Raw genomic sequence first — 55,120 nt, forward strand, 5'->3', positions numbered from 1 at the left:
GGATCGCGCCGGTGCCGGGTCTGCCGTAATGCAGCACGTTGGGCGGCGCATGAAAGACGCGGCCCAGCCCGTGCCCGCAGAAATCCGTGACCACCGACATGCGCTGCGCCTCGACGTAGGATTGGATCGCATGGCCAATGTCGCCAAAGGTGTTGCCGGGTTTCACGACCCCGATGCCGCGCATCAGGCTGTCATGTGTGACCTCGATCAACCGCTCCGCCTTGCGGGGCAGCTTGCCCGCGACATACATGCGCGACGTGTCCCCAAACCAGCCATCGACGATCACGGTCACGTCGATGTTCAGGATATCACCGTCCTTCAGTTTCTTGTCACCGGGAATGCCGTGGCAGACCACATGGTTTACACTGATGCAGGAGGCATGTTGATACCCCTTGTAGCCGATGGTCGCTGATTTCGCGCCGGCCGCATTGACCTTTTCCTCGATGATGCGGTCAATCTCGCCGGTTGTCTGGCCGACGAACACATGTTCGGCAATCTCATCCAGGATGGTTGCCGCAAGCCGCCCGGCCGCGTGCATTCCGGCAAAATCCGACGGGTCGTAGATGCGGATGCCGTCCCTTGTGACGCGGCCACGGTGCTGTTCGTTCACCGGCTTCTCCATGATGATACCATTCTCATTTCCAACGATATTTAACCCGTGGGGCAGCGCAATGCCAGAGGGGCGGCCAAAGTGACGCTTTCCGGGCTGATATGGGTGCCGAGACACAGCGTTTCCACCCCGGCCCGGGTCGCCGCCGCATGGGCCGCAGCATAGGCAGGGTCAATATCCGCGGCCATTGTAACATCTGTGCAATCGGTACGCTGCACCAGATAAAGCAATACGGCACGATGGCCATCGCGTGCCATTTGCGCAAGTTCGTCCAGGTGCCTCGCACCCCTTGCGGTCACGCTGTCGGGGAACTCCGCCAGGCCCGGTGTTCGGCAAAGCGTGACCGATTTGACCTCGACATAGCAATCGGGGCGGTCTGCACCGGACAACAGGAAATCGACACGGGACTTTTCACCATATTTCACCTCGGCACGCAGGGCGCCATAACCTGCCAGCCCGGCAATCTCACCGGCCTCCAGCGCGGCTTTCACGGCCCGGTTTGGCAGGCTGGTATCGACGCCGGTGAAATGACCGTTCTCATGATCGACCAGCCGCCAGCCGAATTTGAGCTTTTTCTTCGGATCGTCGTTGGGCTCCAGCCAGATCTTGCTGCCGGGGTCGGAAAGCCCCATCATCGACCCGGGGTTGGCGCAATGGGCGGTGACCTCGCGCCCGTCCTCCAGCCTGCAATCGGCCAGGAACCTCTTGTAGCGTCGGATCAGCCGGGCGGGGACAAGTTGGGTTTGAAAGCGCATGGGGTGCGGCCTATACCGATCCTGAGATTGCCTCAAGGAGAACCCGATGCCAAACCCTACCGCCGCCATGATCGTCATCGGAGACGAGATTCTGTCGGGCCGAACGCGGGACAGCAACATGTACCATCTGGCGGGCAAGCTGGCGGAGGCGGGGATCGACCTGAAAGAAGTGCGCATGATCAGCGATGACCATGATGCAATTGTCGGCGCTGTGCGGGAGGTGTCAGCCCGATACGATCATGTCTTTACCAGCGGCGGCATTGGCCCCACCCATGATGACATCACGGCCGACAGCATTGCCGCGGCCTTTGGCCGGGGGATCGACGTGCGCGACGATGCCCGCGCCATCCTTGCCGCGCATTATGCCAAATCCGGGACCGAGCTGAATGCCGCGCGCCTGCGCATGGCGCGTATTCCCGACGGGGCGGCACTGATCGAAAACCCGGTTTCTGCCGCGCCCGGTTTCAAACTTGAGAATGTGCATGTCATGGCGGGAGTGCCCAGCGTCTTTCACGCCATGGTCGAATCCGTCCTGCCCGGCCTGACCGGTGGTGCCCCGCTGATCAGCCGCAGCCTGCGCGTTGACCGGGGCGAGGGGGACATAGCCGAACCGCTGGGCGCATTGGCCAGGGCCTATCCGATGTTGTCGATGGGGTCCTACCCGTTCCAGAAAGACGGCAAATACGGCGCGCATGTCGTGATCCGGGGCAGTGATGCCGTGGCCGTCGATGCAGCGCTGGTTGAGCTGAAGGCGGCCTTTCCATGACACCTGAAACGGCACGGTTCTTCGAGGTCTGCGACCGGACATGGCCCGCCGCGCGGCGTTTCGATCACGGGGCCTGGACATTGCGGGAGGGGCAGGGCGGCGGCAAGCGCGTCTCTGCCGCGACAGCGCGCGGTCAGGTTGCTGTCGCCGACATCGAAGATGCCGAAACCGCGATGCGCGCGCTGGAACAGACCCCTTTGTTCATGATTCGCAACGGGGATGAGGCGCTTGACGGGATGCTTGAGGCGCGCGGTTACCGGGTTGTCGATCCGGTTGTCATCTACAGCCTGCCGATCGAGCGGTTGACCGATGTGCCGATCCCGCGGGTGACCGCTTTCAACATCTGGGAGCCGCTGGCCATCATGCGTGAGATCTGGGCGCAGGGCGGGGTCGGTCCTGCGCGTATTCAGGTGATGGAACGCGCCGAGGAGAAGACGGCGGTCCTCTCCCGTTGGAAGGAAATGCCCGCCGGTGTCGCCTTTGCCGCGATCCATGACGGCATCTGCATGGTTCACGCGGTCGAGGTTCTGCCCCATCAGCGGCGGCAGGGGGTCGCCGGGTGGATGATGCGGCGTGCCGCCTTCTGGGCGCAGGCGCGGGGCGCGACGCAGATGGCGGTGCTCTGCGTGGTGCAGAATGCAGGCGCAAACGCGCTTTATCGGGCTATGGGCTTCACCGAGCAAGGACGCTACCATTATCGTCAATCCCCGGAGTAGAGGAGACTTTCGTGGCTGACACATCCCCAACCGCACTGGACCTGCCCATGGTCCAGCCCTTGCCAGAGCAGACGCAGAAGTATTTCGATGTCTGCATGGACAAACTGGGGATGATCCCCAATGTGCTGCGCGCCTATGCCTTCGACATCGACAAGCTGAACGCCTTTACCGCGATGTATAACGACCTGATGCTGGGCGACAGCGCCCTCACCAAGCTTGAGCGCGAGATGATCGCGGTGGCGGTGTCCTCGGTCAACAAATGCTACTATTGCCTCGTTGCCCACGGGGCGGCGGTGCGGCAATTGTCGGGGGACCCTGAACTGGGCGAGGCGCTGGTGATGAACTACAAGGTTGCCAGGATCGACGCGCGGCAGATGGCGATGCTGGACTTTTCCGTCAAGCTGACCCGCGAGAGCGCCGCCGTGGTCGAGGCGGACCGGCAAGTGCTGCGCGACCACGGTTTTTCCGACCGCGATATCTTTGATATTGCCAGTGTCGCGGGGTTCTTCAACATGACCAACCGCGTAGCGAGCGGTACGGACATGCGGCCAAACGCCGAATATCACGCACAGGCGCGATGATCCTCCGGGCGCTGGTTCTGGGCTGTTTTCTGGTCGGTCCGGCGGCGGCCCTGGAACTTTCCCTGCCTGCCGCGGCGCGACTGACGGCCGAACGCAACACCGGGCCTGACAGGTATTCCGCCCCGGCGGGCATTTTCCGCAATGGCCAGGTTGTCACGCTTGAGGTCGAGGGCGACGTGCACCGTGCCGCCTGGCGGTTGAGCCAGCAAGGGCTGACACCGCTGCAACTGGTCCGCCCCCTGCGGCGGCAATTGGTCGACGCCGGATACGAGATATTGCTGGATTGCGCGTCGCAGACCTGCGGCGGCTTCGATTTCCGCTTTGCCACGGAAACGCTGCCGGGGCCGAACATGTACGTCAACATCCGGGCCTATCATTTCATCACCGCTGTGCGCCCCTCTGTCGCGGCTCCGCAGGAGGTGCTGACGATCCTTGCGAGCACTGCGGCAAACTCGGCCTATCTGCAGATCATCCGCGCGGGCGAGGTAAGCGATGACGAGGTGGTGACCGATGCGCCGGTGCCTATTGCCCCGGCAGCGCAGGTCGAGAACGATCTGGGCAACCGGCTGATACAGCAGGGCCATGCCGTGTTGCGGGATCTCGAATTCGCGACCGGGGCCTCTGACCTCAACGACGGCAGCTATGCATCGCTGCAAACTCTGGCTGAGGTGCTGGAGGCGCGGCCAGAGCTGCGCATCGCACTTGTCGGACATACGGATTCGGTTGGCGGGCTGGACGGCAATATCGCGCTCAGCCAGCGCCGCGCACAATCCGTGCGCCGGCGCATGATCGACAGCTACGGGATCGACGGTGCAAGGATGGAGGCTGAAGGGATGGGATACCTCGCGCCCATTGCGAGCAATCTTGATGAAACAGGCCGCGAGGAAAACCGCAGGGTTGAGGTGATCGTGCTGGGAGAGTGAGCCGAAGACAGAAAAAACCCCGACACCTTGAAAGTGCCGGGGGAGTTCACCGAGGGAGGTTGGTGTTCGTAATTCTGTGGCTGCTCACCAGTCGTTGGGGCCCTTGTCGGCAAAGGCATGCACCAGAAAGTCGATGAAGGCGCGCACCTTGGGCTGGGTGAACCGGCCCGGCGGATAGACGGCGTAGATGCCCTGGGTCTCAAGCGGCAAATCGGGGATCGCATCTTCGATCAGCCCTTTTTCCATCGCGTCGGAGTAAAGGAAGCTGGGCAGGTAGGCGATGCCAAGGCCCGAGATCGCCGCATTCAGCAGGGATTGCCCGTCGTTGACCGACAGCCAGCCCGCGGTGCGCACCTGCCGTTTTTCGCCCGACGGGGCGGTCAGTTTCCAGACGTTGCCGCTGGACTGGTTGGAATAATGCAGCAGCTTGTGGTCGTTCAGATCGTCAATCTTTTCCGGCCGCCCATAGGTTTCGAAATACTTCGGGCTTGCGATCATGCGCTTTGTGGTTTCGGTCAGCTTGCGCGCACGCAATGTGCTGTCCTCCAGCTCTCCGATGCGCACGGCCATGTCGAAACCTTCGCTGATCAGTTCGACGTAACGGTTGTTGAGCACCATGTTCACGGTGATATCCGGGAAATCCTTGAGGAAATCCGACAGAGCCGGTGACAGGTGGTTCACGCCGAAATCGGTGGCAACCGAAATGCGCAGCAGGCCGGAGGGCGCGGATTGCATCGAGGTGACAAGGGCATCCGCCTCGCCCGCATCGTTCAGCACGCGACGTGCCCGGTCATAATAGGCAAGGCCGATTTCTGTGGGGGACACGCGGCGTGTGGTCCGGTTCAGCAGGCGCGCGCCCAGCCGCGCTTCAAGGGACGAGACGTGTTTTGACACAGCGGATTTGGAGATCCCCATTTTCTTGGCGGCATCGGTAAAGCCTCCCTGGTCCACCACGGTGGCGAATGCTTCCATTTCTGTCAGGCGGTCCATACAAGGGTTCCTCGTCCTCTTAGTTTCAAGGACCGTGTATGCTGTTCAATTTAGGCAAGATCGCGGCAGGGATGGGACAGTTGCAAGGTCTTTGCAGGAATCGTTGATGGCAGGGAAACGACGGAACAGTCTGTTTCTGCCTGTGATCAGAACCAGCGCACCAGCTTGAGAAGGGCAACCATGATGGCGCCCAGTCCCAGCATAGACAGGCTAAGGATGGCAAAGGCGCTGGGTGATCCCACACCCGGCATACCACCGACGTTGACCCCGAAGAGCCCGGTCAGAAAGCCCAAAGGCAAAAAGATGGCAGCGGCCACGGATAGTACATAGCTGTGCCGCGCCTGCCTCTGGGCGATATTCCCGTCATGTTCTTCCTGAACGGAGATCAGGCGACCCTGCAGCTCGTCAAGTTCTTCCACCGCAATCGCGGCCCGGTTTGCAAGTTCGCGCAAACCCAGGCTGACAGTTTCCGGAATCAAGGGCAGGTCAAGTGTCGCGAGTTTGCTGAGTGCGGCGCGTTGCGGCTCCAGGTAACGACGCAGGCGAATGACGCTCCGACGGTTTTCCGGCAGGTCCCGGGGCATCGGTGTGTTCTTGTCCTCCAGCGCGATTTCATAGTGATCCGTGCGCGCGTCGATCGTGGCCACATGCTGATCCACCCGGTCGGTCAGCCCTTCGATCAGGGTTTCAAGGAACTTAGCCGTGCTGACCGGGGCTTGCTGAGCCTCTGCATTCCGGCGGATTGCGTCGATGGCAAAGACCTTGTTGCGGCGGACGGTGATCAGCACGTCCTCATCAGCGTAGATGCGGACCGACACCATCTCGTCCGCATCCTGTCCTGCGTTCAGGTTAATGCCCCGAAGGTTCAGGATCAGCCCGCCCTCGAAGCGGTCGCATCTTGGCCGTGTCTTGGGTTGGATCAGGGCACCACCCGGAATGCTGTGCAGGTGTTCTCTGGTCCAGGCCTCAAGCAGTGGATCGGACAGGTCGAAATGCCACCACCGGAAAACCCCGCCGCCGGTCAGATTGTTGTCCTGCGGCACTGTGGTCGTACCGTCCTCGGCAATATCGAAAACACAGATCGGCATTGGCGGTCCCTCGTTACCCGGGCTTGAGTCTGCACCCGGCAGCCCTTGCCCGCAAGGTGTAGTCGCACCCGGTTCAGAGTGTCGCCGCCAGTCTTGTCCCCTGATTGATCGCGCGTTTTGCATCCAGTTCCGCCGCAACATCCGCGCCGCCAATGACATGGCAGGTCTTGCCCTTGGCCTCCAGCGCATCGGCCAGCGACCGGTCCGAAAGCTGCCCTGCGCAAAGCACGATTGTATCAGCCGCGATCAGGGTCGGGTTTTCACGTGCCTCGCCAAAGCTGATGTGCAGCCCTTCCGCGTCGATCTTTTCATAGTTTATGCCTGCGATCATCCTGACCTGTTTCATGGTCAGTGAGGCACGGTGAATCCAGCCTGTGGTCTTGCCCAGGCCCTTGCCGACCTTGCTGGTCTTGCGTTGCAGCATGGTGACCTCACGGGCGGGGGCGTCGGGCTGGGGGCCTTCCGGGGCAAGACCCGCGCGATGCTGCGCCGGGTCGGTCACACCCCATTCACGCATCCATTCGGGCAAGTTCAGCGTTGTACTTTCGCCGTCGTGGACAAGGTGTTCGGACACGTCAAAGCCGATGCCTCCCGCGCCGATGACCGCCACCCGCTGCCCTGCCTTTGCGGTGCCGTTCAGCACGTCGATATAGCTGACGACATTGCCGCTGTTCTGGCCCGGGATCTGCGGGTCGCGGGGGATGACACCGGTGGCGATGATCACTTCGTCAAAACCGTCCAGATCGTTGGCAGAGACCTCTGTGCCGAGTTCAACCGTGATCCCATGGAATGCGACCATGGTGCGATACCAGTCGACAAAGCCCCAGAATTCCTCCTTGCCCGCGACCTGCTTGGCCAGGTTCAACTGGCCGCCGATCTCTGACGCGCGGTCAAAGATGGTCACGGCATGACCGCGCTCCGCCGCGGTGATGGCGGCCGACAGGCCCGCCGGCCCGGCCCCCACAACGGCGATGGATTTTGGCGTCGCGGCCTTTTCGAGGGTCAGTTCGGTTTCATAACAGGCGCGCGGATTGACCAGGCAGGTTGAAATCTTGCCGCCAAAGGTATGGTCCAGGCAGGCCTGGTTGCAGGCGATGCAGGGTGCGATCCGGGCGGCATGCCCCTCCATCGCCTTTTTCACGAAATCGGCATCCGCCAGCATGGGGCGGGCCAGGCTGACCATATCGGCGCAGCCGTCCGCCAGCACCTGTTCGGCGACGTCGGGCGTGTTGATCCGGTTGGAGGTGATCAGCGGGATGCCGACCTTGCCCATCAGCTTTTTCGTGACCCAGGCAAAGGCGGCACGCGGCACGGATGTCGCAATGGTCGGGATGCGCGCCTCGTGCCAGCCGATGCCGGTGTTGATGATGGTGGCACCTGCCTTTTCGATCTCCTGCGCCAGTTGCGCAACTTCGTCATAGGTCGATCCGTTCGGGATCAGGTCGATCATCGACAGGCGGTAGATGATGATGAAATCGGGACCAACCGTTTCGCGGACACGTTTGACCACCTCGATCGGCAGGCGCATCCGGTTTTCATAAGAGCCGCCCCATCGGTCGGTGCGTTTGTTGGTGTGGGTGACTAGGAACTGATTCAGGAAATAGCCTTCGGATCCCATCACCTCGACGCCATCATAGCCCGCGTCCCTGGCGCGCCCGGCGCAGGCTGCAATGTCGCTGATCTGCTTTTCGATGCCTTCCTCGTCCAGCTCCCTGGGGGCGAATATGGAAATGGGGGATTTGATCGCCGAAGGGGCGACGCAGTCGGGAGAGAATGCATAGCGGCCCGCGTGCAGAATCTGCATCGCGATCTTGCCGCCTGCCTCGTGCACCCGGCGGGTCACGATGCTGTGGTTCGACACGTCCTGATCGCTGATCATCATCGCCGCACCATGTGCGACGGAGCCTTCGGCGTTCGGGCCGATGCCGCCGGTGACCATCAGACCAACCTCGCCGCGTGCGCGCGTTGCGTAGAATTCCGCGACACGGTTCCAGTCGCCGGTTTCCTCAAGTCCCGTATGCATGGACCCCATCAGCACGCGGTTCTTCAGCGTGGTAAACCCAAGATCGAGAGGGGCGAGCATATGAGGGTAGCTGGACATGGAAAATCCTTTCTGGCTTGCGGGCACTTGTGCGCAAGAACACCCGATCCGGAGGCTTGTGTCACGGCAGACGCGGCGTCATCCTGACCATTGGTAATGATCGCGGCGATGGAGGCAAGGATGCAGGTGCGGGCGCGCAGGGATCAGGGCGCGGAGGACGAAGCGCTTGGCCGGATCATGTATGATGCAATTCATCACGGTCCGAGCCAGTATTCAGCCGCGGAAAGGCAGGCCTGGCTACCGGCCCCGAACGCGGGCGATGGATGGCGCGCGCGCCTGTCGGCGCAACAGGTCTGGGTCGCCCATGACGGCACCGGTCCGGTCGGTTTCATGACGCTTGACGGGGATTACATCGACCTGGCCTTTGTCGCTGCAGGCTGGCAGGGGAAGGGTGTTTTCAAGGCTCTTTTTGCCCGGGTCGAAGCGGCGGCTCAGGGTCATCGGCGGCTTTGGACCCACGCCAGTCTGATGGCGCAACCTGCCTTTCTGGCGGTGGGGTTCCATGTTATCCGTCAGGAAAACGTGACCCGGAACGGTGAGGTTCTGCGCCGCGCCGAAATGGAGAAGATGCTCGCATGACCCCCGAAGAAATTGCCAAACTGCCCTATCGCCCCTGCGTCGGCGTGATGTTGGTCAATGCCGCTGGTGACGCCTTTGTGGGGCAGCGCAAGGACCGCGACCAGGACGCCTGGCAAATGCCGCAGGGCGGCATTGAAAAGGATGAAGCCCCGCGCGAGGCGGCACTGCGCGAGTTGGAAGAGGAAACCGGCGTCTCGCGCGATCTGGTCACGGTGGTCGCTGAAACGCGGGGGTGGGTGCCATATGACCTGCCGCATGATCTGGTGCCGAATATCTGGAAGGGCCGGTTTCGCGGGCAGGAACAGAAATGGTTCCTGATGCGTTTCACGGGTACGGACGATCAGGTGAACATCGAAACCGCGCACCCCGAGTTTTCCCGCTGGCGTTGGTTGCCTGTGGATCAGCTGGTGCCCAGCATCGTTCCCTTCAAGCAGGCGGTTTACCGCGCTGTGGTAGATGAGTTCGAGGAGTATCTGTAATGCGATCTGTTGTCTTCATGCTGGCTCTCTGTGCCCCGTTTCCGGCCCTGGCGCTGTCCTGCATCGCCCCATCCGTCGAGCGGACCTTTCACGAGGTCAATGACGCCAAGGCCGAATACGTCGTGGTGCATGGACGCCTGACGCTGGACCAGAGCAAACTGCCAAGTGAGGGTACGACGCAATCCAATCCGCCCAAGATGACGATGGTGCCTGCGACGCTGAACGGAACCTCGCTGAGCGCATCGGGGTTCCACACGCCCTTTGATCACGACATCATGCTGGAAGTCGCCTGTTTTGGTCCCTGGTGCGGATCCATCGCCGATGGTGCGGATGTCCTGGCCTTTGTCCGCCGTGATGGCGGGCAATATGCATTGGGGATCAACCCCTGCGGGGGGCATGTATTTGCTCCTGCCCAACCGGCTCAGATGGAACAGGTAAGACAATGTTTCACCGGCGGGACCTGCAAGAAGAAATAGCCGTTCCGGAGAGGTTCGCGCGAACTGAACGTCGGTAACCCTGAACCCGGTAAGACCGTTTCAACATATCAAGACATGTCATTTATGACATGTCTTGATGTGTTTCCGGGTGCAGGCGTTGTCGAAAAAGGCAAAGCGGTGCGGACGGGGCCGCCCCCTGATGCGCAAGCTGCTCAACCGGGCCGGAAGATCGGGACATGGCCAGCAGCCTCAGCGGGCAGGATGCCGGACAGACGCGGATCATCTTCGATCTCGATCTGCTGTCTGTAGGGAACAAAGCCGCTGCGGATGTAGAACCCCAGGGCCTGCGGGCTGTCCAGCGTGCAGGTATGCACGTGAAGCCGCGTGATCGGCGCGCGCCATGCCAGCGCAATCGCCTGGTTCATCAGGTAACGCCCGGCACCGGAGCCGATCAGGCTGGGCGCCAGGCCGAAATAGGCAAGCTCGCAGGCACCTTCCTGACGAAAGTCCAGCTCCAGGATCGCCGCATCCTCACCCGCCTTCTGCAGGGTATGGAATGTCACCTTGGGATCATCCAGGATCGCCTGAAGCTCGGCATCCGGCATCATCCGGCGACCGAACCAAAGCCAGTCGCGTCCGACCCGATCAAACAGCGCCCTGTAGCGGGCCAGGTCGGGCCTGATCTGTTCGAATGTCAGCCCGGCAGGCAGATCGACGGGGCGCATGGGCGGTTTTGCCTGCATGTGCAGATGCGTGACCACCATTGCCACCTTGCCCGGCGGAACGTCATGCAACCCGTCCGCGATCATGGCTCAGACCAGACCTTCGGCCCGGAACCGCGCCAGCATGTCCGCTTGCGGGCGCGGTCCGATGTGGCTGATCACCTCGCCGGCGCAAAGATTTCCCATGCGGCCGCAGGTTTCCAGATCGGCCCCCTTGGCGAGGCCAAACAGGAACCCGGCCGCGAACTGGTCACCCGCGCCGGTGGCGTCCACCGGCGTGATCTTCTTGACCGGCACGTCAACCCGTTCACCCTCACGGATCAGGGTCACGCCGTCGCCCGAACGGGTGCAGACCACGATCGGGCAGATCGCTGCAGTCCTGCGGATCGCCTCCTCCAGATCTTCGGTTTCGAACAGGGATTTCAGCTCCGCCTCGTTGCCGATCACATAGTCGAGGTCATGTTCGATCAGGGTCAGAAAATCCGCGCGGTGGCGCTCGACGCAGAAGGGATCGGAAATGGCGATGCCTGCCATGCCGCCTGCCGCCTTGGTCGCGCGCGCGGCCTCGCGAAAGGCGGTCTTGCCCGCGTCCTCGTCAAACAGATAGCCTTCGAGAAACATCATCTTTGCGTTGCCCGCGACGTCACCCGATACATCCTCCGACGCCAGGCCGGTTGAAATGCCAAGATATGTGTTCATCGACCGCTCCCCGTCGGGGGTGACAAAGATCATGCTGCGCGACGTCGGCATGTCGCCCGAAGCGACGGGCGGATTCACAAAGTCGATGCCGTGGTCCGACATGGCGCTGGCATAGAACTTGCCCAGGGCATCGTCCCGCACGCGCCCGATGAACCCCGTCTGCAACCCCAGCGCCCCGGCCCCCGCAATGGTGTTGGCCACGGACCCGCCGGGCGTCTGCACCCGTTCCGCCATCGCGGCATAAAGCGTTTCGCCCCGTTCGCGTTCCACCAGTTGCATGATGCCTTTCTCGATCCCCATGTGATCGAGAAAACTGTCGTCGCACTGGGTAATCACATCCACAACGGCGTTGCCGATGCCAACAAGGTCGTAGGTTTTCATATTGTCTTTTCCTCAAATGGGCAGAGATCACGGATAATGCAGGTCCTGCACAAGGGTTTGCGGGCTTTGCAATGATAGCGGCCGTGCAGGATCAGCCAGTGATGCGCGTGCAACTGGAAATCCGCCGGTATGTGGTCTTCGATGGCGCGTTCCACCACGTCCACGGTCTTGCCCGGCGCAATGCCGGTGCGGTTGCCGACGCGAAAGATATGGGTGTCCACGGCCTGGGCGGGCTGCCGCCACCACATGTTGAGAACCACATTGGCGGTCTTGCGCCCGACACCGGGCAGGCCCTGCAGGGCGGCGCGGGAACTGGGCACCTCACCGCCATATTCCTCGACGAGGATCTGGCTCATTTTCATGACGTTCTTGGCCTTCTGCCGGAACAGGCCAATGGTCTTGATATGCTCAGTCAGGCCTTCCAGCCCCAGTTCGACCATCTTTTCGGGAGTATCGACGATCTTGAAAAGACTGCGCGTCGCCTTGTTCACCCCGGCGTCGGTGGCTTGCGCGCTCAGCGCGACGGCAACCAGCAGGGTGTAGGCGTTGACGTGATCGAGCTCCCCTTCGGGTTCCGGGTCAGCAGCCTGGAAGCGCAGGAAAATCTCGCGGATCGTATGATAGTCGAGCTGTTTTGCCATGTCGGGCATATGACGCAGAAACGGGGGTGGGGGCAAGGCATGGCGGCAAAGGCGCATGTTTCGGGTCGCCTGGGCGCTTCGGACTGCCTAGATTGGCTGCATGACAAACCAAGCTTCCTCCCCCGCCGATGACGGCTACCACTTTGGCGTGATGCGCCGCGCGATCGATTTGATTGATGCCTCGGAAACCCCCCTGACGCTTGAGGCGCTGGCGGCCCGGATGGGCATGTCTCCCGCCCATTTCCAACGGGTGTTCTCCCGCTGGGTCGGCGTGTCGCCCAAAAGGTATCAACAATACCTGATGCTGGGCCAGGCCAAGCAGATGCTGCGCGACCATGCCACAACCCTGCATGCAGCCCATGAGGTCGGCCTGTCGGGGACCGGGCGTCTGCACGACATGTTCCTGCGCTGGGAGGCAATGAGCCCGGGCGATTTTGCCCGCAAGGGGGCGGGGCTCACCATCTATTGGGGCTGGTTCGACAGCCCTTTCGGCCCGGCGCTGGTCATGGGGACCGACAAGGGGATCTGTGGCCTGGCCCTTGCCGCCGAAGTCGGTGAAGAGGCGGCGATGCAGGATCTGACAGGTCGCTGGCCGCTGGCGGATTTCGTGGAGGATCCGATGTTGCTGCGGCCATGGGTGCTGGCGGCTTTCGGCGCGCAGGATGACAGGCTGGAAAAGGCGCCGCTCTACCTGATCGGTGCGCCTTTCCAGATCAAGGTCTGGGAGGCGCTGCTGCGCATCCCCTCGGGGCAGGTCACGACCTATTCCGACATCGCACAGGCGATTGGCAGCCCTCGCGCGGTCAGGGCCGTCGGCACGGCGGTGGGGCGTAACCCGGTCAGCTGGCTGATCCCCTGCCACAGGGCGCTTCGGAAATCCGGCGCGCTGGGGGGCTACCACTGGGGCATGCCCGTCAAACGCGCGATGCTCGCCTTTGAGGCCGCCCGCGCAGAGGCCTGACAGAGCACTGTAGGCGGGATGCTGCCGATCGAAAATTCCCCCTGAACGCGGGCCGTTTGCGCACTATATATGCGCTACATCGAGATGCCGCGCCCGAACGCGGCCCCAGAACCAAAGGCAGTAGATATGATTTCTTCCAAACTTTCCCTCGCCGCGCTGATCGCCGGCGCATTGACCCTCAGCGCCTGTACAGAGCCAGGTCAATTGGGTGCAGGTCCCAACGATCCGAACCAGAAAACCAAGAACGGCGCGCTGATCGGGGCCGCGTCCGGTGCGGTTCTGGGCGCGCTCACGGCAGATGACGGCAACCGGGGTGACCGCGCCCTTGCCGGTGCTCTGCTCGGTGGTGCCGTCGGTGCTGGCGTCGGCTATTCACTGGACAAGCAGGAGGCCGAGTTGCGCCGCCAGATGGACAGCCGGGTCGTGATCACCAACACCGGTGACCGGCTGATCGTGACCCTGCCGCAGGACATCACCTTTGCCACCGACAGCACCGCGGTGCAGCCGAGCATTCAGGACGATCTGCGGGCACTGGCCCAGAACGTGCAGGTCTATGCAAATTCCACGCTGCAGATCATCGGCCACACGGACAGCGACGGCGATGCCGCCTACAACCAGACCCTCTCCGAAGGTCGTGCGAATGCGGTGGCCCAGGTGCTTTACGCCAACGGCGTGCCTGTCAGCCGGGTCCAGACCTATGGTCGCGGCGAAAGCCAGCCGATTGCAAGCAACCTGACCCCACAGGGCAAGCAGCAGAACCGCCGGGTCGAAATCGTGATTCTGCCCAACGCGCGCTGATCCCCGGGCGCCCCGTCACGGGGTGCTTGATTGCTGAATTTTGCACGGAGCCCCTGCATAGCGCGGGGGCTCCTTGTTTTTTGTGCCTGCGCCCGACCTGGCGTTTCGGGATATAGCTGAATCACTTGTTCGCTGCCGCTCCCTTCGGCCTTACGCGAAAAGTGATGTGGGATGTTTCAAACCCATCCCGAAACGCTGTAAAAGGCAGAGCACTTACGGGGAGGGAAGATTGCCATGACAAAGCCAAAACTCCTGGGGATATCGGGGTCCCTCCGGACCAATGCCACCAATACGCTTCTCCTGCGCGAGGCCGCGCGGCTGTTTGGTGCGGCAGAATATACCCAGGCCGATATTCGGTTCCCTTTGTTTGACGCCGACGAGCAGGCAGCGGAGGGCGTGCCGGATGCCGTGGTCAAGGTTGCCCGACAGATCGAGGCGGCGGACGCGGTGATCATCTCTACCCCGGAGTACAACAAGGGACCCTCCGGCGTGATCAAGAACGCGCTGGACTGGATCAGCCGGGTCGACTTCAAGCCATGGAACGACAAACCCGTCGCCGTGATGTCGGCGGCTGCCGGTCGCGCGGGCGGGGAACGCGCGCAGATGGTCCTGCGCGGATTCATGGTGCCTTTCCGCCCCCGGATCCTGCAGGGGCCCGAAATTCACCTTGCGGGCAGCGGTGACCAGTTTGACGAGGCGGGCAGGCTCAAGGGCGAGATTTACGTCAGGGAGCTGACCGGTCTCATGCAGGCCTTGCACCGCATGATCTAGAGGTTGTCCGCGACCCGAAAACCATCGGGGATGGCATCGACCCCCTCCAGCATGAGATCAGCCATCACCTGAGCCACCTTGGGCGCCATGCCGAAACCGATCTTGAAGCCGCCGTTGGCGATGAAATGGCCGGGCCGGTCGGGCCACGGCCCCAGCATCGGTGCGCGGCTGCGGGCACGGGGCCGCACCCCGGCCCAACGGGAGATCACGGGTGCATCCGCCAGCACTGGCACCGCCGCGCGGGCCCGCCCGATCACCTCGTCCAATTGCGCATCGGTCCGGTCCGGGTTGTCATAATCCCGTTCCGAGGTGGAGCCGATGGCGACAGTTCCGTCCTGATGCGGGATGATGTGAACCCCGCCTGCGAACAGCTGCGGCGCGCCCCTGGCGTCATGTTGCAGCAGGGCAGCCTGTCCTTTGACGCCTGCGCCGATCACACGGTGATGAGCGGCATTCATAGTTTCAAGCCCGGCCACCCCCGTTGCCCAGAGCGTCGAACCCTCATCGGCCCCTTCGGTGGTGACCGGGACTCCATGGGCGGCAAGGGCACGCACCAGCGATGCGCAGCCCTTGCGCGGATGAACCAGTGCGCTCAACGTGTCCTGGATCAAAAGTCCGGTCGGGCTTGCCGGTTCCCATGCGGCACCCGTGGCGGGGATGACCTGCCATGTGGCGTGATCCTGCCACAAGGCCTTCGCTGTTCCTGCGCGGGCCTGCGCAAGCTCCAGCAGATGCGGATCGGCGATGGGCTGCAGGCGGCCATGCCGCGCATAACCGCTCTCACCGCCACCCGCTGCGTCCACCTCGCGCCAGAAGGCGGCGGCCATCAGCAGGCTCTCCAGTTGAAACGCCTTCTTGGGATTCCAGTTTTCCGGCACATGTGGCGCCAGCGCTCCGACGATGCCACCGCTGCTGCCTGCGGCGGGGCCATTGGGGTCGATCACCTGCACCTTGGCACCGCGCCGGAGGCAGGCCCATGCTATCGACAGGCCAAAAATGCCCGCGCCACGGATGGTGATATCATGCATTGCCATTCCCCGCCTGTTGTCGCACATCTGGCGCAACTCTCCCCAGCGAGCAACCCCATGCAGCAGCCCTCCGATCCGATCACCTGGCGCGACGGCAATATCCCCGTCTCCACCCGTTTCGACGACCCGTTCTTCAGCCTGGACGACGGGATCGCCGAGACACGCCATGTGTTTCTGACCGGCAATGACCTGCCTGCGCGGTTCCGCGATGCATTTGCCATCGGCGAATTGGGTTTCGGCACCGGTCTGAACCTGTTGGTCGCTTGGGATGCTTTCGCCACCGCGATGCCGGGGGCAACGCTGCATTTCACCAGTTTCGAAGCCTTTCCCCTGTCATCCGATGACATGGCCCGCGCGCATCGTGCTTTCCCTTCATTCGACGGCAAGCGCGATGCGCTGGCAGCGGCCTGGACCGGGACCGGCGGATCGTTCGATCTACCGGGTTTGCGGCTGAACGTGATCCTTGGCGATGCGCGCGTCACGCTGCCCGCATGGGCCGGACGCGCAGATGCATGGTTCCTTGACGGTTTCGCCCCGGCCAAGAACCCCGAACTTTGGTCGCCGGAGCTGATGGCCGAGGTTGCAGCACATACCGCACCACAGGGGACGGCGGCGACCTATACGGCGGCGGGGGATGTGCGGCGCGGTTTGGCGGCGGCAGGATTTGAGGTGCAGCGGGTACAGGGATTTGGCCGCAAGCGGCACATGACACGGGCAAGGATAGCAGGGTGAGTCAGGGCAACAATACACCGCTGGGCATTGGCCTGATGATCGCGACGACATTTGTCTTTGCGGTTCAGGATGGCCTGTCGCGGCATCTGGCATCGGAATACAACGTGCTGATGGTGGTCATGATCCGCTACTGGTTCTTCGCAGCCTTCGTGATCGCGATTGCGGGGCGCAAGGCCGGCGGCGTGCGTGCGGCGGCCCGGACCTCGCAGCCGATCGTGCAGGGTATTCGCGGTTTTCTGCTGGCCACCGAGATTTGCGTCATGGTTTTTGCCTTCACCATTCTGGGGCTGGTTGAAAGCCATGCGGTCTTTACCTGCTATCCTTTGCTGGTGGCGGCGCTGTCGGGGCCGATCCTGGGGGAAAGTGTCGGCTGGCGGCGCTGGGCGGCCATTGCCGTCGGGTTTGTCGGCGTGCTGATCATCCTGCAACCGGGGATGAGCGTCTTTGACCCTGCCGCGCTGATCCCCCTGCTGGCGGCTGCCATGTTTGCGGTCTATGGCCTGCTGACCCGATATGTCGCCAAGAAGGATTCGACGGCCACCAGCTTCTTCTGGACCGGGGTCACGGGGGCCATCACCATGACTCTCGCAGGTGTCTGGTTCTGGGAACCGATGGTCGGTTCCGACTGGCTGATCATGGCCTGTCTCTGCGTGACGGGCATTTCCGGCCACTGGCTGCTGATCCGCGTCTACGAGGTGGCCGAAGCCAGCGCGGTGCAGCCCTTTGCCTATTTCCAGCTCGCCTTTGCCGCCGTCATCGGGTTGAGCTTCTTTGGCGAAACCGTGCGGGCAAACGTGGTTCTGGGGGCCGCCATCATCGTGGCGGCGGGGCTATTCACCTTTTGGCGCGAACGCCTGAAGCGTCGACCCGGTCAGCTCCTCTGAGAAGGGCACCGGCAGCGGATCCTTGCCCAGCCTTGCACGGTAGGTCGGCAGGCTTTCCGTGACACGCATGATGTAGTTCTGGGTTTCGCGGAACGGCACCATTTCGATCCAGTCGACGATGTCGATCTCGCCTTTTCGCGGATCGCCGTAAAGCGCCATCCAGCGCGGCGGTCGCGCCGGCCCCGCATTATAGGCGGCCGACATCATCACCACGTTCCCATCGAACCGCCCTGCCATCTGGCTGAGATAGGTCGCCCCCAGCCGCGCATTGTAATCCGGGTCGGCGATCAGCCTGTCGGTGGTGTGCAGGCTGCTGATGCCAAGGTCGCGCGCGATGTCGCGGCCGGTGGCAGGCATGATCTGCATCAGGCCCCGCGCGCCCACTGCGCTTTGCACCACCGGGTCGAATTCGCTTTCCCGGCGGGCAATAGACAGGGTCATTTCCGGGGCCATGGGCAGATCCATCTCGATCAGCGAATGCAGCGGGTAATAGGGCGCTGCGATGGTCAGACCCCGCTGCGCGGCGCGCTTGCCGATCATCACCGCCAGATGCGGCTGGCCGATGTCAATCGCCGCCTGCCCCAGCAGATGCAGGTCCTCTTCGACAAGCTGATCGGCAAGATGGGTCCAGAAACGTTCCGCCAGGCTCAATTCTCCCGACGCCTGAAGCAGCAGGCCCGCCTCGAACAGGGGGGCTTTGGCCAGCGCCGAGGTGCGCCAATCCTGTTCCGGTTCAGGCCCCGCAAGGCTGGTGTCGAAGGGCAGGCCGCCACGCTCCGCCGCAAGCAGCCCGTAAAAGGCGGTCTGGAACTTTGCACCCATGGCATAGGCCTTGGCGGCCCCTTCGCTGTCGCCCATCGCCTCAAGCGCCCGGCCCTGCCAGTAACCTGCCCGCCCCTGCGAGATCGGTGATTCGACGGCGCTGTCATGGTTGCTGAAGTGCTTCAGGGCGGTTTCCGGATCCTTGAGAAAACGCAGCGCGATATAGCCGGACAGCCATTCCAGATCGGCATAGTCCGACCCCGGCAGCAGGAAATGCCGGGAGGCCATGCGATAGGCGACTTTGGGGTCGCCGGTGCGCATCTCCTGCCGCGCCAGCGCGCGGCGCCGGTTGCCCCATTTGTCGGGTCGGCCCAGGGCTTCGGCGGATGTCGAGCGTTCCAGCATCAGATCCATGGCGTCATCCACAAGGTTCTTGCGGAGGCGCCATTCGAAACGGTCATGCTGCAACCCCGCGTCGGCCTTTTTGGAGGCGGGCAGGGCGTCGATCATCGCGTTCACGTTGCCTTGCAGCTGTTGCAAGGCGATGCGGGTTTCGGCCAGCGCAATGTCCTCCTTGCCCACAAGATCGAACATCTGCCGCGCCTCGGCATGTGCGCGGTCCCAGAGCATCGCCTCCAGCCGGGCAGCATGGTGGGGTTTCAGCAGCTCGGCATGGTCTTTCAGGAACAGTGCCTGTGACGTCGCATTCATCGGCATCCTGCGCCATGCCAGAACCAGGTCAGCCTGAGCATCACCCAGGTTTCCCGCCGCGGTCAGGGCCGCCGCATGGGCCAATACGCCGCGCGGTGTCTGCGGTGCGACATTCTTGAAAAAGGCCAGGATGGCCTCATTGCCCGCGTCGATAACGGCATCTTCGCTCTGCCGGCGCAGATATTCTTCGCCGGGCCAGTCGGACCGGCGCGCCAGGAAATCCCGGACCTCGGCATAGGTGCCGCGGCCCGCGCGCAGGCGGTGCCATTCGATCACATCTGCCGCGACTTCGCCGTCGCGGGCGGCGATCATCGCGGCTGTTTCCCAATTGCCGTTGCGCATGGCGTCCATCGCCCAGCCCAGCGGGCGCGGGCGTTGCTCGGCCTCAGCCGCGAAGGCGACAGTGCAAACCAGCATCAGCGCAGTCAGAAGTCGTGTCATCGCTTGAGTTTCCATGGGTCAGGGGCTAGAGGCTTGCAACATATGGCATGCTGAGGTGAGTTCAAATCACTTGGCTGTGCCTGCCAATGTATTCCAGTCCGGCAACCCGCCGGCCAGCACAAAAGGAGCGTGCAAATGTTCAAAGGCTCACTGCCTGCCCTCGTCACGCCGTTCAGGAACGGCGAGCTGGATTTGGGGACATTGAAGAAACTTGTGGAATGGCACATCGGCGAAGGGTCGAACGGCCTTGTCCCGGTGGGCACCACTGGCGAATCCCCGACCCTGACGCACCGCGAACACGAACAGGTGGTCGAAGAGGTTGTTAAGGCGGCGGCGGGCCGTATCCCGGTGATCGCCGGTGCCGGTTCGAACAACACGCTTGAAAGCATCCGGCTTGCGCGACATGCCGAGGCGGTGGGCGCAGACGCCATTCTGGTGGTCACGCCCTATTACAACAAGCCGACCCAGCGGGGGTTGATTGCACATTTCACGGCGATCCATGATTGCTGCGAACTGCCGATCATCATCTACAATATTCCCCCCCGGTCGGTCATCGACATGACACCGGCGACGATGGGCGAACTGGCCAAGCTGCCGCGCATCGTGGGCGTCAAGGATGCGACCGGCGATCTGGCCCGTGTCAGCGCCCAGCGCATCACCTGCGGCAAGGATTTCATCCAGCTCTCCGGTGAAGATCCCACCGCACATGGTTTCAACGCCCAGGGCGGCGTCGGCTGTATCTCGGTCACGGCCAATGTCGCGCCCCGGCTGCTCAGCCAGATGCAGGCGGCCTGTGCCAAGGGCGATTATGCCACGGCCCTGGAAATTCAGGATCGCCTGATGCCGTTGCACACTGCCGTGTTCACCGAGCCTGGGCTGGTTGGCGTGAAATACGCCATGTCACGGCTTGATCTGTGCAGCGAAGAAGTGCGCCTGCCGCTGACAAGCCTGTCCGACGAGACCAAGAAACTGGTCGATGCCGGTCTGCGCCATGCAGGGCTGTTGAACTAGGCTCCATCGGCGCAGGGTAGCCCGCGCGACACATCCTCCGAAAGCAGGCGCAGGGTTGGGCAAACCCTCGCCTGACCGGAGCTTCTCACATGGACATTCTGCCCACCATCGCCACGCGCGCCGGGGACGCTGTGTTGCACCCAGGGCCATGCGGGCACCGCCGGGCTGCATAATCCGGGCTATGTGCTGGATACATCTGTCCTGCCCCTGGGCGCCTCGATCATGGCGCGGGGGGTGGAGCGGCGGCTTCCCCTGAACGGCTGACCCACCCAGGGGCAGGCTCAGCGTTTGCCGTAGTAGAGACCGACCACATGTTCTGCCTCTGCAAAGAACAGCCAGCGCGAGGCCAGCACGCCTGCCACATGCGCCAGCACGGCGACCACCGCCAGCAGGTGGCTGAAGGGCAGCAGCAACAACAGCACCGGCAGCACGATCATCAGGCCGAATGAAATCACCCGCAGCTTTTGCGCGTGCTTGCGGCCGATCTGAAAGACAAATTCACGCAGCAGATAATTGGTGCCGGTGTGCGGTGGCTCAAAGGCGCGGACCTTGCCGATGCCGCCCAGTTGTGTGGCGCTTGCGATATCGGTCCCCGATTGCTTCAGCGCCTTGTCACCCAGCAGCCATGTGGCGATCTGGACCGCGCCTGCGGCGATCAGCAGGACCACCGCCCAGGTGATCTGACCGGCAAGCAGGGCACCCCCAGCGAGGCTGAGGGACAGGAAATAGAAAGGGGTCAACCGCTGGTGCCAGCGCGGCACCGTCTTGAGCTGGGTATAGATCATGGCCGTGGTGAACACCGTGCCAAGCGACAGCAGCGCCCCCAGAATCCCGAGGGGCTGCCAGGCGGCGTCAAAGAACACCAGCCCCGCGCCATAGATCGCCATCACGATCAGGGCTGCAACGGCGCAGAGGCCTTCACGGCTCAGCCAGCTGGAGCGCCATTGCGTGAAGGCCTTGAGCGCCCGTTCCGGGTGGCCAAGGTGGAAGGTCGAAGAGATCAGACCGCCCACGGCCAGCAGGTATGCGATGGTGAAGAAGGCAAAGGCGGACCAGCCGCTGACCGCGGGCACACCGAAGCCCAGCCAGAACAACAGGCCGAACCCCAGGCCGGAGAAGGTCGAAAATGCGATGACGGAAGGTGCGGGATGCATCAGAGTTTCTCCAGTGCCTTGTCGAGCCAGCCCAGGAAACCGCCGGGCTCCTGCGCCACCGGTTCCAGGAAGGGGGCCAGCACGTCGATTTCCGGCAACCTATCCTTTGGCCGTGGCGGCAGATATTTATTGACGGGTCTGGTGCCCTGTTCTGGCATCAGGTCCACGCCGCCACGTTCTGCGACCAACTGGCTCACATCGCTGTCGGGGTCGCCCAGGTCGCCGAAGTGCCGCGCCCCTGCGGGGCAGGTGCGCACACAGGATGGGATGCGGTCCACCTCCGGCAGGTTTTCGTTGTAGATCCGGTCCACGCAGAGGGTGCATTTCTTCATCACCTTCTCTTCCATGTCCATCTCACGCGCGCCATAGGGGCAGGCCCAGGCACACAGCCCGCAACCGATGCAATCGGACTCATTGACCAGCACGATCCCGTCTTCGACCCGTTTGTAGCTGGCCCCCGTCGGGCAGACGGTGACGCAGGGCGCATCCTCGCAATGCAGGCAGGACTTGGGGAAGTGGATCAGCTGCGCATGGCCCTCCTCGGGTTGCACCTCGTAGCTGTGCACCCGGTTCAGGAAGGTGCCGGAGGGGTTTCCGCCATAGGCATCTTGGTCACTGAGCGGCGCGCCGTAGTTCTCGGTGTTCCAGCCCTTGCAGGAGATAACGCAGGCATGACAGCCGACGCAGGTGTCGAGGTCGATGACAAGGCCCAGCTTCTTTTCGGTGGAGGGTGGGAGAGTGGTCATCTGATGCGCTCCGTTGTCGGTGTGGCACCGGGGCGCTGCCCCGGACCCCGGGAATATTTAAGGCCAAAAAGAGAGGGGATCATTTGCCGACCTTCCACGCCAGATTGTCCGGGGCGTTCGGGACGGGCGATTTGATCACAGGATACTCGGGCCGTGCTTCCCTGGGCGCTTCGGCCTTTTCGATGCGCACTTTCAGGTCGAACCAGGCCGCCTGACCCGTGATCGGATCGGAGTTGGCCCAACGCATCCCGTCCGCCTTGGGTGGCAGCAATTCATGGATCAGATGGTTCAGCAGGAATGCCCTGGTGGCCTCGGGTGCATCCTTGTCCAGCGCCCAGGCTCCCTTGCGCTTGCCGATGGCGTTCCAGGTCCAGACGGTATTCTCGTTCAGCGCAGCCATCTCCATCACCGGCACGGTGATTTCGCCATGTGGCGAGCTGACCCGCGCCCAGTCGCCATCGGACAGGTCATGCTGGCGCATCAGCTTGGTCGGCAGGTACAGCGGGTTGTGGCCGTGCAGCTGACGCAGCCAGGCGTTCTGACTGCCCCAGGAGTGATACATCGCCATCGGCCGCTGGGTGAGGGCATTGATGGTGAAACCCTCGTTGCCCTGCTGGTCGGTCTCGTACCAGATCGGCAGGGGTGACATCGTCGCCTTGATCCGCTCGCGCAGATGTTCAGGCGGCTGGCGGTCGCCATGGCCCTCGGCAGCAAGCTGGAACTTGCGCATCGGTTCCACGTAGAGCGAGAACAGATAGGGTTGCGGGCTGTCGTAGAGGCCCAGTTTGACCGCCCAGTCCTGATAGGCCCGGTTCCAGGGTTTGTAGTAATTTGCACCATCGGGGATGTGTTCGGCAAAAAAGCCGCCGTTCCTGATGTAGCTGTCAAGCTGCCCTTCGTTCGGTCCGCCGCGCCCGTGTTGCAGGCCGTTTGCCCCCATCCGCCAGCCCGCCAGCGGGCCGATGCCGGGGCGGCGTTCGTGGTTGGTGATGTAATCCGCATAATCGGCGTATTTCTGGCTGCCATCTTCGTTCACGAAGCCGGGCAGGCCCAGCTTCGCCCCCAGATCGCAAAGCGCGGACTGGAAGCCCTTCACATTGCGGTCCGGCTCCACCACCGGCCAGCGGATCGCGTCGGCGGCAGCGTCCGCCTCGCAGATCGGGCGATCCAGCAGGGAAATGCAGTCATGCCGTTCCAGATAGGTGGTGTCGGGCAGGATCAGGTCGGCATAGGCCACCATCTCCGAACTATAGGCATCCGAGTAGATGATATGCGGGATGACGTAATTGTCGTTCTCGTCCTTGTCGGTCAGCATCTGCATCACGCCGCCGGTGTTCATCGAGGAGTTCCACGACATGTTCGCCATATACATGAACAGCGTGTCGATCTTGTAGGGATCGCCCGCATGGGCGTTCGAGATCACCATATGCATCAGCCCGTGAGAGGACATGGGGTTTTCCCAGGTGAATGCCTTGTCGATGCGGGCGGGTGTGCCGTCTTCCTTCAGCGCCAGATCATCGGGGCCATGGACAAAGCCGAGGTGCGGGCCGTTCAGCGGCCCCCCCGGCGTCATGCCGACATGGGGCTTGGGATGTGCGGTCGCGGGCTTGGGGTAGGGTGGTTTGAAGCGGAAACCGCCGGGCACCTCGACCGTGCCGAGGATGATCTGCAGCACATGCAGCGCGCGGCAGGTCTGGAAGCCATTGGCATGGGCCGAGATCCCGCGCATCGCATGGAAACTGACCGGGCGGCCGATCATCGTGTCATGGGTCTCGCCCCGGAAGTCGGTCCATTTGTGGTCCAACTCGAACGCCTCTTCAAAGGCGACGCGGGCAAGTTCCGATGCGATGGCGCGGATGCGGTTTGCAGGCAGGCCGCAACGCTCTGCGACGGCCTCGGGGGCGTAGTCCTCGCTCAGGTACATTTCGGCCATCTTGTGGAACACGGGCCGGTGGGTCACGCCCTTTGCACGGTAGGTGGCGGACAGGTCCGGCTTCACACCGGGCTGGTCATAGGGTGTCAGCTTCTTGGTCACACGGTCCATGACCAGTTGCTTGCCATCCGCATCGCGCAGGTAGAGCCCGAACTCCGGCGACTTTTCATCACCGTTCACCAGAACCGGGGCATCGGTGTATTGCGCGAGGTAATGCAGGTCGATCTTGCCCGCCTTCATCAGGCAATGGATCATCGACAGGATGAACAGCCCGTCGGTGCCCGGGGTGATCCCGACCCAATCGTCTGCCACGGCGTTATAGCCGGTCCGGATGGGATTGACCCCGATGACCCGCGCACCGCGCCCCTTGATCTTGCCGATCCCCATCTTGATCGGGTTGCTGTCGTGGTCCTCCGCCACGCCGAACAGCATGAACAGCTTGGTATGGCCCCAGTCGGGCTGGCCGAATTCCCAGAAGGCGCCGCCCATGGTGTATATGCCCGCAGCGGCCATGTTGACCGAACAGAACCCACCGTGTGCCGCATAATTCGGTGTGCCAAAGGCCTGTGCCCAGAGGCTGGTGAAGCTTTGCGATTGGTCGCGCCCGGTGAAGAAGGCCAGTTTCTCGGGATTTGACTCGCGGATGGGCCCCAGCCAGTCGGCGGCGATCTGATAGGCCTCGTCCCAGCTTATTTCCTCGAACTCGCCCGATCCTCTGGGCCCGACACGTTTCAGCGGCGCACGCAGGCGCGAGGGGGCATTGTGCTGCATGATCCCTGCCGACCCCTTGGCGCAAAGCACACCCTTGTTCACGGGATGGTCGCGGTTGCCCTCGATATAGGCGACCTTGCCCTCCTTGAGGTGAACGTTGATCCCGCAGCGGCAGGCGCACATGTAGCAGGTCGTCTTGCGCACCTCATCTGACACTTTCGGGCTCAGGTTCAGCTTGGGCTGGTTCATCACTCGGGTCCTTTTTTGGGAGTCAGATAAGGCTGCGGATCAGCGAGAGCATCGCCAAGCCGATCAGAAGGCTGAGACATAAGGGTTTTTAGTAGGGTTCCCACCTCGGATTAAAGAGCCTGGTACCGAGCCAGACGCCAAGCAATGTCACCGGCAATAGGAACATGGCAGCCTGTGCTGACGCAAGGGTCATCACGCCAAAAGCCAGAAGGTATATCAAAGATCCAAGTGAGCCGACAAAGAGGTAAAGCACCAGCGTGCCACGCATGGTCCGCGCCGTATCGTTCTGGCTGAGCACATAGAGCGCGACCACCATCCCGCCCACATGTGCCACGCCAGAGACGATACCGGCCAGCACCCCGGCAACGAGCGTGCCGCCACGGGTGGCGAGGGCGGGGATGTTGACCTTGAGCATCTGCAGGGCGGCCAGCACAAGGATCATGCCCAATGCGATGCGGCCAGACGCGGTGGCGGGCAGGCTCACGGTCAGCCAGAGGCCCAGGGGCCAGCCGATCCAGTTGCCTGCAACCAGCAGACCCGCGCGGGTTCGGTTCGCGGACTGCCAGCCGCCCCGTGCCATCAGCAGGCTGGCCGCCATTTCCTGAAACCACAGGATCGGGATCAACAGGATCGGCGCGATGAAACTGGCCGCAGCCGCCATCACCAGCGCCGACAGGGCAAAGCCCGCGAACCCCCGCACGAGACCGGCGGCGAAGGTGATGCCAAGCAGCAGCGCCACCTCGACCGGGGTGAGAGGCAGGGGGAACCAGGGATCAGGCATCGGCGGTGTCGATGCCGGTCAGCTGCGCGGCCTGCATGGCGATATGTGCCTCTTCGGCGGCGGGGACAACATGGACAGGCAGGTCACCGGCCCAGCGCAGCAGGTCGGTGATGCGGGTGCGGATGTCCGTGTCGTTCTCGCCGATGCCGCCGGTAAAGGCGATGGCGTCGCAGCCGCCCATGGCCGCGAACATCGACCCGGCCTGACGTGAGGCCCAATAGGCAAAGTGATCGCGGGCGAAGGCGGCCCGAGGCGTGTCACCGGCAGCCAGTTCACGCATGTCGCCGCTGAGGCCCGACAGCCCCAGCAACCCGCTCTGCGCGCTGAGGATCTGATCGGCCTGCGGCAGCCCGACGCGGGAGACCAGTTCCAGCACCGCACCGGGGTCGATCACGCCGACGCGGGTGCCCATGGTGAGCCCGCCAAGGGGCGAATAACCCATGGTGGTGGCCACAGACTTGCCCTCGCGGATCGCGCAGAGCGAGGCACCGTTGCCCAGATGCAGTGCCAACAACCGCGCGGGCAGCGGCGCGCCGGTCATCTCCGGCAGGGCGCGGGTAAGTGCGGCATAGCTGTTGCCATGAAAACCGTAGCGCCGCAGCCCGCGCGTGGCGGGCAGATCGGGCAGAGCGTATCGCCGGGCGACCTCGGGCACTGTGGCGTGAAAGGCGGTGTCGAAGCTGGCCACCTGCGGTAGCGACGGGGCGGCCTGCGCGATCCAGTCGATGGCGGCCAGGTGATGCGGGTTATGCAGCGGCGCCAGCGGGATGCAGGCCTCAATGCCCGCGCGGACCTTGTCGGTGATGCGCGCCGGGGCGGTGAATTCATCCCCGCCATGCACCACGCGATGCGCCACCAGCGCGAGCCGGTCCAGCGCTGCACCTTCCGCCGCCAGCGCATCCGCCACCGCGCGCAGCGCGGCGGCATTGTCCGGCAGGGACAGGGCGCGCGGCGCGGCGCCGCTGACCTTCACCGCGCCCCGGGCACCGATCCCCGTTGCCTCGACCCGCAGCATCTCGCGGAAATGCGCGCCGAAAAGCGCGCATTTGATCGACGAGGATCCCGCATTGAGGACGAGTATCGGCCCCGGCACAGATCAGACCGACTGCGGCCGCATGTCGGACTTCGAGATGCCCGCAACACTGACCGGCTTTTTCATCGCGTCGCGGCGGAAGGGTTCGCCCAGCTCCTGGTTGATCATGGCTTCGATCAGCGTGGTCTTGCCGTGGTTCATCTGGTCGTCGATCGCCTGTTTCAGGGCAGCCGTCAGTTCATCCATCGTGCGCGCCACGACACCCTGCAGCCCGCAGGCCTGGGCGATGCCTGCATAGGACACCTTGGTGTCCAGCTCGGTGCCGACGAAGTTGTCGTCGAACCACAGGGTCGAGTTCCGCTTTTCCGCACCCCATTGGTAGTTGCGGAAGACGATCTGCGTGACCGCCGGCCATTCGCCACGTCCGATTGCCGTCAACTCATTGACCGCGATGCCAAAAGCACCGTCACCCGCAAAACCCACGACGGGCACATCAGGCTGGCCGATCTTGGCACCCACGATGGCGGGCAGGCCATAGCCGCAGGGGCCAAAGAGACCGGGCGCAAGGTATTTCCGGCCCGCGTCGAAATCGGGATAGGCATTGCCAATGGCGCAATTGTTGCCGATGTCCGAGCTGATGATCGCCTCGCGCGGCAGCACAGACTGGATCGCACGCCATGCCATGCGGGGCGACATCCAGTCCGGCTTGTCCTTGCGGGCGCGTTCGTTCCATGTGGTGCCGGGATCGTCCTCTTCGTGGTCCATCGAGGACAATTGCTGCGCCCAGGTGGATTTCGCTTTGGCGATCTTTGCCTTGCGGTCTGCGCGGCCGGCGTCGCCCGCATCGTCGGACAGCTGGTTCAGGATGCCCCTGGCCACCTTGGCCGCGTCGCCCACGATGCCCACCGTGACCTTCTTGGTCAGGCCGATCCGGTCGGCGTTGATGTCCACCTGGATGATCCTGGCGTCCTTGGGCCAGTATTCCATGCCATAACCCGGCAGGGTCGAGAAGGGGTTGAGCCGGGTGCCGAGGCAGAGAACCACATCGGCATCCTTGATCAGCTCCATGCCCGCTTTGGACCCGTTGTAGCCCAGCGGGCCTGCAAACAGCGGGTGCGAGCCGGGGAAGGCGTCATTGTGCTGGTAGCCGACACAGACCGGGGCATCCAGCCGCTCGGCCAGCGCCTTGGCCGCGTCAATGCCGCCTTCGGAGAGGACCACGCCGGCGCCATTGAGGATCACGGGGTTCCGGGCCCCGCTCAGCAGTTTGGCCGCCGCGGTGACGGAGCCTTCGCCGCCCGGGGAATGTTCGAATTCCATCGGTTCGGGGATCTCGATGTCCACCACCTGGGTCCAGAAATCGCGCGGGATGTTCAGCTGTGCGGGACCGGACAGGCGCTTGGCCTTGGCGATGACGCGGGTCAGCACCTCGGCCACGCGGGTCGGGTCGCGGACCTCTTCCTGATAGGCGACCATATCCTCGAACAGTTTCATCTGTTCGACTTCCTGGAAACCACCCTGGCCGATGGTCTTGTTCGCGGCCTGTGGCGTGACCAGCAACAGCGGCGTGTGGTTCCAGTAGGCGGTTTTTACGGCGGTCACGAAATTGGTGATGCCGGGCCCGTTCTGCGCGATCATCATCGACATCTTTCCGGTCGCCCGGGTGAAGCCATCGGCCATCATCCCGGCCGACCCTTCATGGGCGCAGTCCCAGAACATGATACCCGCCTGCGGAAACAGGTCAGAGATTGGCATCATCGCAGACCCGATAATGCCAAAGGCATTGTCGATGCCGTGACGTTGGAGGACTTTTACGAACGCTTCTTCGGTCGTCATTTTCATCGCAGATGATCCTTAATATTTCGTGAGTCGCGCGATTCCCGGGCGTTTGGCCCACCCTAGGCGGCTATATCCCCTACTGTTAGGGCCAAAAACCACAGGCGCCTAAGGCCACTTCAGGAAAACTCCCGGATTGCCTGTGCAACCAGGGCCAGGCCCTCCGGGATGCGGGCGGCGGGGATCGAGGAATAGGCCAGACGGTAGTAGTTCGATGGTTGATGTGCGCCGGTAAAGAAGGGGCGGCCCGGTTCGATCAGCACGTTCTGCTGGTGCAGCCTGCGGGCCATCACGTCGGTATCGACCCCGTCGGGCGCGCGCATCCAGAAGGAGGAACCGCCGTAATAGCCGCGCCCGGAGATGCGCAGGTCGTGCTCTGACAGGGCCTTTTCCATGACCGCGCGCCGGTCCTGCAGGGCGCTGCCCATGCGCCGGATCAGGGCATCGTAATGGCCCAGTGACAGGAAATAGGCGGCGGTGCGCTGGATATGTCCCGGCGGGTGCCGCAGGACGGAGGCGCGCAGCGCGCGGGCTTCCTTGATGAAAGGCTCGGACCCCACGAGATAGCCAAGACGCAGCCCCGGAAACAGCGACTTGGAAAAACTGCCGACATAGATCACCCGGCCATCGCTATCGAGAGATTTAAGCGCCGGCGAGGGTGGTTTGAGAAAGGACATCTCGAACTCGTAGTCGTCCTCGACAATCAGGGCGTTCATCTCTCCGGCGCGGGCCAGCAGGGCATGGCGGCGCTCCATCGGCATGGTGGCATTGGTCGGGCATTGATGGCTGGGGGTGGTAAAGATGACATCCGTGTCGGGGGGGATCGCATCGGGCGGGATGCCATCGGCATCGACACGGACGGGTGTCATATGGCAGCGCGATTGGGTCAGGATGTCGCGCAGCGCGGGATAGCAGGGATCTTCGACGGCGGCGCGTCTGCGTTGGGTCAGCAGCACCTGGGTGGTCAGCCAGAGGGCGTTCTGCGCACCCAGGGTGATCAGGATCTGTTCGGGCCGGGCGTTGATACCCCTGCGCGGCAGGGTGTGCCTTGCGATGAATTCGATCAGCTGCGGGTCGTCGCGGTCAAAGTAATCGGTGGTCAGGGCCGAAAAGTCGCGCTGGCCCAGGGCCTGCAGGGCGCAAAGCCGCCAGTTGGCATGGTCAAACAGGGTCGGGTCGGCCTGACCATAAATGAAAGGATAGCGGAACTTTGCCCAATCCTGCGGTTTCGACACGGTGGCACCGCCGCTGAACTTCTGGCCGATGGCGCGCGACCAGTCGACCGCATCTTTCCGTTCCGCCGCCGGGGCAAAGCTGGGCGGGGTGGGGGCGTTACCCGACACGAAGTAGCCGGACCGGCCCTTGGAGGTCAGGTAGTCGTTTGCCAGCAGTTCGGTGTAGGCGATGGTGACGGTGATCCGGCTGACGCCGAGATGTGCGGCCAGCCTGCGGGTGGAGGGCAGCTTTTCACCCGGCCGGAACCGGCCCGACAGGATGCCCTGCGCGATCATTTGCTGGATCTGCTGCTGCAGTGTTCCCTGTGTGCCGGGGCGCAGAAAGAAGGTTTCGACGGGAAGGGCCATGACGTTACCTTAGATTGGACCTAACGGGCAATCAATCTGGAGATATCGGTATGCGAAATGGAATTGCCTTGCAGGGGGAGTTTATCTGGTCGTTCAGCGCGTGTAAATCAATAAATGAGACTTTTGGTTTCGTTCATTTCCATTGATCGAAGTGAATTGGCCGGCACAAGCTGTACACGGGCGATGCACCGCAGGGTGCATCCTCTGTTTGTTCAGCTAAGCGCGCCATCCTTGCCGCCACCATAACCCGGCGAAAGGATGCGCATAGGGAAATGGGACCAGAGCCTGAAGCGGCTGCAGAACGGCATGAAGGACGCATGGCAGCGGGAAAGCCTGACCGAAAAGTGGATCGGGCTGGATCGACGGGCACCTGTCCCGCGACCGACAACGCGGATCAGCGTGCCATGATCTCGGCCCACCAGCACGCATCGGAGTCAACAAGGGCCGAAATGAAGAAGGGCCCCGCCTTGCGGCGAAGCCCAGCCAATCCTTGGAGGGATGTTCAGTCTTACGGGCAGGCCGCCGAATAGCGCGAGCCATCGGGACGCTGGTAAACACAGGTGCCCGTCTGGGTCTTGCCGATGTAGTTCCCGGCAGCGGCGCCAACGGCACCGCCGATCAGCGCGCCAGCCACACGGTCGTCACCGCCCGAAACGGCAGCGCCTGTCGCGGCACCAAGAGCGGCACCGGTCAGGGCGCCCTGATTTGGACCGCCCGGTTCACAGGCTGCAAGTGCGGCGATCATGGGGATGGCGATAAGAAGCTTTTTCATTTTGGTCTCCCGAATTGTTGTTCGTGGGTTAACGCGATCCGTTCCAGAAAAGTTCAGACAAATTTTTAACCGACCGGTTTATCGGCGGAGATCAGCCATCTGGCAGGGTCGCGTATCTTGTTCGGGCAAGACATGGCGTGGGTCGGATAAATCAAAGGCCGGGTCAAGCCCGGCCTCTGTTTCTATTGGCAAGAAAGCGCTGAGCGCCCGGATGTTCAGGCGAAGACGCGGCCCAGCGCCCCGTCCACCGCTTCGACGATCTGGTCGATGTCGTCCTTTTTCGCGATCAGCGCGGGCGAGAAGCACAGCGTGTTGTTCTTGCCCGGCAGGGAGCGGTTGGTGGCGCCGATGATGACACCCTGTCCCATGCAATCGCCCACCACCTGCTGCACCAGCTTTTCAGCGACGGGTTCGCGGCTGTTGCGATCAGTGACAAGCTCTGCGCCCAGGAACAGGCCCTTGCCGCGGACCTGACCGATGACGGCGTGTTTGTCGGCCAGCGCCTGCAGCTGGTCCAGCATGTAATGGCCCATCTCGGTGGTGTTCTGCAGCAGGTTCTCGTCTTCGATGATCTTCATGTTCTCGATGCCGGCGGTCGGCCCGGCGGTGCAGCCCCCGAAGGTGGAGATGTCGCGGAAGTAGTTCAGCGGGTCAGCGGCATCGTCCTTGAACATGTTGAACACCTCTTCGGTGGTGACAAGGCAGGCGATGGCGGCGTAGCCGGAGGCGACCCCCTTGGCCATTGTCACCATGTCCGGCTGGATGCCGTAGTTCTGGTAGCCGAACCAGGTGCCGGTGCGGCCCACGCCGCAGACAACCTCGTCGATGTGCAGCAGAATGTCGTATTTGCGGCAGATTTCCTGGACACGTTCCCAATAGCCCTCCGGGGGCGTGATGACGCCGCCGCCGGCGGTCACGGGTTCAAGGCACAGGCCGCCGACGGTATCGGGCCCTTCGGCCAGGATCACCTTTTCGATCTGGTCAGCGGCCCAGACGCCATAGTTTTCCTGCGGTGCGCCGTCCTGTTCAAAGCTGCGGTATTCCAGGCAATGCGGCACCCGGACAAAGCCGGGGGTGAAGGGGCCGTATTGCGCATTGCGTTCGTCCTGACCGCCCGCCGACAGCGCGCCGATGGTGGTGCCGTGGTAGTCGCGGTCGCGGTAGAGGATCTTGTGCTTCTTGCCGCCGTAACGCTTGTGCGCGATCTGGCGGACCATCTTGAAGCCCTTCTCGTTCGCCTCGGACCCCGAGTTGCAATAATAGACGCGGCTCATGCCGGGCATCTTGTCGATCAGCATCTCGGCAAAGTTGGAGCCGGGGATGGAGCCTGCGGAGCCTGCGAAGTAGTTGAGCTTGATCAGCTGGTCGCGCACGGCATTGGCGATACGTTCGCGGCCGTAGCCGACGTTGACTGTCCAGACGCCGCCGGAAACGGCATCGAGGTGTTCCTTGCCCTTCTGGTCCCAGACGCGCATGCCCTTGCCTTCGACAATGATGCGGGGATCGGTGGTCTCGTAGGGCTTGTGCTGGCTCAGGTGGTGCCAGATATGCGCGCGGTCGGATTCCACCACGCGGGAAATATCGTTCTCGTTGAAATTGCCATCCATGGATCGGACCTTTCTTCGCTGGGAGAGCGGGTGAATTCAGGGCACAACTGGCCCCGTCTGTCCAACTGTCTGAGGGTTGCGGGCAGAATCAAGTAGGGCCAGACCTGCCCCATTCGTAGCGCCAGAATTCGGGCGTGTCTAATGGGGCAGAGGTCAGAAGATGAAATCCGAGGCGTCCAGGTCGCTGAGGTCGGTGCCGGTGAGGGTGATGGTACTGCCGTCGCCGGTGTCGATCACCGCGTCCGCACCGATCTGGAACAGGTGGTTGTCGTGCAGATCCGCGAAATTGGTGATGGCTGTTACGCCACTGAGGTCGATGCGCTCGAAAGGGTTCAGAGCCTCGAAATCGGCGATAGTGTCCTGCCCGAAACCATCTGCAAAGATAAAGGTGTCGGCATTGTATCCGCCGATCAGGCTGTCGTTCCCAAGCCCTCCGTCAAGCCTGTCGAACCCTGCATCGCCGGAAAGAAAATCGTTCCCGTCATTGCCTTCCAACGTATCGTGACCGGTGCCGCCAAATATTCGGTCGTTGCCGTCGTTCCCGGACAACAGATCGTTGCCCTGCTGGCCGAACAGCGCGTCGTCAGAACCGAGCCCCTCGATGCTGTCCTCGCCGGTGCCACCGTACAGGCGGTCAGAACCGACGGATCCTTCGAGGACGTCATTACCATCCTCACCAAAAAGCCAATCGGCGTTGCCCCCGCCACGCAGGGTGTCGTTGCCCGTGCCGCCATATAGGGTGTCAAAGCCGAAAGCGCCTGTCAGAAAGTCATTGCCGGCACCACCATGCAACCGGTCATTCCCGGAACCGCCGCTCAACTGGTCATGGTCATTTCCGCCGTGCAGGATGTCGTTGCCACTTCCGCCCTGAAGGTTGTCACGCCAGTGACCGCCGAAAAGCACGTCGTCCCCGCTGAACCCGCGCAGGTAGTCGTTGTTGGCACCGCCGTAGAGCGTGTCGTCGCCGTTAGAGCCATCAAGCCTGTCGACGCCACCGTTGCCGTAGATCACCGTGCCGGTCTGATAGCCCCAGATTATTTCGCCGTACATGCCACCCATGATCGTGATGGACTGTGGGTCGGGGAGGTAGTCGTAAAGCGTCCCTTGATATCTCATGTAGCCCATCGAGGCATTCAGAACGATATCCTCAACCCGCAGCAGGTCCACGAGCCCGGCGAAGCGCGCATCGCCTGTCAGGGTAAGTGCGTCATCCAGCGCTTGTGCGACCTCTGCCGCATCCCAATTCATGCCTGTCATGTTCGAGGCGACGGTGGAAAGATCGGCCTCCAGATAGTCAATTTGGGTGACGGTTCCTGAAATCGGCCATCCGGCATCATCGAAAACCAGATCGGTTCCGATGACCCGGATCGCCCGTTCCCCCTCGATCGTTGGCAGGAACATGAACTGATCGGGCGTATCGGGATCCGACACCAGTTGGTGCCCGCCTGGGATCCAGTCACTGAACTGGTGATAGCTGTTGTTGGAAAATATGACCATTTTTCTGGCCTTTCAATCTGCGGAGCAGTTCTGTTGAATGAGATCAGGTTAGGAGGTGTGGCACCCGAGGTCAAATCCGGCGGTCGCGTGCGACAGGTTGTGCCATCTGGACTCATGCACCGCCGCCGGTTGGACGTTTGTTCGCGGCGTGATCGCTCACAGGATCGGGAGCCAGGTCAGATCGGATTTCGATGTTCCGAATGGCGAAATCGGGTTTGCTGAAATGTCCCCTTGGCTCTGCCCAAACATCAGTCAGCGGTCGTGCGAAAACCGGAACAAACGTGAAAACAAGGCAGAAATTTGAAGGTGAGCGCGGCGTCCCTTGCATTTTCGCGCAGGATAACGCCCAACTTGGCATTACAAATTGAGACGATACGACCCAATAACGGGCAGCCAATGTCCGTAAATAAGATCAAAGGGAGATTACAATGATCAAGAAAACCACCACCAGTTTTGTCGCCGGCGCCGTGATGGCCCTGACCGGTCAGGCCGCATTGGCGGATGCCCATTCCGGCGAGATCACCGTCGCCTATTTCCTCGAATGGCCGATGCCGTTGCTGGCGGCCAAGGCTTCGGGTGCCTATGAGGAAGCGCTGGGCAAGAAGATCAACTGGGTCTCTTTCGAGACCGGCACCGCGATGTCCGCCGCCATGGCTTCGGGCGACGTGCAGATTTCAATCAGCCAGGGTGTGCCACCCTTCGTCGTGGCGGCCTCGGGCGGGCAGGACATCCAGGTGGTCGATGTGGCCGTGTCCTATTCCGACAATGACAATTGCGTGGTGAAGGCTGATCTGGAGATCGACAAGGACAGCGCGTCCGAACTGGCGGGCAAGAAGGTTGCCGTGCCATTGGGCACGGCGGCGCATTATGGCTTCCTGCGCCAGATGGACCACTTCGGCGTGTCGCTGGACAGCCTGCAGATCGTTGACATGGCACCGCCGGAAGGTGCCGCTGCGCTGAGCCAGGGCGCGGTCGATTTCGCCTGCGGCTATGGCGGTGGCCTGACGCGGATGAAGGAATATGGCAACGTCCTGCTGACCGGCGATGAAAAGGAAGAACTGGGCATCCTGGTGTTCGACGTGACCTCCGTGCCTGCGTCCTATGCGGCGGAAAACGGCGAGGAACTGGCCAAGTTCCTGAAAGTCTCTGCCGAGGCCAATGCGCAATGGGCGGCCGACCCCAGTGACGAGATGCTGGCCCAGATCGCGGAGCAATCCGGCATGGACCTGGAAGCGGCGCGGTCGGCGATTGCAACCTTCAAGTTCCCCACCGTGGAAGATCAGCTTTCCGAGCGTTGGCTGGGCGGCAATGCGGCGACCTTCATGAAAGGTGTGGCCGAGGTCTTTGTCGCGGCGGGCTCCATCGATTCTGCGCTGGACAGCTATGAAGGTGCCGTCAACACCGCGCCGCTGACAGCGGCCAAGGAGATGATGGACAGCGGTTCGTGATGGTTCGGGGCCGGTGCGGATTTCTCTGCACCGGTCCCGATGAACTGGCGACCTAACGAAACTGAGGCGGGTCCACCCGCCCCATTGCCCGCCGGGCAGAAAGCCGAAATGATGAGCGGACTTTCCATCGACAATCTCTCCATGCGTTTTGATCTGCCGGGGGGCGGCCATGTGCAGGCCCTGCAGAACGTGACGCTGGACCTCAAGGCCGGCGAATTGTTGAGCGTGCTTGGCCCGTCGGGATGCGGCAAGACCACCCTGTTGAACATCGTGGCCGGGTTCCTGGCCCCCACCGGCGGCAAGATGACCCTGAACGGCCACCAGATCACCGGCCCGGATGCGGAACGCGGCATGGTGTTTCAGCAAGGGGCGCTGTTCGAGTGGATGTCGGTGCGGGAGAATGTGGGTTTTGGCCCCTCGATGAAAGGGATGCCCAAGAACGACAAGGCCGAGACGGTGAATCGTCTGCTCGACGTGGTGGGCCTGCAGGATTTCAAGGAAAAGGCAGTTTACGAACTGTCAGGCGGGATGCAGCAGCGGGTGGCGCTGGCGCGGTGCCTGGCCAATGACCCTGACGTCATCCTGATGGACGAACCGCTGGGCGCGCTGGATGCGCTGACCCGCGAGAAGATGCAGAGCCTTGTGCTCAAACTTTGGAAAGAGACCGGCAAGACCATCATCCTGATCACCCATTCGGTCGAGGAGGCGTTGCTGCTGGGTGAGCGGCTGATCGTGATGGCCCCCCGGCCGGGGCGCATTCACAAGGAATACCGCCTGCCCTTTGCTGAGCTGGGCGTGAATGCGGACCTGCGGGAGGTCAAGAAACATCCCGAATTCGGGCCGCGCCGCGAAGAGATACTCAACATGATCTGGGACATGGAAGAGGAGATCATGGGCACCAAGGAGGACGCGGCATGACCGGTCTGTTCTTCCTCGCGATCTATGTTGCCATCTTTGTCGTCAGCGCCTTTGTCGTGACCCGCGTGCTGCAGAAGACGGCGCAGGATTATACCTCGCTGAAAACAGTGACCTTCGGGGATGAAAGTGCCGTGCGGCCAAACCGTGTTGCCGGTGTGGTGTCGATCCTGACGATTTTTGTGATGTGGGGGGTCTTTACCGGGTCCAGCCTGCTGCCCTCCTTCCTGCATGCGCCGGGTGCCTTTGTGGGGACAACCACCTTTACCTATACCGCCCAGGCGCCGGGGCAGGCACCTGACGATGCCACGGTGACTGTGGTGGTTCATCCGCGCGGCGCGCCTGCGGAGGCGCCCGAGGTGCCGCCGGGAGCGGGCTTTGCCAAGGACGATTCCATCGCCATTGCGCAATGGCGCAGCGGGTTGATCCGCGTCGATGCCAACGACGCGCTGAAAAAGAGCGACGGGGCCGAGGTGATTGCCATCGACGGTCAGAAGATCGCCCCCGGGGGGAGGGTTCAGACGGCGGATGGCACCGTGACCCTCTCGGACAAGGGGACACCCAATTTCCAGCCCGCGCGCGGCTGGCAGATGGAGCCTTTGTACCTGCCCGCCCCCGAAGTGGTCTGGAGCAGAACGCTTCAGATCATGCGCGACGGGTTCCGCAATTTCACGCTGTTGGAACATCTGGGCTATTCGCTGTTCCGGGTGATCCTGGGGTTCCTGCTGGGTGCTGTCGTGGGGATTCCGCTGGGCTATGCGATGGGGCTGAGCAACTGGTTCAGAGGCTGGTTCGACCCGATCGTGGAGTTCATGCGCCCGGTGCCGCCCCTTGCGCTGATCCCGCTGGTGATCATCTGGGCCGGCATCGGCGAGGCGGGCAAGATCATCCTGCTGTTCCTCGCGGCGCTATGGATCATGGCAATTGCGGCACGCTCCGGCGTGTCGGGCGTCAAGATTTCCAAGGTGCATGCGGCCTATTCGCTGGGGGCCAGCAAATGGCAGGTGATGCGCTATGTCATCATCCCCAATTCGCTGCCTGAAATATTCACCGGGGCACGTGTCGCCATGGGGGTTTGCTGGGGCACGGTTGTGGCGGCGGAACTGGTTGCGGCGGAGCAGGGGGCGGGCATGATGATCATGACCGCATCCAAGTTCCAGAACACCGATATCGTGATCATGGGGATCATCCTGATCGGCGTCATCGGTTTTGGCATCGACATGCTGATGCGGGCGGCTGAGCGGTTCCTGGTGCCCTGGAAAGGAAAGGGATAACCCCTGCGGGTTATCCCCAGATTGCTGACAAACCCTGAAACGGCTGCCGCCGGAGGTAAATCGTTCTTCTGCGCTCAGCGTTACGTTTTCGAACGAAGGGCCGCGCCCGAGCCTGGGAGGGCGCATTGAGACGCGCATTCGGAGCGCTTCCCTTGCAAATATCAATGTTGTCAGTGTGATACGAGAAGTCACCAAAAGCGCCCTCCCGGGGGGAGGGTCGGGCGCGGCCCGGGCTGACACCCGGGCCAAGGCTTGTGGCTGGCGTCGTGGAAGAACGATTTCGTTGTTTCGGGGGGAGCGGGTGCAGGAACGTGCTTTTTCAGCAGCCTCGGGATAACCCCTGCGGGTTATCCCTCCGGCGCTGGACGCGCCGATTTTTTCGAAAAAATCGGGCCGGAGTTTTTGAAAACTCCGGGTCCTTGCCCCGGGCGTCTTACTTCGGCTTGAAACCGCCCTTGCCGCCTGCGGGTTTGCCGCGCGCGGGTTTGGCGCCGGGTTTGCCCATCTTGTGCGGCGGGGTGAAGCGTTTCGAGGGGTCGCCCGCGCGTTGATAGGTTTTCTTGGCCGGTTTGCCGTCGCCCGCCGGGGCAGCCCGGCGCGGTGCATCAGACTTTGGCCCGTCCTTCTTCCACACGGGTTTCGCCTTGGGAGGCGAGCCATCTGCCTTGGGCTTCGGGGCGGCACCGGGCTTCATCGGGCTGCGTTCGGTCTTGTGCGACTTTGGCGGGCGTTCGCCCTTGGGCGCTTTGGGCTTGTCGAATTTCGGCCGGTCGGCCCTTGGTTTGTCAAACTTCGGTTTGTCGCCCCTTGGTTTGTCAAACTTCGGTTTGTCGAATTTGGGCTTTTCCGCGCGTGTCTCTGCCATGGGCGCTGCATCGCGGGGGGCGCGGGGTTCGCGGCTGTGTGACGGCGCGTCGGGATCATAGGCCGGTTTGCGCTGCGGCTTCGGGCCGCCGGGCTTCGGTCCGCGTGGCGCGCGCGATGCCGGTCCGCCCTTGGGCAGGTCCGGGGCCTTGTCCAGCTGGGTGACCACCGCGCCTTCCTCTGCCGTGCGGTCGGGGCCGAGGGCATTGAGGAACTTGGGGGCGGAACTGGCAAGGATCTCCACAAAGCTGTGGCTGGCCTGCACGCGGATTGCGCCGATGTCGTCCTTGGTCAGGTCGCCGGCGCGGCACAGCATCGGCAGCAGCGTGCGGGGCTCTGCCCCGTCATTGCGGCCCTGGCTGACCGAGAACCAGACCGAGGGGCCGAAGGCCGGGCGCTTGCTGTCGTCCTTTGATCCCGGATCGGCCAGGTCCTCGGGCGCGGAGGCGCGGGCGCGGTAGAGGTTGACGAAAGCGGTGGCAAGCTGTTCGGCGCTGTAGGTCGCGACCAGGTTGGCGACGAAATCGGCGGCCTCCTCCGGCACGGGTGTTTCCCAGGCCGGGTCTGAAAGCAGGCGTGCCTCGTCGGCGGCGTTGACCTCTTCGGCGGAGGGGGCGGCGGCCCATTCGGCCTTGAGCTTGGCCCAGCCCAGCAGGCGGTTGGCCTTGGTCTTCATCTTGGGCGGCACGATCAGGGCAGAGACCCCCTTGCGCCCCGCGCGCCCGGTGCGGCCGGAGCGGTGCAGCAGCGTATCGGCGTTGCTGGGCAGATCCGCGTGGATCACCAGTCCGAGGTTGGGCAGGTCGATGCCGCGTGCGGCCACGTCGGTGGCGATACAGACCCGCGCGCGCCCGTCGCGCAGGGCCTGCAGCGCATTGGTGCGTTCCGATTGCGTCAACTCGCCCGACAGGGCCACGACGGAAAAGCCGCGGTTGGTGAATTTGGTGGTCAGCCGCGCCACGGCGGCGCGGGTGTTGCAGAAGACGATGGCATTCTTGGCCTCGTAGAACCGCAGCACGTTGATGATGGCGTTTTCGGTGTCGCGGGGGTGCACGTTCAGCGCGCGGTACTCGATGTCCGCGTGCTGGCGCGCCTCACCGGTGGTGCTGATGCGCTGGGCGTCCTTCTGGTAGGATTGCGCCAGTTTGGCGATGGCCGCCGGGACCGTGGCCGAGAACAACAGGGTGCGGCGGTCTTCGGGGGCTTCCGAGAGGATGAACTCCAGCTCTTCGCGAAAGCCGAGGTCCAGCATTTCGTCAGCCTCGTCCAGCACCACGGCGCGCAGGGTGGACAGGTCGATGTTGCCGCGCTTGATGTGGTCGCACAGGCGCCCGGGGGTGGCCACGACCACATGCGCGCCACGGTCCAGGGCGCGGCGTTCGCTGCGCTGGTCCATGCCGCCCACGCAGGTGGTGACCACGGCCCCCGCCTGACCGTAGAGCCAGGTGATTTCGCGGGCCACCTGCATGGCCAGTTCGCGGGTCGGCGCGATGATCAGGGCGAGCGGTGCCCCGGCAGCGCCGAAGCGGGGCTGGTCGCCCAGCAAGGTGGGTGCAATGGCAAGGCCGAAGCCCACGGTCTTGCCCGAGCCGGTCTGCGCCGAGACCAGCAGGTCCGCGTCGGCCAATGCGGGGTCGGTCACGGCCTCCTGCACGGGGGTAAGAGTATCGTAGCCTTGGGCGGCAAGGGCGTCGGCAATGGTCTGAATCACGGGGTCCGTCCTGTTCGTGGGGTCGCTGTGCACCGCACAGGGGGCCGGGGAGGCGGCCTTTGAAGGGGTTGGGCAGGCCTTATGTTGTTCAGGCGCGTTTGTACATGGGGTTCTTTTCAACGTCGAAACAAGGGTGGTTTCGCATTTCGCTTGAATATAATGGATAAAGTCCATTATATCTGGGCTGCTGTTGGTGGAGGCAATCAATGTCAAATGATTTTGACACCTCGGGTGCATTCGAGATCCCGCGCGGGAAACATCCCGCGGTGACGGGCATCAGGGATGTCATCACGTTCAAATTGCATACCCTGGAAACAATCGGAGACCGGTCTGCAAGCGGCTGGTCCGAGGCGTTGTTCGGGGTGAGCCTCACGGCGTGGCGTGTGCTGGCGGTTGTCAGATCGCAGCAACCGGTGCGGGCGGGCGATGTTGCCGACATCCTGTTGATGGACAAGAGCCAGCTGAGCAGGGCGATCAAGCAGTTGACCGCCAAGCATCTGGTCGTCGATACCACCGACCCGCGTGACGGGCGCGCGGTGGCATTGAAGCTGACGTCGATCGGGCTTGATCTATATGATCGGGCCATGGCGCATGTCCTTGACCGGAATGAAAAGGTGCTTGAGCCTCTGAGCCTGGCGGAAGTGGCGAGCTTTGACATGATGCTCGACAAGCTGATCGCGCATGCGCGGGCGACGCTGGCCGCGGGTTTTGCAGCCGCCAAAAAATAGCCTGCCGGGGGGCGGATGAAGCGCTGCTGCCGGCCTTTCGCGCCGGGGGCGCATCTGCACCCCCGGTCGCGGGATTTTCATTAGCGATGGGGAAGTTGCGCTGTTAGGAACAGGAGCGGCTGCGCCGCATTCGATCTGTTTTTGCTGATGAGGGGCGCTGCCCCTCAAACTCCCCGGGAATATTTATGGCCAAAAAGAAAAGGCAGGATGGGTGTTGAACGCGGTGCCCCTGACCCGTGATCTGGTGCTGGTGGGTGGCGGGCATGCCCATGCGCTGGTGTTGCGGAGCTGGGGGATGGACCCCTTGCCGGGGGTGCGGGTGACGGTGATCAATCCCGGTCCGACGGCACCCTATACCGGCATGTTGCCGGGGCATGTGGCGGGGCATTACGGGCGCGATGAGCTGGAGATCGACCTGGGCAAGTTGTGCCGTCACGCGGGCGCGCGGCTGATCCTGGGCCGCGCCGAGGCCATCGACCGGGCAGCGCGGCAGGTCCGTGTCGCGGGGCGCGGGCCGGTGGGATATGATGTGGCCAGCATCGACGTGGGCATCACCGCGCAGATGGATGTGCCGGGATTTGCCGATCATGCGGTCGGGGCCAAGCCGCTGGATGTCTATGCGGCGCGCTGGCGGGCCTTTCTGGAGCGTGTCGAGGGTGGGGCGGTTGCGCCCGAGGTGGTGGTGATCGGTGGCGGTGTGGCGGGCTGCGAATTGTCCATGGCCATGGCCCATGCCCTGCGCGACCGCGGCGCTCTGCCCGAGGTGACGGTGATCGAGGCTGGTCAGCATGTCTCAGGCCTGGGGGACCGGGCGCGCAGCCATGTGCTGTCTGCCATGCGTGGGCTTGGCGTGACCTTGCGGACCGGGGTGCAGGTGGCACGGATCGAGGCTGATCGCGTGGTGCTGGGCGATGGCAGCAGCGTGCCAGCGCGGTTTTGCGTGGGGGCGGCGGGTGCCTTTGCCCATGGATGGATCTTCGGGACCGATCTGCCGCAGCGCGATGGTTTCATCAAGGTGGGGCCGGACCTTGGGGTCATGGGGGATGACAGGCTCTTTGCCGTGGGCGATTGCGCCGAGATGGTCCATGCCCCGCGACCCAGGGCTGGCGTTTTTGCGGTGCGCGCGGCGCCGGTCTTGCATGGCAATCTGCGCGCGGCACTGGGGGCGGGACGGCGGCGGGAGTTCCGGCCGCAGAAGCATTATCTGAAGCTGATTTCCCTTGGCGGCCAATCGGCGGTGGGGGAGAAGTTCGGGCTGGCAGTTTCCGCCCCCTGGATGTGGCGCTGGAAGGACCGGATCGACCGGGCGTTCATGGACCGGCTGGGCGCCTTGCCGTCGATGCCGCCGCCCCGGGTGCGCGGCCCCGTGGCGCAGGGCGTGGCCGAAGCGCTGACGGACAAGCCGCTGTGTGGCGGTTGCGGGGCCAAGGTGGATGGCGCTGTGCTGGGTGGAGCGCTGGCCGGTATTGCCCAGAGTGGCAATGACGTGGTGACCGGCCCCGGGGATGATGCCGCGATCCTGCGGCAGCCCAACGGGGGGTTCCAGGTGATCAGCACCGACCACCTGCGCGGTTTCATCGAAGACCCTCATATGATGGCGCGCATCGCGGCGGTGCATGCGCTGGGGGATGTCTGGGCGATGGGGGCGACACCGCAGGCCGTGCTGTCGTCAATCGTGCTGCCGCAGATGTCGGTTCAGATGCAGGCGCGGACCCTGGCAGAGATCACGCAGGCGACGCAGGAGGTGATGGCCGAGGTGGGCGCCCAGCTGGTCGGGGGCCATACCACCATGGGGGCGGAGCTGACGCTTGGCTTCACCGTGACCGGCCTGCGGGACGACATGCCGCTGACGCAGGGGGGCGCTCTGGCGGGTGATCTGCTGATCCTGTCCCGTCCGGTCGGGTCAGGCGTGCTGCTGGCTGCTGACATGGCCGGGCAGGCCGATGGCCGCGATCTGGCCGCGGCACTGGCGATCATGGCGCGGCCCCAGCACCGCGAGGCCAAAGTCCTGGCGCGGGTGGCCCATGCGATGACGGATGTGACCGGCTTTGGGCTGGCCGGGCATCTTGCGGCGATGGCCCGGCACTCTGGCCTGGATGTGGAGATCTGGGGCGACAGGGTGCCTTACTTTGCAGGTGCGCAGGCCCTGTCCGGCGCGGGCGTCGCATCCTCCCTGATGGCGGCAAACCGGGTGAATGCGCCGGTGAGCGGGCGCGCCGATCCGCTGCTGTTCGATCCGCAGACGGCGGGCGGGCTGCTGGCCGCCGTGCCGGAACCGCTGGCGGAGGCGACGCTGGTCGCCCTTGCCGCCCAGGGGTGTGACGGCCATCTGATCGGGCGGCTGTGGGCCGGCGCGGGTGCCTTGCGGGTTACGTGAAATCCGCCGTCAGCCGGGCGGCTGCGGCGTGCAGGGTTGCGGCCTCAAGATCAGGCAGATCAAGCCGGCGCATCGGCGCGGGGGCGGATGCATTGGCCTTTTCATAACGCGGGTCGTAATGGGTCTGCATCAGCCCCTCGGCCAGCGCGACGAAATCGCCGGTGTCGGCCTGCTCTTGCCATTGCGCGATCTGTTTGGCCGCGTGGTAGGGCCGCAGGTGATCAATCTGGCGGTGCAGGCGGTCGGCGTCTTCCTTCAGCTCCGCATATGCGCGGCACAGATAGGTCGCGCGGGCCTGCAAGGGGGCATGGATTTCGACCCTTGGGGCTGCGCACATCGCGGTCCAGAGCGCGGGCGGGATGATCCGGTTGCCAACCTTGCTGCTTTCGGCCTCCACCCAGGTCAGGCGGGAGGGTTCAAGACGGCCAAGGGCGCTGGCAATGCGGCTTTCGAACATCTTCTGGCTGGGCTGAGCCACTTCTGTCGCCCCGAAAAGGGAGCCGCGATGCCGGGCCAGCCCCTCAAGGTCCAGCACCTGCGCGCCTGCCTTCTGCAGGTGGTGCAGCATCTCTGTCTTGGCGGTGCCGGTGCCGCCGGAGACCAGCGCGATACGGTGCGGCAGCGCCCTGTCATAAAGCGCATCGACCACAAGACGCCGATAGCTGCGATAGCCGCCCTGCAACAGAGTGACGCGCCAGCCGACCTGGTCGAGGATGGTGGCGAAGGCCCCGGAGCGCTGACCGCCGCGCCAGCAGTAGACCAGTGGCTGCCAGCCGCCTGGCTTGTCCGCAAGCGGTCCGTCAAGATGTGTTGCGGTATTGCGCGCCACCAGCGCCGCGCCGACCTTGCGCGCAGAAAAGGGCGAGACCTGTTTGTACATTGTGCCCACGTCGGCGCGCTCCGCGTCATAGAGCACCGGAAGGTTGATGGCGCCGGGCATATGGTCTTCTGCAAATTCCGCGGGGGAGCGCACGTCGATGATGGTATCGACGGTCAGGTCGGCCAGTTCGGCAAGCGAGGAGAGGGTCAGTGGTTTCATCGGACGCCTTGCACTGGGACAGGCTCTTTTAGCTGGGAATGGGGCAGGGGCGCAATCTGGCTCTGCCCATGGGCCAATGCCCGACGGCTGTCATCCCCTGGCCAATGTTTCATCACATCCGAATTCCGAGAGAACCCAGGACAAGGTTTGCCTCAGCGGCAGGTCGTGGGCGTGGTGTCTGGACCAGGACAGGAACAGGAATTCGCCCGACGGTTCCGAAGGCTGCCATATCTGTTTCAGGCGACCGGCGCGGATATCAGCCTCTGTCATGTATGTCGGGGCGATGGCGATGCCATGCCCCTGAATGGCGGCGTCCACGGCAAGGGCCGCGCTGCCGAAGTTCAGAATCCGTTGCGGCCCCTGGTGGTCTGATGCCTCGATCAGCTGTTTCCAGCGGTGATGGGCATCCTGCAGCAGCGGCAAGGTCAGCAAGGTTCCGAGGTCGACAGGCCCGTCGGGGAGCGGGAAATCCGGGCTGCACAGGGCCACGAGCCGCAATTCGCAGAGGCGCCGGATATGGTGGGCCGCATTCGGTTTTGGCGTTCTGGCGGGCCATATGGCGATTTCATTGCGGCCCAGATTGCGTTGCAGCAGGGTGCTGTGGATCTGTGTTTCCAGCGAAATGTCGGGATGGCGCATGTTGAATGCATCCATCCGGGGCTATGCCATCTCGCAGCCCGCGACCGCACTGCATTTCCCGGCAGCCCATGACATTTCGGATGTCGGGGTGATAGATGATTTTTTCCACGACGCCTTTGAAGACAGGCAAACGCTCGCCAGCTCCGGGCCGGAAGCAGCGGCGCTCTTTTCGGCGGCGGAAGCGGCGCGTGCAGAGCGGTGCGATCGGGCGATTCTGGTGGTCTGCCCGGCCCGGTGGCAATCCAAGATCAACCTGCTGGAACAGCAGGGATATCGAAACGCGATCACCTGGCATATCCGGATGCTGGTATCTCCGGCCTGATTCCGGGCATTGCAAAGGGCCGGTCAACGGCGGCGAGGCGCGCAGGCGATGGCCCGACGCAGCAAAAGGCCAATGCGACAGAGGCCATTCGGCCAGAGGCAAATCCCCTGACGAGAAAGGCAAACCTATCTGGTCTCTTACGAAGAAATGAATGGTGGAGCATAGCGGGATCGAACCGCTGACCTCCTGCATGCCATGCAGGCGCTCTCCCAGCTGAGCTAATGCCCCATTCAGGTCCGCGTCTTGTCTGCGGTCCGTTTGGTGGTGCGTGATTAGGCGCAAGCGGGGGCGGGATCAAGTGGAAAATCCACTCCCGCCACCGCAAATGGTTCAATCGTCGTCGTTGGTCGTCACATCCGCGATGTCGTCCAGCGGCACTGTGTCATCATCATCGTCGTCGTCGTCCAGGATATCGTCATCCAGATCGACATCGACATCGTCGTCATCGTCCAGAATCACATCATCTTCGACTTCGGCCTTCTTGGCCTTGGCTGTTTCGGCATCCTCGGCGTCGGCGGCGATCATGCGCGACTTGGATGCGTCGATCTCAAGCACTTCACCCGTGTAGGGGCTGACGATCGGATCCTTGTTGAGGTCGTAGAAGCGCTTGCCCGTTGTGGGGCACAGGCGCTTGGTTCCCCATTCTTCGTTGGGCATGGAACACCCCTTCTGAAAATTGCGTTTGCGTGTAGATGATTCAGGGCAAGTGCCATATGAGGGGGAGACTGTCAAAGGCTTTAGCCCCTTGTCCGAGTAGAGTCCGATTGATGAGCGATCCTGTCCTGTCCGGCGACCCGCCTATTCCCCTGATCCTGCGTCGTTCCGCACGGGCAAAGCGTATTTCCCTGCGCATTTCGCAATTGGACGGACGGGTCACGCTGACGCTGCCGAAACGGCTGGCGGAGCGGGAGGCACTGGATTTTGCACGCAGCAAGGAAGGATGGATTCGCAAGCATCTGGATGCGCGGGGCGCAGATCTGCAGGTGTTGCCGGGGGTCGAGGTGCCGGTGGCCGGTCAGATGCTCAAGGTGGCCCGGGGGCAGGGGCGCCGGGTGCAGATCGGGGCTGACGTCATCGCCGTGCCGGGGCCGGAGGAGCGCGTGGGTGTGCGGCTGGCCAGCCATCTCAAGCTGGTGGCGCGGGACCGGCTGGCAGCGGCCAGCGATGCCTATGCCGCGCAGCTTGGCCTGGGATACAGCCGCCTGACCCTGCGGGATACGCGGTCGCGCTGGGGGTCCTGTACCAGCGACGGGGCGCTGATGTTTTCCTGGCGCCTGATCATGACGCCGCCCGAGGTGCTCAACTATGTCGCCGCGCATGAGGTTGCGCATCTGGCGCAGATGAATCACTCGCCCGCCTTCTGGGCCGAGGTCACGCGGCTCTACGGTGATTATGATCCGCCCCGGCGCTGGCTGCGGACACATGGCAGTGGCCTGCACCGTTATCGGTTCTGATCCGGCGGTCCGTAGTACCTTCAAATCGCTTGACCGGGTGAAAATTTGTGATCACACAAACCTCATGAACCTGAACCGCCGCCCTGCCGAGGCCACGCCGCCAGCCCATGACCGTGTCTATCGACGGATGCGTAGCCGGATCATGCACGGCGATCTGCCGCCGGGTCAGGCGCTGACCCTGCGCGGCATCGGCAAGGAATACAACGTGTCGATGACGCCCGCGCGCGAGGCGGTGCGTCGCCTGGCCGCCGAGGGTGCGCTGACCATGTCGACCTCGGGGCGGATTTCGACGCCGGAATTGTCCAGCGACCGGATCGAGGAACTGGCGGCCCTGCGCGCCCTGATCGAGGTGGAACTGGCAAGCCGGGCCCTGCCGCGCGCACATCTGGCGCTGATCGAACGGTTGCAGACCATCAACAATGCGGTGGGTGAGGCTGTCGCGCAGCGCGACGCGGTGAGCTATATCCGCACCAACCTTGAATTTCACCGCACGCTTTACCTGCGTGCGCAGGCGCCGGCGATGCTTGCCATGGCCGAAACGGTCTGGTTGCAGATGGGGCCGACGATGCGCGCGCTTTACGGGCGGTTGCGCCGTACCGAGCCGCCGCAGTTTCACCGGCTGATCATTGCCGCCCTGCGTGCAGGGGATGAACCCGGTCTGCGGTTGGCAGTGCGGTCCGACGTGACGCAGGGCCTGCGGATGCTGGCGCGGTAGCCCTTCAGCCGAGGACTTGCCGCGGAAACCTGCCCCTGCCGCCGCGGCCTCAGCCCGCAACGCCGCCGGTGGTGACGATCGGCTTTTCCATCATCCAGTGGGTGCCTGCCGACATCACGCAGCTTATGCCGTCCGGGCGGGTCAGCAGGATGGTAAAGCTGCCTCTTTCTTCCGAGCTCCAAACCTCGATCAGGGCCGCGCCGTTCTGCAACCCCCGCGCGGTCAGCGTTTCGGCATATTCCGATGTCAGCCGCGCCACCAGCGCTTCGCGCGGGGCGCAGGTCAGGGCCCAGGCCGGGGGCCCGGTGCAGGCCATCCCGAAGAGCAGGGCAGCGGTGAGAATGCGTTTGTACATGACTGGCTCCTTTCCGATGTGATCCGGAAGGCGCCTAGGGGCCAAGAGGTGGTCTCAGACGCCCTCTGATACAAATATCGTGATGCGGGGGCGGGTTTGCAATTCAGGCGGCTTCACAACTTTGGCGGTGTGGCGTTGACACATCACCTGTCCGGTCGCTAACTGCCCCTATGGAAAACCGCCGCACCACGACCCAGCGCTCCTATCGCCGCACTCAATAAGCGCGGTCCTTTCCCCATTCAGAAACATTTGGCCGCCTGACGCGCGGCCCCTCCGTGCGGTCGGCCCGAACGGAGCTTCTCAATGCCTCTCATCAGACCTGTCACCGAAAACGATCTGCCGCAGGTTCATGCCATGGTTTGCCACCTTGCCCGGCACCATGGCGATACCGCGCAGCTTACGCTTGACGACCTTGCCCGCGATGCGCTGGGTGCGCATCCCTGGCTGAGTGTCCTTGTCGCCGAAGCGGCACAGGGCCTGTCCGGCTATGCTGCGCTTTGCCCGCTTGCCCAATTGCAGTTCGGCGTGCGTGGCATGGACCTGCATCACCTGTTCATCCGGGACAACATGCGCGGGCAGGGTGTGGGGCGCGCCCTGGTCGACGCCTGCATCGGCGTTGCGCAGGCGCGGGGCTGCCGGTTTCTGGCGGTCGGGACCGATCCGGGCAACCTGGCCGCGCAGGAGGCCTATGTCGCCATGGGATTCGACCGTGTCCCGCAACCGGGACCACGGTTTCGCATCAAATGGTAGGGGGAGTCAGGCGGCCAGGCCCTTGGCGCCCATGTCCAGGTATTTCTTGCGACGGTCGGCGATCAGGGCGGCAGCATCCTTGCCGTCGAGTTCTTTCAGCATGGCGGCGATTGCACCGCCAACGGCCTTGATCGCGGCAGGGGCATCGCGGTGCGCGCCGCCTTTCGGTTCGGTGATGATCCTGTCGGTGACGCCCAGTTTGCGCAGGTCATCGGCGGTCAGGCGCATGGCCTCTGCGGCCTCGCGCATCTTTTCGGAATCCTTCCAGAGAATCGACGCGCAGCCCTCAGGGGTGATCACGGAATAGACCGCATGTTCCAGCATCGCGACCCGGTTGGCGGTGGCAAAGGCGACAGCGCCGCCCGATCCACCCTCGCCGATGATCACACTCACCAGCGGCACACCGATCTGCAGGCATTTCTCGGTGGAACGTGCAATCGCCTCGGACTGGCCACGTTCCTCGGCCCCCTTGCCGGGATAGGCCCCGGGCGTATCCACCAGCGTGATCACCGGCAGGCCGAACTTGCCGGCCAGTTCCATCAGGCGCACCGCCTTGCGGTAACCTTCAGGGCGGGCCATGCCGAAATTCCGCTCGATCCGGGATTTGGTATCATTGCCCTTCTCATGACCAATCACCATGACGGGGCGGTCGCCAAAACGTGCAAGGCCGCCCATGACCGCCAGATCGTCGGCAAAGTTGCGGTCGCCTGCCAGCGGCGTGAATTCGGTGAAAAGGGCCTTGATGTAGTGTTCGCAATGCGGACGCTCGGGGTGCCGGGCAACCTGACATTTGCGCCAGGGGGTCAGAGAGCCATAGATTTCCTCAAGCAGGCTGGCTGCCTTGGCATCCAGCGCCTTGGCCTCGGCCGTGATGTCCATTTCCCCGTTTTCGCGCGCCATGGCGCGCAATTCTTCCGCCTTGCCCTCGATCTCTGCCAGGGGTTTCTCAAAATCCAGATACTGCGTCATGTAATGCTCCGCCTTGTTGCCCGATATATGGCCGCAGTTGCGGCGCTTTGCAACGCGGCGGCAGCGGGGCGGCGGGTGCGCGCGTGCGTGCCCCCGTGTTTCGCCACCGGCGACAGTTGGCTAAATGCGGCGCAATTAAGGCGAAAAACCTCGCGGAAACAATGTGTTTTCCTTGTTTTACTTGCGAAAACCCCGGGTCAGTCGAAGAGTGGGCCTTGGATTAAGGCAGAAATATGTTGGCAAAGGGGCCAAAGATGGCGCTGGTAAATTACATTCTCGCGGGCATGCTTGGCACGGTTGTGGCCATGGCAATCTACCAGCATCGGGTCAGCTTTGGCAGTGATGCCGCCGATCAGCTGCCCCCGGCGCAGCAGCAGATGGTCTGAGCCGGCCCCCTGTCAAAAGGGGCCGACCCGGCAGGTTGAAGGCAGAATTCAGCTGTTCGCAATCATTTCTGACTGGCGCACGATCACTTCGGCCTGCTTGATGCTGGCGATATCGACAAGGCGACCCTTGTAGACCGTCGCCCCCTCGCCATTGGCTTTGGCCTGCTCCATCGCGGCCAGAATTTCGCGCGCTTCGGTGACCGCTTCTTCCGAGGGGGTGAAGACCTCGTTGGAGATTGCGATCTGTTTCGGGTGAATGGCCCATTTGCCGACCATGCCCAGGGTGGCAGAGCGCCGCGCCTGCGCCCGGCAGCCTTCGTCGTCTGAGAAATCGCCAAAGGGGCCGTCCACCGGCAGGATGCCATGGGTCCGGCAGGCGGCGACAATGGCGGTCTGCGCCCAATGCCAGGGGTCGGACCAATGTTTCTGGCCCTCGTGCAGCATGTAGTAGTTTTCCTGCGTGCCGCCGATCCCGGTGGTCTGCATCCCCATGGAGGCCGCGAAATCTGCGGCCCCAAGGCTCATCGCCTCAAGCCGGGGGGAAGATGCGGCGATCTCCTCAACATGGGCGATGCCGGCAGCGGATTCGATGATGACCTCAAGCGCAATCCGCTTGGTGCGCCCCTTGGCGGCCTCGATCGCCGTCACAAGTGCGTCGACGGCGTAGATGTCCGCCGCGCAGCCCACTTTCGGGATCATGATCATGTCGAGCCGTTCTGAGGCCTGTTCCAGAAGATCCACCACATCGCGATACCAGTAAGGCGTATCAAGGCTGTTGATGCGCACCGAAAGGGTCTTGTTGCCCCAGTCGACGGTGTTGATCGCCTCGATCACATTGGCGCGGGCCATGTCCTTGTCATTGGGCCCTACGGAATCCTCCAGATCGAGATTGATCACATCCGCTGCCGAGGCCGCCATCTTTTCAAAGAGTTTCTTGTTGGAGCCGGGGCCGAACAACTGGCAGCGATTCGGGCGGGCGGGCGGCGTGGGCTGGATGCGGAAAGACATGGCGGATTCCTTCGTGGCGAAATAATATTACGATTTTCCTGATGCAATCAGGTATTAAATTGCGCAGCAAGCTGCAAGCCGGATTTCGCAGGTGCAGCATTTCATTGGCGCGGCGGTTGCAATATTCTTGCACATATATCAGGCTTGACGCTGGAAACTTGTCGTCGTGACGCTGTCGCTTGCAGAATTGCAATCGATTTGCGTGCCACATGGCGGAAGATGCGACAAACCACCTTATTGGAGAGCCTGCCATGATCGAGACCCCATATCTGTTGTTCCTTGGCGATGCGCCTGACCAGCTTGCCGCGAAGGTGGCCCAGGGCATCAAGGACTGGCGCCCCGAGAATGCAGTGGGCCAGTTCCGCATGGCGGGGTGCAAGGCGGATGTGGGTCTCAGGGACATGACCCTGGCGGAGGCAAAGGAAGCCGGTGCCAAGACGCTGGTGATCGGCGTGGCCAACCGGGGCGGGGTGATTTCCGCGGCCTGGAAAGAGGTGCTGGTAGAAGCGCTGAACATGGGGTTCGACCTGGCGTCGGGCCTGCACAATCTGCTGGCCAATGAGGGCGTGCTGGTCGCCGCCTCCCAGGTCAACGGCCGCACCCTGCATGACGTCCGGGTGCCGAACGTGGAATACCCGATCGCCAATGGCAAAAAGCGGACCGGCAAACGGGTTCTGGCGGTTGGCACGGATTGTTCAGTGGGCAAGATGTACACGGCGCTGGCGCTGGACGTGGCGATGCGCGAGCGCGGCATGAAAAGCACCTTCCGGGCCACCGGGCAGACCGGCATCCTGATCACCGGTTCCGGCGTGCCGCTGGACGCGGTGATTGCCGATTTCATGGCCGGTGCCGTGGAATATCTGACACCTGACAACGACCCCGATCACTGGGATATCATCGAGGGGCAGGGCAGCCTGTTCCACGTCAGCTACTCCGGGGTGACGCTTGCGCTGATCCATGGCGGACAGCCCGATGCGCTGATCCTGTGCCACGAGCCGACGCGCCCGCATATGCGGGGGCTGCCCGATTACACGCCGCCTTCGCTGGAAGCGGTGCGCGACGTGGCGCTGACCCTGGCACGGGTGGCCAACCCGGATTGCAAGGTCGTCGGCATTTCGGTGAACACGCAGCATCTGTCCGAGCAGGAAGCAGACGAATACCTCAGGAAGGTAGAGGCCGAGCTGGGCCTGCCTGCGGTCGATCCGTTCCGCCACGGTGCCGCGCGCCTGGCCGAGGCGCTGGAAGTCCTTTGACCGTCGCGACCGCAGCGCGTTCGGGATTGGATATTTTTGGCCAAAAAGAGGAGCGGTCATGCGCATAGAAGTGAGCCGGGATGTCTTTCCGCTGGCACAGGTCTTTACCATATCGCGCGGTTCGCGGACCGAAGCGAAGGTGCTGACGGTGCACATCCACGCGGATGGCGTGACGGGCCGGGGAGAATGTGTGCCCTATGCGCGCTATGATGAAACGCTGGACAGTGTCGCGGCGCAGATCGAGGGGTTGAGCGGCAATCTGACCCGCGCGGGCCTTTATGATCTTTTGCCCGCAGGTGCTGCGCGCAATGCGGTGGATTGCGCCCTTTGGGACCTTGAGGCAAAGCGCGCGGACAAGCGGGTGTGGGAACTGGCCGGTCTGCCGGAACCGGGGCCCGAGATCACCGCCTATACCCTGTCGCTGGCCGAACCTGCGGAAATGCGGGCGCAGGCGGCGAAAAACGCCCATCGCCCCCTGTTGAAGATCAAGCTGGGGACGCCGGACGATATGCCCCGCCTTGAGGCTGTCCGTGCCGGTGCGCCGAAATCGACCATTATCGTGGATGCAAACGAAGGCTGGTCGGCGGCGGTCTATGCCGACCTTGCCCCGCATCTGGTCCGCCTTGGGGTGGCGCTGGTGGAACAACCGCTGCCCGCGGGCGAGGATGACGCCCTGATCGGGATGGAGCGGCCGGTGCCGGTCTGCGCGGACGAGAGCGCACATGATCGTGCCAGCCTGCCGCATCTCAAGGGCAAATACGATGTGGTGAACATCAAGCTGGACAAGACCGGCGGTCTGACCGAGGCGCTGGAACTGCGGGCGGCGGCGCTGGCCGAAGGATACGACGTGATGGTCGGCTGCATGGTCGGATCGTCGCTGGCGATGGCGCCTGCGACACTGGTCGCCCAGGGGGCGCGTGTGGTTGATCTTGACGGGCCGCTGCTTCTGGGCGAGGACCGCGAAAATGCCCTGACGTTCGACGATGCCGGTGTGCACCCGCCGCTCGCCGCACTTTGGGGGTGAGGCGCGTCCCGGAAAAGCTCCAGTGGAGCTTTTCAGCGCCGAACGGGCGGAGCCCCGGCAATGGCGCGTCCCGGAAAAGCTCCAGTGGCGCTTTTCAGCGCCGAACGGGCGGCACCGGGACCGCAAAAGGGATGGACAGGCGGCGGCGTCCGGGCCATGTCGGACCCGGACAAAACAGGACGGGCGTCGCCCGCTGAAAGAGGATTGAGAAGATGCGGACAGTCTATGTGAACGGCGAATACCTCCCCGAGGATGAGGCGCGGGTCTCGATCTTTGACCGGGGGTTCCTGATGGCTGATGGCGTATACGAGGTTACATCCGTGCTGGATGGCAAGCTGATTGATTTCGACGGCCACGCCGTGCGCCTCAGCCGCTCGCTGAACGAGCTGGAGATGAAGAACCCGATCAGCAAGGATGATCTGCTGGAGGTGCACCGCGAGCTGGTGCGCCTGAACGGGATCGACGAGGGTCTGGTGTATTTGCAGATCACCCGTGGCTCCGACGGCGATCGCGATTTCGCCTATCCCGCGCCCGAGACCGAGCCGACCGTTGTCCTGTTCACGCAGAACAAGCCCGGCCTGGCCGATAATCCGGCGGCACGGAAAGGGGCCAAGGTCATCAGCATCGAGGACATCCGCTGGGGTCGCCGCGACATCAAGACGGTGCAGCTGCTTTATCCCTCCATGGGCAAGATGATGGCCAAGAAGGCCGGTTGCGACGATGCCTGGATGGTCGAGGATGGTTTCGTGACCGAAGGCACGTCCAACAACGCCTATATCGTGAAGGGCAACAAGATCATCACCCGCGCCCTCAGCAACGACATTCTGCACGGCATCACCCGTGCGGCGGTGCTGCGGTTCGCCCGCGAGGCGCAGATGGAAGTGGAAGAGCGCAACTTTACCATCGACGAGGCCAAGGAGGCGGATGAGGCCTTTACCACCTCGGCTTCGGCCTTTGTCATGCCGGTGGTTGAGATCGACGGCGTGGCGCTGGGCGATGGTACGCCGGGTCGTGTGGCGCCGCGCCTGCGGGAAATCTATCTGGACGAGATGCGCAAGGCGGCGGTCTGAACGACCTGTCGCGCTTGGGTGACTGTGGTTGCCTGCGCCACCTGAAACAGAGTCGGCACAAGGCTGCACCGCAGCTCCGGGATCCCGGTCAGGCTTGTGAAAAGCCCGATGTCATGCGGCGCAGGAAGACGGTAACGGAGCATTTGGACGCCAATTGTTAAAGCGTCATGCGAGATTGCGGAATCGCATAACGCTGCCTGAAATCTGTTTCGATACAGGGTGCGACCACGCCAAAGAAAAAGGGCCGCGATGAACGCGGCCCCCAGATTGCTGAAAAAGCACGTTCCTGCACCCGCTCCCCCCGAAACAACGAAATCGTTCTTCCACGACGCCAGCCACAAGCCTTGGCC

The 55,120-nt window shown here is 63.2% G+C and carries 55 protein-coding genes and 1 tRNA gene (1 of these 56 running past the window's edge); 27 read left to right on the forward strand and 29 right to left on the reverse strand.

The features are described from left to right. Both map and sfsA read right to left on the reverse strand, forming a co-directional pair. A protein-coding gene (map, locus tag PVW51_RS04355) for a type I methionyl aminopeptidase (protein ID WP_269366055.1) crosses the window boundary here: on the reverse strand, positions 1-622 show its 5' portion. It extends 206 nt beyond the left edge of the window; only the first 622 of its 828 coding nucleotides appear in the window; it begins with the start codon at positions 620-622; the stop codon falls past the left edge of the window. 29 nt (positions 623-651) lie between these two features. Beyond that, a complete protein-coding gene (gene sfsA, locus PVW51_RS04360) occupies positions 652-1,365 on the reverse strand; it encodes a DNA/RNA nuclease SfsA (protein WP_274573738.1) in 714 nt (237 codons plus the stop codon). 46 nt (positions 1,366-1,411) lie between these two features. On the opposite strand from sfsA, the gene PVW51_RS04365 reads away from it, so the two are divergent. Genes PVW51_RS04365 through PVW51_RS04380 form a run of 4 tightly spaced genes read left to right on the forward strand, consistent with a single transcriptional unit; the run spans position 1,412 to position 4,351 of the window. Further along, positions 1,412-2,131, forward strand: coding sequence for a competence/damage-inducible protein A (locus PVW51_RS04365; protein ID WP_274573739.1), 720 nt, complete (start codon positions 1,412-1,414; stop codon positions 2,129-2,131). Next, positions 2,128-2,847, forward strand: a complete 720-nt coding sequence (locus tag PVW51_RS04370) for a GNAT family N-acetyltransferase (RefSeq protein ID WP_274573740.1) — start codon at positions 2,128-2,130, stop codon at positions 2,845-2,847. Before PVW51_RS04365 ends, PVW51_RS04370 begins: the two co-directional genes overlap by 4 nt. An 11-nt stretch (positions 2,848-2,858) precedes the next feature. Then, complete coding sequence (locus PVW51_RS04375) at positions 2,859-3,428, forward strand: peroxidase-related enzyme (RefSeq protein WP_114273750.1); 570 nt, start codon at positions 2,859-2,861, stop codon at positions 3,426-3,428. Beyond that, positions 3,425-4,351, forward strand: coding sequence for an OmpA family protein (locus PVW51_RS04380; RefSeq protein ID WP_274573741.1), 927 nt, complete (start codon positions 3,425-3,427; stop codon positions 4,349-4,351). Before PVW51_RS04375 ends, PVW51_RS04380 begins: the two co-directional genes overlap by 4 nt. A gap of 84 nt (positions 4,352-4,435) precedes the next feature. On the opposite strand, the gene PVW51_RS04385 is transcribed toward PVW51_RS04380, so the two are convergent. From PVW51_RS04385 to PVW51_RS04395, 3 genes are all read right to left on the reverse strand, one after another. Further along, positions 4,436-5,341, reverse strand: a complete 906-nt coding sequence (locus tag PVW51_RS04385) for a LysR family transcriptional regulator (protein WP_269366047.1) — start codon at positions 5,339-5,341, stop codon at positions 4,436-4,438. A 146-nt stretch (positions 5,342-5,487) separates the two neighbouring features. Beyond that, entirely contained in the window at positions 5,488-6,429 is a 942-nt protein-coding gene (locus PVW51_RS04390) for a zinc transporter ZntB (protein WP_269366045.1), read from the reverse strand. 73 nt (positions 6,430-6,502) lie between these two features. After that, a complete protein-coding gene (locus PVW51_RS04395; protein ID WP_274573742.1) occupies positions 6,503-8,530 on the reverse strand; it encodes an NADPH-dependent 2,4-dienoyl-CoA reductase in 2,028 nt (675 codons plus the stop codon). 120 nt (positions 8,531-8,650) lie between these two features. Here PVW51_RS04395 and PVW51_RS04400 point away from each other — a divergent pair, with 120 nt between their 5' ends. Genes PVW51_RS04400 through PVW51_RS04410 form a run of 3 tightly spaced genes read left to right on the forward strand, consistent with a single transcriptional unit; the run spans position 8,651 to position 10,064 of the window. Continuing rightward, positions 8,651-9,109, forward strand: a complete 459-nt coding sequence (locus PVW51_RS04400) for a GNAT family N-acetyltransferase (protein ID WP_274573743.1) — start codon at positions 8,651-8,653, stop codon at positions 9,107-9,109. Further along, entirely contained in the window at positions 9,106-9,588 is a 483-nt protein-coding gene (locus PVW51_RS04405) for an RNA pyrophosphohydrolase (RefSeq protein ID WP_269366040.1), read from the forward strand. Before PVW51_RS04400 ends, PVW51_RS04405 begins: the two co-directional genes overlap by 4 nt. Then, positions 9,588-10,064, forward strand: a complete 477-nt coding sequence (locus PVW51_RS04410; protein ID WP_274573744.1) for a hypothetical protein — start codon at positions 9,588-9,590, stop codon at positions 10,062-10,064. The genes PVW51_RS04405 and PVW51_RS04410 overlap by 1 nt, the downstream gene beginning before the upstream one ends. Before the next feature lie 173 nt (positions 10,065-10,237). Here the strand turns inward: PVW51_RS04410 and PVW51_RS04415 are convergent, their stop codons facing one another. Genes PVW51_RS04415 through nth form a run of 3 tightly spaced genes read right to left on the reverse strand, consistent with a single transcriptional unit; the run spans position 10,238 to position 12,468 of the window. Beyond that, entirely contained in the window at positions 10,238-10,834 is a 597-nt protein-coding gene (locus PVW51_RS04415; protein ID WP_274573745.1) for a GNAT family N-acetyltransferase, read from the reverse strand. A 3-nt stretch (positions 10,835-10,837) separates the two neighbouring features. Then, complete coding sequence (locus PVW51_RS04420; RefSeq protein WP_274573746.1) at positions 10,838-11,827, reverse strand: adenosine kinase; 990 nt, start codon at positions 11,825-11,827, stop codon at positions 10,838-10,840. Further along, positions 11,824-12,468, reverse strand: coding sequence for an endonuclease III (gene nth / locus PVW51_RS04425; protein ID WP_274573747.1), 645 nt, complete (start codon positions 12,466-12,468; stop codon positions 11,824-11,826). The genes PVW51_RS04420 and nth overlap by 4 nt, the downstream gene beginning before the upstream one ends. Before the next feature lie 100 nt (positions 12,469-12,568). On the opposite strand from nth, the gene PVW51_RS04430 reads away from it, so the two are divergent. The 3 genes from PVW51_RS04430 to PVW51_RS04440 all read left to right on the forward strand — a co-directional run bounded on the left by PVW51_RS04430 (position 12,569) and on the right by PVW51_RS04440 (position 14,998). After that, positions 12,569-13,429 (forward strand): bifunctional helix-turn-helix domain-containing protein/methylated-DNA--[protein]-cysteine S-methyltransferase, encoded by an 861-nt coding sequence (locus PVW51_RS04430; RefSeq protein WP_269366031.1) that lies wholly within the window; start codon positions 12,569-12,571, stop codon positions 13,427-13,429. Between the two features lie 126 nt (positions 13,430-13,555). Beyond that, the gene (locus PVW51_RS04435) at positions 13,556-14,227 is read left to right on the forward strand and encodes an OmpA family protein (RefSeq protein ID WP_269366029.1); all 672 of its coding nucleotides are present in this window, start codon (positions 13,556-13,558) and stop codon (positions 14,225-14,227) included. Between the two features lie 234 nt (positions 14,228-14,461). Further along, the gene (locus PVW51_RS04440) at positions 14,462-14,998 is read left to right on the forward strand and encodes an NADPH-dependent FMN reductase (RefSeq protein ID WP_274573748.1); all 537 of its coding nucleotides are present in this window, start codon (positions 14,462-14,464) and stop codon (positions 14,996-14,998) included. Here PVW51_RS04440 and PVW51_RS04445 read toward each other — a convergent pair. Beyond that, positions 14,995-16,026, reverse strand: a complete 1,032-nt coding sequence (locus tag PVW51_RS04445; RefSeq protein WP_274573749.1) for an NAD(P)/FAD-dependent oxidoreductase — start codon at positions 16,024-16,026, stop codon at positions 14,995-14,997. The genes PVW51_RS04440 and PVW51_RS04445 overlap by 4 nt on opposite strands. Before the next feature lie 57 nt (positions 16,027-16,083). On the opposite strand from PVW51_RS04445, the gene mnmD reads away from it, so the two are divergent. Beyond that, positions 16,084-16,758: a tRNA (5-methylaminomethyl-2-thiouridine)(34)-methyltransferase MnmD gene (gene mnmD / locus PVW51_RS04450; RefSeq protein WP_274573751.1), complete on the forward strand. Its 675-nt coding sequence runs from the start codon at positions 16,084-16,086 to the stop codon at positions 16,756-16,758. After that, positions 16,755-17,642, forward strand: a complete 888-nt coding sequence (locus PVW51_RS04455; protein ID WP_274573752.1) for a DMT family transporter — start codon at positions 16,755-16,757, stop codon at positions 17,640-17,642. The genes mnmD and PVW51_RS04455 overlap by 4 nt, the downstream gene beginning before the upstream one ends. On the opposite strand, the gene PVW51_RS04460 is transcribed toward PVW51_RS04455, so the two are convergent. After that, on the reverse strand, positions 17,589-19,556 hold the full coding sequence (locus PVW51_RS04460; RefSeq protein WP_274573753.1) for a lytic transglycosylase domain-containing protein: 1,968 nt from the start codon (positions 19,554-19,556) through the stop codon (positions 17,589-17,591). The two genes, PVW51_RS04455 and PVW51_RS04460, sit on opposite strands and share 54 nt — an antisense overlap. 135 nt (positions 19,557-19,691) lie before the next feature. Here PVW51_RS04460 and dapA point away from each other — a divergent pair, with 135 nt between their 5' ends. Then, positions 19,692-20,567 carry a 4-hydroxy-tetrahydrodipicolinate synthase gene (gene dapA, locus PVW51_RS04465; protein ID WP_274573754.1) on the forward strand — a complete coding sequence of 292 codons (876 nt, stop codon included), beginning with the start codon at positions 19,692-19,694 and terminating at the stop codon, positions 20,565-20,567. A 281-nt stretch (positions 20,568-20,848) separates the two neighbouring features. Here dapA and PVW51_RS04470 read toward each other — a convergent pair whose 3' ends face one another. The 7 genes from PVW51_RS04470 to pdxR all read right to left on the reverse strand — a co-directional run bounded on the left by PVW51_RS04470 (position 20,849) and on the right by pdxR (position 30,593). Continuing rightward, the gene (locus PVW51_RS04470; RefSeq protein ID WP_274573755.1) at positions 20,849-21,721 is read right to left on the reverse strand and encodes a dimethyl sulfoxide reductase anchor subunit family protein; all 873 of its coding nucleotides are present in this window, start codon (positions 21,719-21,721) and stop codon (positions 20,849-20,851) included. Further along, positions 21,721-22,467, reverse strand: coding sequence for a 4Fe-4S dicluster domain-containing protein (locus tag PVW51_RS04475; protein ID WP_269366015.1), 747 nt, complete (start codon positions 22,465-22,467; stop codon positions 21,721-21,723). Before PVW51_RS04475 ends, PVW51_RS04470 begins: the two co-directional genes overlap by 1 nt. A gap of 79 nt (positions 22,468-22,546) precedes the next feature. After that, entirely contained in the window at positions 22,547-25,360 is a 2,814-nt protein-coding gene (locus tag PVW51_RS04480; RefSeq protein ID WP_274573756.1) for a molybdopterin oxidoreductase family protein, read from the reverse strand. An 88-nt stretch (positions 25,361-25,448) separates the two neighbouring features. Further along, the gene (locus tag PVW51_RS04485; protein ID WP_274573757.1) at positions 25,449-26,141 is read right to left on the reverse strand and encodes a sulfite exporter TauE/SafE family protein; all 693 of its coding nucleotides are present in this window, start codon (positions 26,139-26,141) and stop codon (positions 25,449-25,451) included. Further along, the gene (locus PVW51_RS04490) at positions 26,134-27,234 is read right to left on the reverse strand and encodes an acetate/propionate family kinase (RefSeq protein ID WP_274573758.1); all 1,101 of its coding nucleotides are present in this window, start codon (positions 27,232-27,234) and stop codon (positions 26,134-26,136) included. The genes PVW51_RS04485 and PVW51_RS04490 overlap by 8 nt, the downstream gene beginning before the upstream one ends. A 3-nt stretch (positions 27,235-27,237) precedes the next feature. Continuing rightward, positions 27,238-29,016 carry a sulfoacetaldehyde acetyltransferase gene (gene xsc, locus PVW51_RS04495; protein WP_274573760.1) on the reverse strand — a complete coding sequence of 593 codons (1,779 nt, stop codon included), beginning with the start codon at positions 29,014-29,016 and terminating at the stop codon, positions 27,238-27,240. 113 nt (positions 29,017-29,129) lie between these two features. Further along, positions 29,130-30,593 (reverse strand): MocR-like pyridoxine biosynthesis transcription factor PdxR, encoded by a 1,464-nt coding sequence (gene pdxR, locus PVW51_RS04500; RefSeq protein WP_269366009.1) that lies wholly within the window; start codon positions 30,591-30,593, stop codon positions 29,130-29,132. Positions 30,594-30,851: 258 nt separating this feature from the next. Here pdxR and PVW51_RS04505 point away from each other — a divergent pair, with 258 nt between their 5' ends. Then, on the forward strand, positions 30,852-31,001 hold the full coding sequence (locus tag PVW51_RS04505; protein WP_274573761.1) for a hypothetical protein: 150 nt from the start codon (positions 30,852-30,854) through the stop codon (positions 30,999-31,001). A gap of 100 nt (positions 31,002-31,101) precedes the next feature. Here the strand turns inward: PVW51_RS04505 and PVW51_RS04510 are convergent, their stop codons facing one another. The 3 genes from PVW51_RS04510 to PVW51_RS04520 all read right to left on the reverse strand — a co-directional run bounded on the left by PVW51_RS04510 (position 31,102) and on the right by PVW51_RS04520 (position 34,469). Next, positions 31,102-31,365 carry a glycine zipper 2TM domain-containing protein gene (locus PVW51_RS04510; protein WP_269366007.1) on the reverse strand — a complete coding sequence of 88 codons (264 nt, stop codon included), beginning with the start codon at positions 31,363-31,365 and terminating at the stop codon, positions 31,102-31,104. Positions 31,366-31,580: 215 nt separating this feature from the next. Further along, positions 31,581-32,972 carry an aminotransferase family protein gene (locus PVW51_RS04515; RefSeq protein WP_269366006.1) on the reverse strand — a complete coding sequence of 464 codons (1,392 nt, stop codon included), beginning with the start codon at positions 32,970-32,972 and terminating at the stop codon, positions 31,581-31,583. 153 nt (positions 32,973-33,125) lie between these two features. Further along, positions 33,126-34,469: a calcium-binding protein gene (locus PVW51_RS04520; protein WP_274573762.1), complete on the reverse strand. Its 1,344-nt coding sequence runs from the start codon at positions 34,467-34,469 to the stop codon at positions 33,126-33,128. A 428-nt stretch (positions 34,470-34,897) separates the two neighbouring features. Here PVW51_RS04520 and PVW51_RS04525 point away from each other — a divergent pair, with 428 nt between their 5' ends. The 3 genes from PVW51_RS04525 to PVW51_RS04535 all read left to right on the forward strand — a co-directional run bounded on the left by PVW51_RS04525 (position 34,898) and on the right by PVW51_RS04535 (position 38,106). Then, on the forward strand, positions 34,898-35,917 hold the full coding sequence (locus PVW51_RS04525) for a taurine ABC transporter substrate-binding protein (RefSeq protein WP_274573763.1): 1,020 nt from the start codon (positions 34,898-34,900) through the stop codon (positions 35,915-35,917). Positions 35,918-36,028: 111 nt separating this feature from the next. Beyond that, positions 36,029-36,835 carry a taurine ABC transporter ATP-binding protein gene (locus PVW51_RS04530; protein WP_269366003.1) on the forward strand — a complete coding sequence of 269 codons (807 nt, stop codon included), beginning with the start codon at positions 36,029-36,031 and terminating at the stop codon, positions 36,833-36,835. Between the two features lie 5 nt (positions 36,836-36,840). Then, the gene (locus PVW51_RS04535; RefSeq protein ID WP_443287504.1) at positions 36,841-38,106 is read left to right on the forward strand and encodes an ABC transporter permease; all 1,266 of its coding nucleotides are present in this window, start codon (positions 36,841-36,843) and stop codon (positions 38,104-38,106) included. Positions 38,107-38,539: 433 nt separating this feature from the next. Here the strand turns inward: PVW51_RS04535 and PVW51_RS04540 are convergent, their stop codons facing one another. Next, positions 38,540-40,681, reverse strand: coding sequence for a DEAD/DEAH box helicase (locus PVW51_RS04540; protein ID WP_274573765.1), 2,142 nt, complete (start codon positions 40,679-40,681; stop codon positions 38,540-38,542). Between the two features lie 206 nt (positions 40,682-40,887). Here PVW51_RS04540 and PVW51_RS04545 point away from each other — a divergent pair, with 206 nt between their 5' ends. Then, complete coding sequence (locus tag PVW51_RS04545) at positions 40,888-41,409, forward strand: MarR family winged helix-turn-helix transcriptional regulator (RefSeq protein ID WP_274573766.1); 522 nt, start codon at positions 40,888-40,890, stop codon at positions 41,407-41,409. Positions 41,410-41,620: 211 nt separating this feature from the next. After that, positions 41,621-43,786: a selenide, water dikinase SelD gene (gene selD, locus PVW51_RS04550; RefSeq protein WP_274573767.1), complete on the forward strand. Its 2,166-nt coding sequence runs from the start codon at positions 41,621-41,623 to the stop codon at positions 43,784-43,786. Here selD and mnmH read toward each other — a convergent pair. Both mnmH and PVW51_RS04560 read right to left on the reverse strand, forming a co-directional pair. Beyond that, on the reverse strand, positions 43,779-44,825 hold the full coding sequence (gene mnmH / locus PVW51_RS04555) for a tRNA 2-selenouridine(34) synthase MnmH (protein ID WP_274573769.1): 1,047 nt from the start codon (positions 44,823-44,825) through the stop codon (positions 43,779-43,781). The genes selD and mnmH overlap by 8 nt on opposite strands. Positions 44,826-44,915: 90 nt before the next feature. Beyond that, positions 44,916-45,464 (reverse strand): LysR substrate-binding domain-containing protein, encoded by a 549-nt coding sequence (locus PVW51_RS04560; protein WP_274573770.1) that lies wholly within the window; start codon positions 45,462-45,464, stop codon positions 44,916-44,918. On the opposite strand from PVW51_RS04560, the gene PVW51_RS04565 reads away from it, so the two are divergent. Continuing rightward, the gene (locus PVW51_RS04565; protein WP_274573771.1) at positions 45,463-45,786 is read left to right on the forward strand and encodes a hypothetical protein; all 324 of its coding nucleotides are present in this window, start codon (positions 45,463-45,465) and stop codon (positions 45,784-45,786) included. The genes PVW51_RS04560 and PVW51_RS04565 overlap by 2 nt on opposite strands. Positions 45,787-45,938: 152 nt before the next feature. Here PVW51_RS04565 and PVW51_RS04570 read toward each other — a convergent pair. Next, positions 45,939-46,014, reverse strand: a tRNA-Ala gene (locus PVW51_RS04570). 102 nt (positions 46,015-46,116) lie between these two features. Beyond that, positions 46,117-46,443, reverse strand: a complete 327-nt coding sequence (locus PVW51_RS04575; protein ID WP_114273717.1) for a TIGR02300 family protein — start codon at positions 46,441-46,443, stop codon at positions 46,117-46,119. Positions 46,444-46,553: 110 nt separating this feature from the next. On the opposite strand from PVW51_RS04575, the gene PVW51_RS04580 reads away from it, so the two are divergent. Both PVW51_RS04580 and PVW51_RS04585 read left to right on the forward strand, forming a co-directional pair. Next, positions 46,554-47,240, forward strand: a complete 687-nt coding sequence (locus tag PVW51_RS04580; protein WP_269365991.1) for a M48 family metallopeptidase — start codon at positions 46,554-46,556, stop codon at positions 47,238-47,240. 64 nt (positions 47,241-47,304) lie between these two features. Then, on the forward strand, positions 47,305-47,955 hold the full coding sequence (locus PVW51_RS04585) for a GntR family transcriptional regulator (RefSeq protein ID WP_269365989.1): 651 nt from the start codon (positions 47,305-47,307) through the stop codon (positions 47,953-47,955). A 49-nt stretch (positions 47,956-48,004) separates the two neighbouring features. Here the strand turns inward: PVW51_RS04585 and PVW51_RS04590 are convergent, their stop codons facing one another. Then, positions 48,005-48,310 (reverse strand): hypothetical protein, encoded by a 306-nt coding sequence (locus tag PVW51_RS04590; protein ID WP_274573772.1) that lies wholly within the window; start codon positions 48,308-48,310, stop codon positions 48,005-48,007. Positions 48,311-48,613: 303 nt separating this feature from the next. Here PVW51_RS04590 and PVW51_RS04595 point away from each other — a divergent pair, with 303 nt between their 5' ends. After that, a complete protein-coding gene (locus tag PVW51_RS04595; RefSeq protein ID WP_269365986.1) occupies positions 48,614-49,060 on the forward strand; it encodes a GNAT family N-acetyltransferase in 447 nt (148 codons plus the stop codon). Between the two features lie 6 nt (positions 49,061-49,066). Here PVW51_RS04595 and PVW51_RS04600 read toward each other — a convergent pair whose 3' ends face one another. Then, a complete protein-coding gene (locus PVW51_RS04600; protein ID WP_114273712.1) occupies positions 49,067-50,029 on the reverse strand; it encodes an acetyl-CoA carboxylase carboxyltransferase subunit alpha in 963 nt (320 codons plus the stop codon). A 254-nt stretch (positions 50,030-50,283) separates the two neighbouring features. Between PVW51_RS04600 and PVW51_RS04605 the strand changes: the two genes are divergently transcribed. After that, positions 50,284-50,415, forward strand: a complete 132-nt coding sequence (locus PVW51_RS04605) for a hypothetical protein (protein ID WP_269365983.1) — start codon at positions 50,284-50,286, stop codon at positions 50,413-50,415. Positions 50,416-50,463: 48 nt separating this feature from the next. Here PVW51_RS04605 and PVW51_RS04610 read toward each other — a convergent pair whose 3' ends face one another. Further along, positions 50,464-51,423, reverse strand: a complete 960-nt coding sequence (locus PVW51_RS04610) for an L-malyl-CoA/beta-methylmalyl-CoA lyase (RefSeq protein WP_114273711.1) — start codon at positions 51,421-51,423, stop codon at positions 50,464-50,466. Between the two features lie 251 nt (positions 51,424-51,674). Between PVW51_RS04610 and dgcN the strand changes: the two genes are divergently transcribed. From dgcN to PVW51_RS04625, 3 genes are all read left to right on the forward strand, one after another. Beyond that, positions 51,675-52,676, forward strand: a complete 1,002-nt coding sequence (gene dgcN / locus PVW51_RS04615; RefSeq protein ID WP_274573773.1) for an N-acetyltransferase DgcN — start codon at positions 51,675-51,677, stop codon at positions 52,674-52,676. 58 nt (positions 52,677-52,734) lie between these two features. Next, positions 52,735-53,700 carry an N-acetyl-D-Glu racemase DgcA gene (gene dgcA, locus PVW51_RS04620; protein WP_274573774.1) on the forward strand — a complete coding sequence of 322 codons (966 nt, stop codon included), beginning with the start codon at positions 52,735-52,737 and terminating at the stop codon, positions 53,698-53,700. Between the two features lie 212 nt (positions 53,701-53,912). Next, the gene (locus tag PVW51_RS04625; protein ID WP_269365975.1) at positions 53,913-54,770 is read left to right on the forward strand and encodes a D-amino-acid transaminase; all 858 of its coding nucleotides are present in this window, start codon (positions 53,913-53,915) and stop codon (positions 54,768-54,770) included. A gap of 157 nt (positions 54,771-54,927) precedes the next feature. On the opposite strand, the gene PVW51_RS04630 is transcribed toward PVW51_RS04625, so the two are convergent. Then, a partial coding sequence (locus PVW51_RS04630; RefSeq protein WP_274573775.1) for a hypothetical protein occupies positions 54,928-55,120 on the reverse strand: 193 nt, incomplete at its 5' end.

The organism is Sulfitobacter sp. PR48, from assembly GCF_028807335.1.
Classification (GTDB): Bacteria; Pseudomonadota; Alphaproteobacteria; order Rhodobacterales; family Rhodobacteraceae; genus Sulfitobacter.

Bases quoted from the DNA above. Each gene is read 5' to 3' on its own strand.
- sfsA (WP_274573738.1), bottom strand. From the start codon at position 1,365: ATGCGCTTTCAAACCCAACTTGTCCCCGCCCGGCTGATCCGACGCTAC.
- PVW51_RS04365 (WP_274573739.1), top strand. From the start codon at position 1,412: ATGCCAAACCCTACCGCCGCCATGATCGTCATCGGAGACGAGATTCTG.
- PVW51_RS04370 (WP_274573740.1), top strand. From the start codon at position 2,128: ATGACACCTGAAACGGCACGGTTCTTCGAGGTCTGCGACCGGACATGG.
- PVW51_RS04380 (WP_274573741.1), top strand. From the start codon at position 3,425: ATGATCCTCCGGGCGCTGGTTCTGGGCTGTTTTCTGGTCGGTCCGGCG.
- PVW51_RS04385 (WP_269366047.1), bottom strand. From the start codon at position 5,341: ATGGACCGCCTGACAGAAATGGAAGCATTCGCCACCGTGGTGGACCAG.
- PVW51_RS04390 (WP_269366045.1), bottom strand. From the start codon at position 6,429: ATGCCGATCTGTGTTTTCGATATTGCCGAGGACGGTACGACCACAGTG.
- PVW51_RS04395 (WP_274573742.1), bottom strand. From the start codon at position 8,530: ATGTCCAGCTACCCTCATATGCTCGCCCCTCTCGATCTTGGGTTTACC.
- PVW51_RS04400 (WP_274573743.1), top strand. From the start codon at position 8,651: ATGCAGGTGCGGGCGCGCAGGGATCAGGGCGCGGAGGACGAAGCGCTT.
- PVW51_RS04405 (WP_269366040.1), top strand. From the start codon at position 9,106: ATGACCCCCGAAGAAATTGCCAAACTGCCCTATCGCCCCTGCGTCGGC.
- PVW51_RS04410 (WP_274573744.1), top strand. From the start codon at position 9,588: ATGCGATCTGTTGTCTTCATGCTGGCTCTCTGTGCCCCGTTTCCGGCC.
- PVW51_RS04415 (WP_274573745.1), bottom strand. From the start codon at position 10,834: ATGATCGCGGACGGGTTGCATGACGTTCCGCCGGGCAAGGTGGCAATG.
- PVW51_RS04420 (WP_274573746.1), bottom strand. From the start codon at position 11,827: ATGAAAACCTACGACCTTGTTGGCATCGGCAACGCCGTTGTGGATGTG.
- nth (WP_274573747.1), bottom strand. From the start codon at position 12,468: ATGGCAAAACAGCTCGACTATCATACGATCCGCGAGATTTTCCTGCGC.
- PVW51_RS04430 (WP_269366031.1), top strand. From the start codon at position 12,569: ATGACAAACCAAGCTTCCTCCCCCGCCGATGACGGCTACCACTTTGGC.
- PVW51_RS04435 (WP_269366029.1), top strand. From the start codon at position 13,556: ATGATTTCTTCCAAACTTTCCCTCGCCGCGCTGATCGCCGGCGCATTG.
- PVW51_RS04440 (WP_274573748.1), top strand. From the start codon at position 14,462: ATGACAAAGCCAAAACTCCTGGGGATATCGGGGTCCCTCCGGACCAAT.
- PVW51_RS04445 (WP_274573749.1), bottom strand. From the start codon at position 16,026: ATGCATGATATCACCATCCGTGGCGCGGGCATTTTTGGCCTGTCGATA.
- mnmD (WP_274573751.1), top strand. From the start codon at position 16,084: ATGCAGCAGCCCTCCGATCCGATCACCTGGCGCGACGGCAATATCCCC.
- PVW51_RS04460 (WP_274573753.1), bottom strand. From the start codon at position 19,556: ATGACACGACTTCTGACTGCGCTGATGCTGGTTTGCACTGTCGCCTTC.
- dapA (WP_274573754.1), top strand. From the start codon at position 19,692: ATGTTCAAAGGCTCACTGCCTGCCCTCGTCACGCCGTTCAGGAACGGC.
- PVW51_RS04470 (WP_274573755.1), bottom strand. From the start codon at position 21,721: ATGCATCCCGCACCTTCCGTCATCGCATTTTCGACCTTCTCCGGCCTG.
- PVW51_RS04475 (WP_269366015.1), bottom strand. From the start codon at position 22,467: ATGACCACTCTCCCACCCTCCACCGAAAAGAAGCTGGGCCTTGTCATC.
- PVW51_RS04480 (WP_274573756.1), bottom strand. From the start codon at position 25,360: ATGAACCAGCCCAAGCTGAACCTGAGCCCGAAAGTGTCAGATGAGGTG.
- PVW51_RS04485 (WP_274573757.1), bottom strand. From the start codon at position 26,141: ATGCCTGATCCCTGGTTCCCCCTGCCTCTCACCCCGGTCGAGGTGGCG.
- xsc (WP_274573760.1), bottom strand. From the start codon at position 29,016: ATGAAAATGACGACCGAAGAAGCGTTCGTAAAAGTCCTCCAACGTCAC.
- pdxR (WP_269366009.1), bottom strand. From the start codon at position 30,593: ATGGCCCTTCCCGTCGAAACCTTCTTTCTGCGCCCCGGCACACAGGGA.
- PVW51_RS04505 (WP_274573761.1), top strand. From the start codon at position 30,852: ATGCGCATAGGGAAATGGGACCAGAGCCTGAAGCGGCTGCAGAACGGC.
- PVW51_RS04510 (WP_269366007.1), bottom strand. From the start codon at position 31,365: ATGAAAAAGCTTCTTATCGCCATCCCCATGATCGCCGCACTTGCAGCC.
- PVW51_RS04515 (WP_269366006.1), bottom strand. From the start codon at position 32,972: ATGGATGGCAATTTCAACGAGAACGATATTTCCCGCGTGGTGGAATCC.
- PVW51_RS04520 (WP_274573762.1), bottom strand. From the start codon at position 34,469: ATGGTCATATTTTCCAACAACAGCTATCACCAGTTCAGTGACTGGATC.
- PVW51_RS04525 (WP_274573763.1), top strand. From the start codon at position 34,898: ATGATCAAGAAAACCACCACCAGTTTTGTCGCCGGCGCCGTGATGGCC.
- PVW51_RS04530 (WP_269366003.1), top strand. From the start codon at position 36,029: ATGAGCGGACTTTCCATCGACAATCTCTCCATGCGTTTTGATCTGCCG.
- PVW51_RS04545 (WP_274573766.1), top strand. From the start codon at position 40,888: ATGTCAAATGATTTTGACACCTCGGGTGCATTCGAGATCCCGCGCGGG.
- mnmH (WP_274573769.1), bottom strand. From the start codon at position 44,825: ATGAAACCACTGACCCTCTCCTCGCTTGCCGAACTGGCCGACCTGACC.
- PVW51_RS04565 (WP_274573771.1), top strand. From the start codon at position 45,463: ATGTTGAATGCATCCATCCGGGGCTATGCCATCTCGCAGCCCGCGACC.
- PVW51_RS04560 (WP_274573770.1), bottom strand. From the start codon at position 45,464: ATGCGCCATCCCGACATTTCGCTGGAAACACAGATCCACAGCACCCTG.
- PVW51_RS04575 (WP_114273717.1), bottom strand. From the start codon at position 46,443: ATGCCCAACGAAGAATGGGGAACCAAGCGCCTGTGCCCCACAACGGGC.
- PVW51_RS04580 (WP_269365991.1), top strand. From the start codon at position 46,554: ATGAGCGATCCTGTCCTGTCCGGCGACCCGCCTATTCCCCTGATCCTG.
- PVW51_RS04585 (WP_269365989.1), top strand. From the start codon at position 47,305: ATGAACCTGAACCGCCGCCCTGCCGAGGCCACGCCGCCAGCCCATGAC.
- PVW51_RS04590 (WP_274573772.1), bottom strand. From the start codon at position 48,310: ATGTACAAACGCATTCTCACCGCTGCCCTGCTCTTCGGGATGGCCTGC.
- PVW51_RS04595 (WP_269365986.1), top strand. From the start codon at position 48,614: ATGCCTCTCATCAGACCTGTCACCGAAAACGATCTGCCGCAGGTTCAT.
- PVW51_RS04600 (WP_114273712.1), bottom strand. From the start codon at position 50,029: ATGACGCAGTATCTGGATTTTGAGAAACCCCTGGCAGAGATCGAGGGC.
- PVW51_RS04605 (WP_269365983.1), top strand. From the start codon at position 50,284: ATGGCGCTGGTAAATTACATTCTCGCGGGCATGCTTGGCACGGTTGTG.
- PVW51_RS04610 (WP_114273711.1), bottom strand. From the start codon at position 51,423: ATGTCTTTCCGCATCCAGCCCACGCCGCCCGCCCGCCCGAATCGCTGC.
- dgcN (WP_274573773.1), top strand. From the start codon at position 51,675: ATGATCGAGACCCCATATCTGTTGTTCCTTGGCGATGCGCCTGACCAG.
- dgcA (WP_274573774.1), top strand. From the start codon at position 52,735: ATGCGCATAGAAGTGAGCCGGGATGTCTTTCCGCTGGCACAGGTCTTT.
- PVW51_RS04625 (WP_269365975.1), top strand. From the start codon at position 53,913: ATGCGGACAGTCTATGTGAACGGCGAATACCTCCCCGAGGATGAGGCG.